This is a genomic window from Vibrio sp. V01_P9A10T6, from assembly GCF_963877065.1.
In the GTDB taxonomy this organism is placed as follows: Bacteria; Pseudomonadota; Gammaproteobacteria; order Enterobacterales; family Vibrionaceae; genus Vibrio; species Vibrio anguillarum.
The window spans coordinates 1-41,874 of the sequence record NZ_CAWNTB010000087.1; the positions used below are offsets into that span (position 1 = coordinate 1).

The following is a 41,874-nucleotide window of genomic DNA, read 5'->3' on the forward strand; positions in this document are numbered from 1 at the left end:
CCAATTCCGACGGTTATAATTTTATGTCCTACTAGCCCTAACGAGGGCTAGTCAGTTTAAAAAATAAAAGCAGTGTTTATAAATTATTACCGCTTCTATTTTGTAGGGATAGCTAATCTATTGGGAATACAATTGGGGCATCATGCACTGCCGTACTCACATTTTTTTCCATAGATTTATTTTGAATTTTTTTCACTGTATCAACTATCCAATTAAATACTCCAGGTCTGGTAAAACCAGCATAGAATGTCGCCTGATTATGCACCTGAGAATAGGAATTCACTCCCGTACTGACAACACCATATACCTTTCCTTGGTAAATTAAAGGGCCACCGCTATCCCCCCTAAAAGTAGAATATTTCGTTAGTACAGTACCAAATTCATTGACATTAAATCTAGAATCTGAAGAATCTAATGGTGGATTTTCAATAGCAATAGAATAACGGTTAGGCTTATAGATCCCATGTTCCTGTCTATGTTCATAACCCCTTTCAGCCCAATCACAACTTTCTTGAGCTATTTGAGAATATTCCTGAGTAAAAAAGTTGTTTGAAAAATATTTAGAGCTATGGCATTGAGCCATCTCCACTTCACGCTCATAATCTGGAGAATGTTCCTTTGCAGCAACAATAGCGGGAATAGGCATACGCTTTAGGTTTGAGGTTGAATAGCCGATGGGGAACACTTCTGCACCGAGAGGAATTGACTGATTTGCGACAGGTAAAAACGTAACCCCCTCTGGCATGCTTTCAAGTTCTACGATAGCTATATCATCAAATCCATCTTGGCGTTCGAATAAGTGATTAGCTGTATAGGTTTCTACTATTTTGATTTTAATACCTAGGTGCGGTATACGGCCATTCTCGTCAAGCTCTTGAGCTCTTGAATGTAAAAGATACGCATGATTATCTTTTTGAGCGCCAAGTGCGACACAATGGAGTGCGGTAAGTACTGTTTTTGGCGCAATCAGCGTACCAGTGCAATGTGCGTCTTTTAAATAAACCATGTATGGCGCATCACTTGGTAAGACATCATTACCTTCAACAGCACTAGCAGGCAATGAATAGCCACCTCCCACCAAGGTCAAGCCAATTAATATTGGTTTTGTATATTTTTTATTTTCCATTTAAATTTCCTCTTAATTTTATGATCTTTTAAAGTAAACGACAAAAATAAATTCTCCAGTGCTTACATAGCTTTTCACTAAAAAAACTCACGCAACCTATCGATATTCATAAGATGGTTACGCTATATAAAATCATTATTTTACAGCACGACAGTAATTAAACCACCGTGCATTAGCTTTTACGAATTAAAGATAGTGAAAATAATCTTAACTATGTGATGCTAATATTTATTATTTCCGATAAAAATAGATGAATTAAATCAACATTAACAATGCACAAATGATATAGCCCATATGTCATTTGTGCATATTATCAGACTACAATTATCACATGCGTTAATTTTCTAATTAAATCATTCGTACGGTATTTATCTATGAGTTATTTAACTGGAAAATAGATCCACTTTTAAAAACACTCTATAACACTAATTAATAATTCACCTTCTGTGATATTAATTCATAAAATTAATCTTACTTATGATAATTCACTAGACTTGGTCCTTGTTAGGAATTAATAAACATTTCAGTAACGTTTAATAATAAATAACAGCCAACAAAGGATTGAGATATGAAGTTGCCCAAACTGCTGCTCGTAAGTGCATTTTTTACTACATCCACTACTGCCTTTGAGATTTGCCGAATCGGGGATGAAATCAACGTCCTCGATAACGACTCCATGAGGGCATTACGCAAAGATAATTATTCCTTATTTAGTGACGACATTACAGTTGACGCACTTTTTTCTTCCACGCCAGAACACTTCACTGAATTAAAACCTTCAATTATTGAAGCTAATGAGCTGTATTCAAAATCTTCTTCCTTACTGGATCTAGGCCCTAGCTCAACACTTACCATAGAAGCAGACGCAGCAAAGAGACTGCTGCAAACACTAGGTAGAACAAGTTCAAAATTCGCCACCAGCGCTCTTGAAGTACTTGGCCCTATTGGAGATGCTGCGGCGGTAGGGTTATGGGCAAAAGAGATAGGTAATACATTTAAAGATGAATCCCAAACTTCTTATGATCGATTTGCAACGGTTATGGGGCTAGTGGATTGGTTTGGTGTACTCAAACTACCCGAAAGAGAAATAGACCGAGTGATATTAAGTCACCGCTGGGATGCCATTTCAAGTGGTCAACATTACAGTTTCAACATACACAACGATATTGCCACCCAGCAAGATTTAAGAAACAAGAAACATTGGGCAGAGCTCGCCAGTAAACAAGCGGATTTAGTCACTGAAATAGTCGGTGCGTACGCAAAAGATATCACTCTTAAATATCAATACCATTATCAGGAAATGGTTTACGCACAAGCTAAATTGTCTAACGAGCTTATTAGCGCACTCGATCAAGAGTTACATAAGTATGTTTATACGCTTCTTTCGTTTGACCATAATGGCTCGCGCTTGTTTCCTAGCGACTTAACTAGCGCTTGTGATGCAGAAACTCGAGTGATTGCATCGCTTTATACCAATTCAAACTCCAATAGCTCTTCAAGCACTCCATCGACCTCAGAAGCTAATGGAGCACTTACTAACTTACAACTCTGCCAGCAAAGTGTATTAAGCGGTGTTGTGCAGCGTCTAGATGAGTTACGTACTGGGCATATTGATCAACAGGCGTTTACGCAGGCCTTTAAAACCGTTTTGTCGACCAAGAAGCAGATAGCAAATACAGCAAGCGAACATCTTGAGCACATCAGTTCAGCACTTAAGAAGCAGATAATAATCGATGGCCGACAAGCCGTTGATCGTTTGTTTGATTCTGGTGCTCTAGAAAAATCAACTCAATTTTTTAAAGATCAAGCTAGCCGATATGCGATCGATGAAATGGCGCGTAGTGTTCTTTACCGTCCAGCAACGGCTGATGAGCTCAAAACAAAAACCCTCGTCTTGAATGAAGGCTATAGAAAATGCACCTCATTTGGAGTATTGGCTGGTGATCCTAACTTCCAGGGATGTAGAAAATACGAATGGATACCGGCTGAAACACGAAAATTTGAACCAGCAAAAGACGCAGTTATCAGCCAAATCACTTCTCAGCCACGCCAAAGTTTTCATACAAAGTTCGACGCAGCCATCTTGAATTTGATCAGCATAGGCTGGGATGCGAATCAAGAAGAACAATGGTTTGAACAACAAATCACTCACTATTCGCAGCAGCAGGCCGCCAAAAATAATGCAAAAAAAGACAGCGCTTTAGTGCACAAATGGTTGTTCGGTTCCGATGCGCAGATAAAAGATGAGTGTCCACATAATTGTCAAGGATGGAATGCCGGATACTTAGAGAGGCAAAACATCTCTCAACACTCCTCTTTATCCGACATTAGTCGGTGGTTTGCGGATTATTCAAGCTCTGTATCAAGATACAGAGAAATCAAACTTGCTGAGCTTATTCCTCAAGCCCTAGAAAGCGAGTGGCAAGCGATTCAACTGACTCAATTTTTGAGCTATGCGCACCCTGGCAGCTTTGACTTAGAAAAGCATGCCCCTTTAATGGCTTCAGCCTTAAAAAACTCAACTTTGGATTTGGCTTCTCTTTCCGGAAACTCGCTTCAAATAGCCAAAGAGATCCTAAAAAGAGAGATGATTGAAGCAATAAATCAATCAAAACAAAAAGGCACAGACTGGCTTATCTCTCAGATAGGGGACTTCCATCGATATGCAGCCATCGTCCACCAGCAGCACACCTCTACCGGACATGCCAACGACATGCCAAATGATGTTCTCTTTACTGAAGAGCTTCCTGGCAATGTTCTTCGTTATACAATCTCTCACCTCCCCCCATACAATTATGACCAAAAGTTAGACTCTTCACTGCGAGCGCTCTTTGATCCTCAATCCGTTCTCAATGAAAGATTTTCTGCTCTGGCTAATGCGTCAAATCAACTTAACAACCAACCAGGACGTGAGTGCTACATCAATTTTACTCCTGTCAAAGAAGCACTATTAGATATAAATAGCGACAGTTTACTTGAGTGGATTGCTCCTATACATGAATTAATGTCATCACTCACAAGTCAACAATTGGAAGTACAAGCATCCATTGAATGGGCTGTGAAACAGCAAAGTGACCGTAAAGTGGCTTGTGATCTCAGTCCTAACAACCCTAAGTATTTGTAGGAATAAAACCATGAAACCAATACACACTATGAATAAGAAGTTTTTGACAACACGAGCCCTGCTTACCTTCAGCTTAATCCTTTCTTCAACGCAATCATGGGCAGATGTAGAGGCTTTAAAAAATGACATATTGTCTCGTATAGACAGGGGGGATAAACCCGTTATCCTCATGATTGACATGCAAGAAACGACATCAAAGTTGCCTTGGTTACCAGCACAAGCACCAGGCAATAAAAAAATTTGGAAAAACCAAATAGAAATGTTGAAGTTTGCCAACAAAAACAAGCTTCACGTCTTTGATATCAACTACATTGACCGTTTTTCATTACGAGATAACTATGGTGGAGACAGAAGCCGTTATCTTGAACACAACCCGACCTTTAAAAAGCTCAAATCTGAAATGTATAAGTTTGGACCTGAACGATACCATTATGTAGTGAAAGAAACGGTTGAAATTGATACCAGCTCTCAAAGTAAAATCATTCAATTTATTAACCAAAACCAAATTGATAGTGCAGTCATCATGGGGTTTAACAGTGATTGTTGTGTGCGGCATACTGCTTACGTTCTCTCGAAAGAGCAGCGTATTAACGTTTTGGTTAGCGAAGACATTGTTACTAATAAAGCGAATAAGCCTGGTATTTCTAGCACGTGGACTGAGCTGGGTCTTGATACAGATCCAAACGTTCATATTTTCAGAAAGCAGAAACAGCCTTTTGATTTCAATGCAGCCTGCTATAGTGGTGCTTAAGTTTTTAACTTGGCTTTGTTTAAAGTAAGTAAGGAGTAGCAATATGGTGGAATATCGCTATATTTTGCCCTACTCTGTATCTTATATTTAACAAGCAGTCTTACGCTGCCGATTGTGTGAGGCTTCAAATTTATTGCGATATTCCCAGTTAGAATCCGCTAAAGAAAGAGGCGGCTCAATAAAGTCGCCTCACACCGATTCCCCGATTTCTTCATCCACCATATTTTTTATTTCCTGCCTCACCCACTGGTGGATTGGGCTATTGTGATGAATGAGATGCCAAAATTGTTCAACTCGAAAGTCGGCAGTGTGAAACGGTAAATCGGCCACCGTGATGTCATAACGTCTACCTAGGTGAGAGACCAGACGTCTTGGTAAAGTGGCAATCAGATCAGTGTTAATCAATAACTCCGGCACCATCGAAAAATGTGGCAAAGATGCCACCACTTCGCGCTGATAACCCAGTCTTTTCAGCTCATGATCCATATCCGTTTTGCCCAAGCCATTACCGGAGATGATTAGATGTCGGCTCTGGCAATAGCGCTCTAACGTCATAGGCTGATGAGCCCATTTATGCTGGCAACACATCACTACGGCATAGTTATCATTAAATAAACGCTGTTTAAACACGTTAGTGGGTGACTCATCGGTGGAATACAGTAATAAATCCGCCACCTTTTCCAAGTAATCATGCAGCGGCATAAACGAGTTGTAAGACACAATTTGTAATTTCAAGTTTGGAGCACGCTGTTGAAAACGCGCCAACAATTTCGGCACAATCATCATCATTTCGAAATCCAGCGCCCCTATAGTGAACACGCCTGAGTATTGCCGGGGGTCAAACTCGTCATCTACCAACATATGACGAATGGTATTGAGTGATATTTCCAATTCGCTATAAAGGCGCTCACCTTTTACAGTCAAACGGTACTCATTTTTCACCTTCACCAGCAATGGATCACCAAATTGTTCACGCAAGCGCATCAGAGCTCGACTGACTGCTGGCTGACTCATGTTTAATACTTGAGCGGCCTGACTAATATGCTTATGAATTAATAGCTTTTCTAAAATCGTCAATAAATTTAAGTCAATGCTGCGCAAATTGATTTCGGGGGCGACCATACCATCACCTAATAATTTCGTGCGTAAATGATCTATATACTATAACAAGCATGCATTTTTGATATGTTTGTTTTTCATTTATCTTCTCCTCACCTGATTGAGGAGATAAAAAATGAAACTATCCACCCTAGTTTTAGCCCCTATTGCTGCTGCACTGTTTACTTTTAATGTAAATGCGAAAGGCCATGACCACGACAACCAACATGCGATTTTTTTTCCTGGTGAAACCGTTCAAGACACAGCGAAAATCGTAGTTGAGCCCTCTGCCACTCAGTCTCTGAAACTGGGACAGAAAATCAATAACCTGTATGAGCGCCAATTTGATGAGAGTAAAGCCACCGTTCAAAAATTGGGCAAAAATACCTATTGGATCGGGGTTAATTATTACAACGCTACGGTTGTAGTTAATGAAGACTCAGTATTGTTGATTGATCCGCTAGGCGATGGCCGCATTGATGCTCTTTTTAAAGGAGTTAAATCCATCACCAATAAACCAATTACTACCATTATGTATTCGCACTACCACCTAGATCATGTAGGTGGTGGTAACCAACTGGTTGACTTGATTAAGAAAAATTATCCAAAGGTGGATAATGTCCGTGTTATTGCTAGTCAAACCGTTGCAGACAAGATCAACCACCACGCTGAAGTGGGCGAAAACGGTGTGAAAACGCCTAAAGTTCCAGCGCCAAATGAGGTATACGATTTGAAAAAACCTCAAACGGTCAAATTTGGCTCAATGAAGTTAAAGATGATGGCACCAGAAGGCTCTGGCCATACACCGGATAACACGATGATTCTTATCCCAAGTGATCGTGTGCTGCATTTTGCAGACATGATTAACCCTGATCAACTGCCGTTTTATAATTTCGCGGGAGCAGAGCATTTCCACGGTTACGAAGAGGATCTACAAAGCCTTCTGAGCACACCACTCAGCAAACAGTGGGACTTTATTAACGGCGGCCATGGCAATATCGGTTCAAAACAGGATGTGAAAGATCTGCTGGAATATATTGCGGACATCAGAACTGAAGTGGGCAAGCAGCTAGAAGTCGCGCCCTACACTCCAGTTTTGAGTGACGGAAACCACTTCGTTTGGTTCAAACGCTGGCAAGATGAGATCACTAACAATGTACATACCGCAATGGCGAACAAGTATAGCCACATGTACGGTTTCGATTCAGGTGTGGTGGGAACCCACGCAGCCATGATTTTGGCTGATATGATCGATCACTAATTTCACTCGGATAAAACAGCCCTCTCACGAGGGCTTTTTATTAACGATAGATAGACTTTGTGGACTCTCGCACAATTAAATCGATAGGGGGTAACCTAGCATCGTGCCTCTCACCACTGAGCAAGTTGAGAATGGAATGCGCGCACACCGCACCGATCTCTTCAATTGGTTGACGCAATGTCGTTAGGGCCGGAGTGAAATACTGAGAGACAGGTAAGTCATCAAAACCAATCACTGAAACATCATCTGGCACTCGCACACCGTGATCAGTTAACGCCTTAATGGCACCATAAGCCGTTTGATCATTAGCAGCAAAAATCGCCGAGAAATGGACTTTAGACTGCAACAGTTCAACCGTCTTTTCATACCCACATTCAGAGCTAAAGTCACCTTGTTTAATGAGTTTAGGCATAGGCTTAATTCCCGCTTCACGAAGCGCTTTTTGGTAGCCAGTGAAACGGGCGGTTGAATCAGGCTGATTAGCGAGCCCTTTTATATGAGCAATGTTCACGTGCCCTAATTGCAATAGGTGCAAGGTGGCAATATAACCGCCGAGTACATTGTCCACATTAATGCAACGTACATTATTACTAACAATTTGGTGGCCGACAGCAATGATGGGAATCGATTGAGCATATTTGAGGATTTGATCGCTTTTTAAACTGCCCGTCACTATGATCATTCCATCGACATTGCTTCTAGCAAGATACTCCAGTGCATGTGCTTCCAAGTTTTTCTGCCACTGACCTGTGGCAATCACCAGTGAATACCCTTGGGTCATTAATACCTTCTCCATGTCATTCAGAATTCGACTGGTGTGAGGGCTCTCTGCGTGCTGCACTAATACACCAATAGTCATCGAACGCTTATTGCCTAGATGACTGGTTGGGTAACTAGGTTTGTAGCCAAGGGTTTTAATTGCACGTTCAATATTTTGGCTTTTTTCATCCGATACGTAAGTTGTGCGATTCAAAAAACGAGAGACAGTGCTTGCCGAAACTTCGGCAAGCTTAGCGACATCATAAACAGTGGGTGCTTTCTTTGATTTTCTCATGGCGATGTTTGGCCCTTTAGAAGCACTCCTTCTCCACACAGAGAAGGAGTCTATCGTTTCTTTTTACTGTGTATCCCAACATATATTGGCGATCACAAATTGACACTCACCATTAGTAAATAATGAGAAGGGCGTGTCGAGATGAGTAAAACTTAATCCCTGCTCAGAGAAATGTGAACAAGCAATGTTCACGCGCGCAAAGCTATCATTGATGGTGGAAAAGTAGTGGCTGACGTCCACTTTAACCACGTTATCAATATCCCCCAAACATCCAGGAACAACGGCGCGTTGCAGTGCCAAATAAACAGGTTCTGTTGCCGCTCTGAGCACTTTAATCTCAAAACTGACCACACCATGCGCATTATCGTAATGGCTGAAATCTTCCGCTTGCCCTAGCCCCGTTTGCGCATAAACCATTGCTCCACCCCCCAGAATTTCTACCTCAACGGCGTCTTGCTGCTGCTGGTAGTTATACGGCTTAGTTCGGACAGCACCGAGTTTCATCACGTTGTTGCGTGAGACATCCACGCCCATCCAATGTTCAGCATCCGACACTTTAAGTTGATAATCGCCTATCGTCGCCATAATGCCATACAGATGCTCTGCACGTGTTGCTTGCCATTTTGCTTCTTCTGAGTCGATATCTAAATCAAGGTTATCCAAATCTCGAGTTTGTTTTTTTTCAGCGTAATTAAGCCCATAACCGTATTCAAATAAAGGAGCATGTTCCCCAACAGGAGACTGCTCACATTCAGGCACGACATAATTGGGAATATGAGGAGGAATACGGTTCACACAGGTGCTGCGCTTTTTATTGGGCCAACTGAATGACAAGGTACCAGAGAAGTCGATATTAACTTCACCATTCTCTTTAGCCACTAAAACATCAGTAATGCCACGTCCTTCGCTGCCGGGTAAAAATGCCGCAACAAAAGCATCAGACAAGGATATTTCTTCATTGACAAACAGTGGACGACCGCTAAAGAAAATCGATACCACTTTTACGCCGCGCTTATGAAATGCTTTGATTTTTTCGCTATCTGCTCGGTAGCGACGTTTCAAGGTTGAAAACTCCAAAGATTGCCACGCTTTGATGTCACCCATCATTTCAGAATAAGGATCTTCACCAAACACCACAACCGCAATATCACCCGCTTGCCAATCACCTGCTAATTCTGGATCGTAGCAAACATTATCTATGCCCAATTCGGCTTCTAACGCCATTTTCACTGTGGTGGCTCCGGGGAAATCGGCTAAGTTATTTTCATCCCCTTGCCAAGTGAGGTTCCACCCGCCCGCTTGCTTTTGCAAATCATTGGCACCGCTGCCCGTTAACACAACCTTGCACCCACGTTTGAGCGGTAAAATACCCTTGTTATTTTTCAACAGTACCATCGATTGCTGCACGGCTTGGCGAGCGATAGCACGATGTTCAGAGCAACCAATCAGTGACTGCTGACCAGCCAAAGCTCGCGCTGAAGGATGCGGTTTTTTCCATAAACCCGCGCGCATTTTCACCCGTAAAATACGCGTCACAGCATCATCAATTCGGCTCTGGCTCAGTACTCCACTTTTGGCATCGCTCACCGCCTGACGATAGGCCGATTGCCAATGCTCACGGATAGGGATCATTAAAATATCGTTACCCGCATTGATAGCGTAAGTCGCATTACCATCGGTACATTTACTGACTTCAGAATGACCATGCCAATCGGTTACAACTAATCCATCAAAGCCCATTTGATCTTTCAAAACATCAGTGAGTAGGTACTTACTGCCATGAATTTTGAGGTTGTAATCACCTGAAATGTGCGGTGCGTGATCGTAGTTCGCTTGGTTATCCCACGAATTAAATGAAGACATCACCACTTGCGCACCGGCATTAAGGCCACTGAAATAGCCCATGGCATGCACGTTACGCAGCAGATCTTCACTGTAAGTATTGCTGCCGCGATCAACACCATTCACTGTGCCGCCATCGCCCACCCAATGTTTGACGTTTGAGATCACATGATGCTCACCTTGTAAGTCAATGGCGTCACCTTGCAAACCTGCGACCATTTCACTGGCATAAACATAAGTCACTTCAGGGTCTTCAGAGTAACCTTCATAACAGCGCCCCCAACGCAAATCACGAGGGGTGGCCACGGTTGGTGCAAAGGTCCAATCAATACCCGTCGCGGCGATTTCCAGCGCGGTAATACGGCCAATTTTGCGAATTAAGGCAGGATTGCGCGCGCACCCCAACCCAATATTGTGCGGAAATACGGTTGCGCCAAAGACGTTATTGTGGCCGTGTACTGCGTCAGTCCCCCACATAAACGGAATATGAAATGGGCGACCTTGATAAGCTTTTTCTGCGGCAAACCAGTATTCATCGGCTTTCGCTACCCATTCACTGGCTGGTGCATGTTTATTGCTGTTTGGCCAAGAGCCACCACCATTGAGTACCGTACCAATCTTATAATCGATGATTTCTTGCGGCGTAATATCGCGGATTTCTGGTTGGATAATCTGGCCAATTTTTTCTTCTAAGGTCATCAACCCGACGATCCTTGCTACTTGCTGTTCAATTTCAGGGTCAGCTTTGATTGCTGATTCTATTTTGGGCCAAACGTCGAAATAAGGGGCTTGCTTTATTATTGTCATCGTCTTGTTCACCATTAAAAACTGGCCAATGAGTTTTCACTCAGCGCATCAAAAATATGAATCGCATCTAGGTCGAGATAGAGTGTAACCTTCGTCACCTCTACCTCTGCCGCTTGGGTTTCCACCATCAAAGGCTGGCCTGCAACATGGGTTTTCAACAAAATACTCGCACCGAGCAACTCTTTATCTTTGAGCGTGACGGCAATTGGCAATACACGTTCATGGTTAACTTGTTCTGCGCGTAAGTGAATGTCGGTGGGGCGAATACCGACATGCAGTGCGAGGTTTTTAGACGCATGCGCTTTAAATCGCTCGGGAAGCGGAATAAAGATGTCACCCAGTTGGATAAGCCATTCGCCATCTTGCTGGATAAGTTGTGCATCAAGCATGTTCATCGAAGGGTTACCAATAAACTGCGCCACAAATTTGTTCGCCGGGCGTTGAAATACCTCTGTTGGCGTACCGACTTGCGCAACATAGCCATCTTTGAGGATCACAATGCGATCAGCAAGCGTCATGGCCTCAATTTGATCATGCGTAACATAAATAGTGGTGGTTTTAAGCTGACGATGTAACTGCTTGATCTCTTCGCGCATCACACCACGAAGTTTGGCATCTAAGTTAGAAAGTGGCTCATCAAACAAGAACACTTTTGGCGTACGCACCATGGCACGCCCCATCGCCACGCGTTGGCGTTGACCGCCAGATAACTCTTTAGGCTTACGATCAAGGAGCGGGTCAAGCTCTAACATTTTTGCCGCTTTACGCACTTCCTTATCGATTTCAGTTTTTGGCATGCCTTTTAACTTCAATGCAAACGCGATGTTTTCATACACGCTCATATGTGGGTAAAGCGCATAACTTTGGAACACCATCGCTAAGTCTCTATCTTTGGCATCTACGTTATTCATCCACTTGTCACCAACGTAAATATCACCGGCCGTAATCGACTCCAGACCCGCCAGCATGCGTAATGTGGTTGATTTTCCGCAACCCGATGGGCCAAGAAATACCACAAACTCACCATCATTCACCGTGAAATCAAAATGCCTAACAACATCCACATGACCAAACGACTTCTTAATGTTCTTAAATTCAACTTTTGCCATAATTTTTCTCCTTCACACTGCGCCTTCTTTCAACAAAACCACGCCAGCATGAGTAACTAAAATGAGGGATTAAAGGCCAATTAGCCTTTTACTGCACCGGATGTTAAGCCGCTTATCATCTGTTTGGACGCAAAGAGATAGATAGTCACCAGTGGCAATATAGAAATGGTGGTGCCAAGCATCACCGCACCCCAAGGCGTATTTGGAATGCCTTGCACGCTACGTAACGCCTGAGTAATGACGTAGTTTTCTGGCGATGTGAGCACCACTAACGGGTTCATAAAGCTGTTCCAGAAAAAGACAAACTGTACAATCGCCAGTGTTGCCAATGCAGGTTTCATCAACGGCAAAACAACGCTCCAGTAAGTACGAAACTCTCCCGCGCCATCGAGTTTGGCCGCTTCTAATAACTCTTTAGGAATAGAGGCCATCACGTGTTGGCGCATTAGAAAAATCCCGAACGGAGTAGTGGTAAACGGCAGCCAAACTGCCATGTGGTTATCCATCAAACCCAGAAATTTCACGATCATAAAATAGGGGATCAAGCTCAAGACGGGTGGGATCATCATGGAAGCCACCAACATGCCAAATAGCGCGTTCTTACCTTTGAACTGAAACACAGCAAATGCGTAACCGCCCATACTGCAAAACAACAGTGAGATAGTGGTGCCTAAAAAGGCAATGTAGATAGAGTTAAACATCGCCTGCCAAAACGGCATAATCTGCAACAGCTTTGCATAGTTAATGGCTAAGCTATCCCCAATGGCAAAGCTGATGCCTGAACCGAAGATTTCCGTACGATCGCGCGTTGACAGCAGCGCCGACCACAAAAATGGGAAAACAGTGATCAACGCCGAGACAATCAATACAACCGCCAGTAGCGCCATCATTACTTTAGTGATGAGTTCAATGCTGCGATCACTGAGTTTTAAAGCGTGGATTGACATGCTATTACTCCCCCAACCCTTTTTTACCAAAGAAGAAAAACTGAATCGCAGTACAAGTTGCAATCAGCGCAAACAGCAGCCAAGAAATAGCGGATGCCGTGCCCATCTCTAGCCACTCCCAACCCACTTTGTAGAGATACATTGAGATGGTTAAGCCCGCTTGGCCTACGCCTCCGGTGCCGCGCGTTAATACAAACGGTTCTTCAAACAGTTGTAAGTTGCCAATGATGGTCATGGTGACGGCAAAGAAAACGAAAGGGCGAATCATCGGCAGTGAGATATTCCAAAAACGGCGAAAAGCGTTAGCGCCATCCATCCGCGCGGCCTCTAAAATTTCTTTGGGAATGGTCATTAAACCTGTGGTGTACAACACGATGTTAAAACCGGTGTATTTCCAAAAAACCATGATGGCAATCGAGGGTTTGATCATGTTGGCATCATCTAACCAACGGATAGGCTGATACTCATTAAGCCAAGAAAATGCCCAGCCAAAGACACTGCTATCAGCTAAAGCCATTAAGCTTTGATTGATGATGCCCGAATTGGGTGAATACATATTGAAGAAGATGAGCGACGCCGCCACCGTTGAGGTAATGAATGGCAAAAAATAAGCGGATGTCAGCCAATGACGCAGCCGATCGCCCAATGAAACCAAAATATAGGCCACTGGAATAGCCACTAAATGTTGAGCGATGCCCGAAGTTATCGCCAACCACAATGTATTGCTTAATGAACGCCACAACCAAGGGTCGGTCAATGCAACTTGGTAGTTATCAAATCCCACATAATTCATGGCGGCAACCCCTTCGACGGGGTTCCACGCATGAAAAGAGAGATAGACAGAAAACAGGAGAGGAAAAACTCCAAAAACAGAAAAAATAATCAAAAACGGCAATAGAAACCCGTACGGTGTAAGCGCTTTCAAACTCAGGTGAGAAAAAAAACGTCGACCCGATGGCGCTTGCACAGCGTTGCTCGTAACGTGATTCATAATAACGACCTCTTAGGCATAACATCATGCCTTCTATAACTTACGCTTAGTGAACCACCAGCACCGCTGGCGGTTCTTTTTTAATGATGACCGTGCTATTGCATATTACGGGTACGACGCTGAATTAAACGTTCTGCATCTTTCAGTGCGGCTTTGATGTCTTTGCCTTCATCCAACACTTCCATCAGTGCATTTTCTAAGATGATAGAACGAGCCACATGGTCGCCTTTCGCAGGCGCGACTGGTTTGATGTTTTTTGCCACATTCGCAAACAACAAACGCGCTTTTTGACCACCTAGAAACTCAATTTCTTCCTTGAACATTGGGTCATCGTAAGTCGTGACATTAGAGGGGAACGCGGCAATCGTTTCGAACGCTTTAAGCTGCACATCACGGTTGGTTGTCATGTACTCAATCAGCTTCCACGCGTCATCTTGATGTTTTGATTGAGTAGGGATTGAGAGAAATGAACCGCCCCAACTGCCGTAAATACCATCAGGAAGGTTTGATACGGCCCATTTTCCTGCTGTATCTGGCGCAATCCAGTTTTTCAGATGTCCGAGTAACCACGCTCCAGAAAGCTGAGTGGCAAAAGTGCCGTTACGGAAACCTTCATACCATTCGTTAGACCATGCCAAAATTCGGCCATCTAGCCCTTTTTCACGAATCGTTTTTGCCACTTCAAATGCATGTACAAAACGTTCGGAAGTGACGACTGAATTTCCCTTACTATCAAAATACAATCCTTCGCCGTCAGGAACCGTGGTAAAAATGATCGCTTGTGCTACATCAGCGGCGGATGCAATCAGCTGTACGTTTTGTTTCTTCAATATTTCACCGGCTTTGATATAAGAGTCCCAATCTTTTATCGCTTGATTGATGTCAATCCCCGCCTTTTCAAACACATCGGTTCGGTAGTACATCACGCCTGGGCCAAGGTCGACAGGAATGCCATACATATGGCCATCACCACCCTTGCCTTGTGCCCAAGCATAAGGTGCGAAACGGTCTTGGAATTTGTCCGCGCCATATTTTTCCGACAAATTGACTAAGCCACCGGAGGCAACAAAGGGGCCAATTTTCTCTACATCAACCACAATCACATCCCCCGCTCCGGATCCTGTGGCAAGGTTCGTCGTCAGCTTGGTGTGGTGGTCGCCGTGGTTATTCATTAAATAGTCAACCTTGATACCACTCTTTTGTTCAAAGTCCGGCAATAAGACTTTCAAACTGCTATCAAAGTCGGGGAAACCGTCTAAACGGATGGTGTGGTCGGCAGCATATGTAAGCGAAGAAAATCCTAAAGCCACGGCGCTTGATAGCACTAAGGTCTTAAATTTCATGATTCATCCTTAATATCTTTATTGTTAGGTTTATAGGGTGTTGAGTAAATTTTTGACGGAGTCTCGTATCACCAACGAAGGGGATAATTTGAAGTTCACGTCGCGTTTGTTTTTGTGCAGCTTTTGAATAACGAGCTGAACCGCTTCTAAGCTCATCTGTTCAAGAGGGAAATTCACGGTCGTCAACGCTGGGGTGAGGTAACGCGCGAATAAAATATCGTCAAATCCAACCAAGGATATGTGTTGTGGTATTTGCAACCCGACACGGCGCAACTCTTCAAATGCACCAAATGCCATATGATCGTTTGAAGCAAATACGGCGCTAAATTCACAGTGACGCATCAGTAATTTGCGCATCGCTTTGACGCCGGATTCTTCGGTAAAACCAGCTTCAGACACGAGCGCTTCTTCATAGTCAAGCCCAGCCTCTTCCAACGCTTTTCGGTAGCCTTGCAAACGGCCTCGCGCATCAGATTTATCCAATGGCCCAGTAATGCAAGCAATTCGTTGATGACCCTGACTGAGTAAATACTGTGTCGCCAAAAAGCCACCTATCTCGTTATCAATGTCAATACAGCTGCTGGCCATTTCAGGAATAAAACGGTTCACTAGCACCAAATGAACCCCTTGTTGATCCAATTCAATCAAGTAGTCATCGGTTAGATGTTGGGTATGAAGAATTAATGCATCGACTCGGCGACCTAGCAGAAATTGCACCGACTCTTTTTGTCCTTGCTCTGTGTTCGAGCCTGCCGTCACGACGACGTGGTAGCCAAACTTACGCAGTTGCTCTTCAATGTTATGCAAAATGCTTGAATAAAAAGGGCCCCCTAATTCCGGTACTATGATGCCGATGCTCCCCGTACGGCTTGAGGCCAGTGCTTGAGCAATAGAATTGGGGCGGTAACCAAGATCTTTAATCGCCTTTTCGACTCTGAGTTTTTTATCGTGGCTAACACGGCTAGTTCCATTAATCACCCGCGACACCGTCGCTTGCGATACACCTGCATGATCAGACACATCTTTAATTGTCGCCACTCTCGCCTCACAACATTACTGACAAAACCAACAAGAAACCGCTTTCATGAGCTAGTATTCAAGATATCCCCTCGCTTTAGCGTGAGAGAAATCACATCGAACTAGGCACACAAATGACAATTATCTAAACATTGAAAGCCACAGCAGTTTCCCAGGCAGCCATGAAACTGTTTCATGGCAATCGGAAGAGAGAAAAAGATGGTGGCCGATTACCGTAAATAAAAAAGGGCCACTAATGTGGCCCGAAAGCGTAAGTGTATCGCTGGAGGTTAAAAACCACGGCAGGCATCGAGCGAGCCATGGAAAAAGAATGGACAGTTAATGATCAAATATGGGGTTACCACCACGCTTCCCACATCGCGCCAATCGTTACCGTATCTGGGTTACTTGCGGCTTTAAATAGGCCGTCTTTGTCGATCACAGTTTCGTTATCGGCATCACCCAAAGTGGCATAGAAACGGAGCATTGGTCGAGCGCCTGCACCTTTACCAAACGAAATGTTCTGCGATAGTGTCACTTTCCAAGAAGAGTTGGTGGCGTCGATGTTGTCAAAATCCACAACATCATAGCCAGCTTCTAACCACGTTGAGTTGGTCTCATCCCAAAAATACATCGGGCGAACCAACACGTTGTAGTTAGTACGGTCATACTGTTTGTATGCACCATCTTCGTAGGCTTGATAAGCCGCTAGGTATTCAATCGCCGCATTGTCACCTAGAGCCTTACTCCCATCAAAGCTCACCAGCAGCGCTGATTGATTCTCTGTTTTCCAAAAAACACTGTCTTTGGCGTTATCAGCATAACGCACCACCAAACGGTCATCCCCAAACTTCAATTCACCCGCCACTTGATACGCGTTGAGTTTTTTGGCCGTTGGATCCGAATTGTCATCAAAGCCGTAGTTAGCATAAATGCTGAGATTGGTTGTATCAGAAAATTGAATGCCGTGGATTTTGGTGGTCAATGCGTAATTACCATCTGGATGATCGCTAGGAGAAGCCCCCGTTGCACTGACGACACTGGCGTCGAATTTAATGCCTCCTAGATTAAGGTTGTAGAAACCACCACCTTGCCCATCATGCGTCATCCAAAAATAATCGTTCAAATTCGTTGAAATACGTTGGTGAAAGTCTCGACCAGCCCATACATAAAGTTCAGGTTGGCTTTCAAAAATGTTGGTTCCGCCAGCGTAAGCTTTAGGCACACCCACCTCATCACCCCAATGGTTGAACATCACCACCACATCCCAAATAGCACCGCTGTCACTGACGAATCCTTTACCAAATTGGAACTCACCACCGTTACCTTCGTTTCCTAAACGGCCTGTTGAGTTACCGTTTAAACGGCCATTGGTTTCAACCAGTTTGACATCGCCATTTTGGTAGGCTGCGCCATAGCGAGCATAACCAGAAAATACGATACCCGCAGAAACGTTTATATCTGGTGTCAGCACCAGTGGTTGTTGATCTTGATCCAACACCTCAGGATTTGGCATTGGATCGTTGGCAAAAGAAGGAGCAGAAGAGAGTACGGCAGCCACAGCTAGGGATAGAGGTAGAAGCTTATAATTTTTCATGTTAAGTCCTATTAATCACTTGGTTTGTTTTTGTTCTGTGGTCAGTTTAAAAAATGAAACAAGTGAAAATTAGGTGTCGCTTCACAGCGCGCTCGACTGCTTTTGGCGATGAAACTGAGGAAGAGCGTTATTGTTATTTTTTATTAACACCATCAATACATTAAACGCAAATTGATTCACAAAACAGAAATGAAATCGGTTTCATTTCATAGAAATAGGACGAGTTCATCACGAGATTAACGCTCAAGCATTCACCAAATGGTTAGGATTTTATGAAATATTTCATCAATATGATGATTTTCATGTCATTGCACGGAACAACTCGATGGGGATGGGCGTCGCTCTCTTCACATATAGCTGTTAACATACTCAACGCACATAACGTACAAACCATTCTGAGCTTGTTTTTCACCGCACAGGCCACATATTAAAACCTCTACCCATATAGTTGAGCCGAGCAATGTCAAACACCACCCCGTTATCTCCACCTTCACTCACGCGCCAACTCTTGCAAATGACTTGGCCGATGATGTTTGGTGTGCTGTCCCTCATGAGCTTCCAACTGGTCGATAGTGCGTTTATCGGCCAACTTGGCGTGTTACCCCTTGCCGCGCAAGGGTTTACATTACCCATTCAGATGATCATTATTGGCCTTCAGGTTGGGCTTGGCATTGCGACCACAGCGGTGATTGCTCGCGCATTGGGTGCGAACCAAATTCGCTACGCGAAGCAGCTTGGTGGGTTAGTCGTCACTATTGGCAGCATTGGGGTTGCTCTGTTTTCAGTGATTATCTATTTACTGCGTCACCCCATCTTAGCGCTACTCAGCGCTCCTGAATCTGTGTATCAGATCGTCGACAGCTACTGGATTTATTGGTTAGTCAGTGCTTGGGTGGGCGCGGTGCTGTACTTTTTATACAGCCTGTGTCGAGCCAATGGCAATACCATGTTGCCGGGTACTATGATGATGGTCACCAGCATTTTAAACCTGATTTTAGACCCTATTTTTATCTTCACTTTTGATTTGGGTATTGAAGGCGCGGCGCTGGCGACTATTTTAGCCTTTGGGATTGGCGTGTTCGTGGTTGCGCCAAAAGTGTCGAAAAGGCACTGGATGCTGTTTGATTGGTCAGATTTGGATGTAGGGAAAAGTATTCGCTCTATCAGCCATATCATGGGGCCGGCCATGATAAGCCAGCTTCTTCCACCGCTTTCTTCGATGCTGGCAACCAAACTATTGGCCAGTTTCGGCACCGCAGCTGTCGCGGCATGGGCGTTAGGATCTCGTTTTGAGTTTTTTGCGATGGTCGCAATATTGGCATTAACTATGTCGATGCCACCGATGGTGGGTCGTTTGCTTGGCGCAGGCCAATTGCAAGACATTCGAAAATTGGTTCGTGTTGCGTGCCAATTTATTCTTGGGTTTCAGCTCATCATCGCCGTAGTGACCTATCTATTATCCGGCCACCTTGCAGCGCTGATGACCAGCGAACAAAGTGTCGAATCCATTTTGCACTGGCACTTAATGATCGTGCCAATCAGTTTAGGGCCGCTTGGTATCTGCATGTTAATGGTCTCGGTTTCTAATGCGTTGGCAAAATCATACACCGCCTTAACCATTTCCGCGCTGCGCCTGTTTGTGTTCTTCTTGCCCTGTTTATGGGTTGGCGCTCAAATAGCGGCGCTGCATGGCCTGTTTATCGGGGCGTTGGTCGGTAATATCCTCGCAGGCCTTGCCGCGTGGGCGATGTACCAACGTGCACTTCGGCAAGTTGAGCAGCAGAAAAACCATTGAGTTTGGGTAACACAGAGCCCAAACGAGTAATCTAGTCTCAAAAATATGAATCTGGTCTATAGTTAACACACGTTAAGTTGATGAATATTTTCGATAACTATGGACAACAAACCGGTTTTCGTAATTGCGGCGGAAGTGGCAGCAGAGCTAAACCAAAGCGTACTCATTGCAAAAAAATTACTGCTTGTCGCCAGCAATGCCAGAGCTCTGGCTCTGCGTGCGGGCGAAAGTGCCGCAGGTTTTCGGCCAATTACTGATTCGATTGACGATTTAGTCCGCGTCACGCTAGAGGCGTCGCACACCATCAACTTGAAGGCGCAGCGTATCAGCCAACTCGCAACCGCAAGGACTCGTGCACGCGCTGCGCTTGAACGTTTTGAAAATGTGTATATACAAGCGTATAACGCTCGGCATTTACACAGTTTGGATGTCGTACATCATCAGAACCAAGAGGAATATAGCAAACTCAGTCACAGTTTCTACTCTGAAGCTCAAAACCTGCACGAGTTATTGCAAACCTTATACGACAACCTGCGCATTGCACAAATCATCTCGATCATGCTGAGCGTGGAAGCCTCTCAAGCAGATGAGCGATATCAAGCTCAACTGCAAAGCATTGCGAATAACGTCGCTGAACTGGCAAAAGAAATTCAAGCTCACGTCATGCTATCGCTCAAAACATTCTCTCTCTTTTCTCAGGTGAACTATGCAATCAAAAATACTATTTGAACGCGGCCATCATCGCTGGGTGATGTTTGCTCGCGATCCAAACAAACCAGAAAAAATCATTGATACCAACCAATATATGATAGTCAATCGTGATCAAGCGATATTGCTAGACCCCGGTGGAATTGAACTGTTTTCGGCGATGCTCGGTTGCGTCGTGAAAGAAGTGCCGATTGAACATATCAAGCATCTTTTTGCCTCTCACCAAGATCCAGACATCATCTCTTCCCTCGGTTTATGGGATAAAGCACTGCCCAGTGCAACATTACATTCACCTTGGTTGTGGGAAGGGTTTATCCGCCATTTTGGTATGGAGTCAATTCAATTCTCCCCCATCAAAGATGAAGGTGGAAAAGTGTCCTTATCAGGTCACGACCTGCACTTTATCCCAGCACATTACATGCACTCTTCTGGTAACTTTTCGGTTTACGACCCTGATGCAAAAATATTGATGTCTGGCGATATTGGTGCCGCGCTCGACAGCCCTAACGCCTCTTTTTTTGTAGAAGATTTTCAAAGCCATATTCCAAAAATGACTTATTTTCATCAACGTTGGATGCCATCTAACCGCGCCAAAAGTGATTGGATTGAGCGAGTCAGCCAGCTGGATATTGAGATGATGTGTCCGCAACATGGCGCTATTTTTCGGGGCGATGATGTTCAACGATTTTTGGAATGGCTAGATAAGCTGGAAGTTGGCGTAGCGATAAAAAAATAGCGATGGTAAGGCTCTCGATGAGAGCCTTACAAAAAGAACAAATTAAGCTTGAGTAATGGGTTCACGCTCGACCGTATCGGGCTGATGCTCTGCTACCCAGTAAAGCCAAATCATCACTAAGCACAGCACAAAGCAAAGACCAAACAGCCAGTTTGAATTGAGGTATCCAATCACCGCCCCCCCAACTAGTGGCGCAATCGCAAAACCTAACGAATAAAGCGCGGCGGCACCAAAGTAAGAACCACGCAAATGGGCGGGAGCCATGCGGTCTATTTGTACGTTTAAGGTTGGAAAAGCAATGACTTCGCCCATACTCAAAACAAAGCAAGCCAGCGCCCAACCAATCGGTAAATCTGCAGGGGTAAACAGAAAGCCGAGTTGCGCAAGCCCCATCAATAACATGCCGATCCGAGTTCGTACAAACAACGGGACGTTTTCCAACCACTTCAGCATTGGGAACTGGAAGATGATAATGGTCATGGTATTTACCAGCACTAACCCTGCGACAATTTGCGCTGCATCGGCGGCACTGGTGCGTACAATCACTTGTGGAATAGACGATTCTACCTGCCCATAGATGAACATCATGATGAAGTTCGCCACCATCAACTTCACAAAAATATTATCTTTACTGATCACTCTTAACGTCGAAGAAAAATTAGGCAAACCAGAGCGATCGGGTTTGGTGTAGCGCCCTTTACGTTCAATACCGAGCAGCAGCCAAAAGCCAAACAATAAATACGTGCCGCCGGTAAAGAAAAAGAGAGTTTGTGGATGAGAAAGCCCAAACGTAATCCCAAGCAGTGGCCCAATGGCACCACCTAGATTGAGTAGGAAATAGCGGATGTTAAGCGCCAGCTCGCGATCTTTCAAATTCGGCAAGTTATCACCAATCACCGCTTTGCCCGGCGCTTCAATCATTGGTCGCATTAAACCGGTAAGGACAATAAGCACGTAAAATTGCCAGATTTGATCAGCCACACCAATGCCACTGTAGGCAAATGCAGCCATCACACTGCCAAGAACCATCACCCACTTGCGACCAAATTTGTCGGAAAGATACCCTGAATACAGCCCAGTAATTGCTCCTACAACAGCAGAGGTCGCCAGCATTCCACCCACTTCAATCGGCGATGCACCATAATCTTGGTAAAGAAACACGATCAAAAATGGCCATGCCATGAAAAAACTGGTACGAGCAATCAATGTTCCGGTTAATACCGTCCACACTGAAAAATTAAACCTTTTTACCCTTTCTAAACGAAATAAGCTTTCCTCTTTCGCCATAAAAACACTCCTTACTTTCAGCCACTTGACCATGCGTTCACACGATGAACATCACATTTCTAGTTCTTATTGGGTCAATATATGAAGATAATGTTAATAAAGATAGTGTTTTTTATACGAGGGAGATCGAATCATAAAAACAAACAGATAACCCCAAAAAACCTAGTTATTTCGGATGGTTAGATATTCTTTGATTCATAAAAAAACCGCATAACCTTTCGAGTTATGCGGTTGAGACTAGGAAATAGTAGTCGATTTATAGTTTGAAGAAGGCGAGCTGCGCTTTTTGCTTCTCGGCCAATTGTGACAGTTCGGCACTGGCACTGGCGCTCTGGCTGATACCCGTTACGTTTTGATTTACAAGCTCAGACATATTAACCACGTTACGGTTAATATCTTGCGTGACTTGCGACTGCTCTTCTGCCGCAGTCGCCACTTGGGTATTTGAATCATTGATGTCTGAAACCGATTCCGTGATCCCAACGAGTGCATCATTTGCTCGTTGCGTTAACTCACCGTTACGCGCAAGCATCTCAATGCTGGTTTGCATGCTATCGTTTGCAAGAATCGATTGGCTTTGCAGCTCTTCAATGATAACTCGAATCTCTTTAGTTGAACTCTCAGTACGTGCAGCAAGCATGCGAACTTCATCAGCCACGACCGCAAAACCACGACCAGTCTCACCTGCACGTGCCGCTTCAATAGCCGCATTCAGTGCCAATAAGTTGGTTTGCTCAGAGACACCTCGGATCACTTCAACGACATCGTTGATCTGCTCTGATTGCTCTTTTAGACGCAGAACTACGCTCGCAGCATGATTCAGCGCTTCTGACATTTGTAAGCTCGCTTGGGCGCTCTCTTTAAAAATAGCTAAGCCTGATTTAGCAAGTTCATCCGCTTCGCGAGCGGTTGAATCAGCGACCGTTGCGTTATCACTCACGTTGTTTGCTGTGCTCGCAAGTTCATTCACCGCCGACGCAACTTGTTCAATTTCACTCAACTCTTGTTGTGCATTTGACTCTGCTTGCGTCATCACCGCAGCCAGCTCGGTTGAAGCTGACGCCACTTCTTCACTAATTCGATTCAGATGGTCAACGGTAGCATGTAACTGAGAGGCCGTCGTATTGACATCATTACTCAGCATTGCGACCTCGTTTTTACCATCAACGTCTAAACGAATGGTTAAATCGCCTTGCGCTAATTCACGCATCACAGCTTGCAGCTTCTGAATCGGAGCCACAATCATATTTGAGAGGATCCAAGCCACCACAAGAGATAACGCAAGTACAGACAGTACAGTAAACATCGCAGTGTTCATTGCGCTCTGTTCATGTGCTGCAATTTTATCCAATGCTTGATCTGCTTGCTGCTTAACTTTTTTACTCAGGTCAGAAACAGCACTGAGCATATCATGACCTGTTTCTCTAAATTCGGAAATGTATGACATGTATTCAGTTTCAGATACAGCGCCTTGATCATACCGTTCCAATAATGCCAACATTTGGTTTGAAAGAGTTACGTATTCATCCACACGGCTAAGAATATGAGAAACATCACCTTGATATATTGACTCTTTTTGCAAATTTTTCAGTTGTGTGGCAATGTCATTTTTCGTTTGTTTTAACTCGAGTGGAAGCTCCTTACGATAGCGTTGGTCAATAATCGAATACAGTGCATTAATGCGCATCAAGTTAATATCATCGACTACAAATACGGACAATGTCTCCTCATTTTCTTGAACGGTACTTCTTACAGCCGTAGCCTCAAACTGATCATGCTCTAAATTATTTTTTGTAATCCACAGAGCGACTACTAAGGCAAATGTGGTAATTAAAACAGGAAGCAGTACCTGAACTCGGATAGGCAAATCTTTCAGTGAAAAGTGCATAAATCTCTCTAAAATGTAGCGGTGGCCATAAAACCAAAAGGTAATGCACTGTAATTTATGCTAGATGAAAGCGGCTAATGAATATTTATAAAATTATAAATAAAGAACAAACTCAATAAAAACAAACAACTAGATTTGACAAAGTGATTCTTTTCATCTTTTTTTACAAATTGATATAAAAATGACCACTCGATGAGTGGCCATTAAACCATTAACAATATTTCAAAAATCACCCAATAAGGTTATTTTCTAAGCGCATTCAGTTTGGCTTGTGCTAAACCGAAGATGGTATCAACCGGGTAGCTGCCATCTTCTGTTGCTTCGCCTGCGGGTTTGCCAGTAAAGAGCTCAACCGCTTCAGTGACATGTTCAATAGCCCAGATATTGAACTCCCCTTTCTCGACCGCTTTAACAACGTCAGCGCGTAACATCAGATTGTGCATGTTTGAACGAGGAATGATGACACCTTGCTGGCTGGTGCGCCCTTTGATTGCACACACATCAAAGAAACCTTCAATTTTCTCATTCACACCGCCAATCGGCTGCGACTCACCAAATTGGTTCATCGAACCTGTGATCGCAATATCTTGGCGATTAGGCCGTTTAGAAAACGCAGACACAATCGCACAGAATTCGGCCATGCTGGCACTATCACCATCCACACCACCGTATGATTGCTCAAATGTGATGGTCGTGGTGAGTGGTACGCGCGCCGTACGGCCAAATACCGAAGAAAGATACGCGGATAAAATCATCACACCTTTAGAGTGGATGCTGCCACCCAGATCGACACTGCGCTCGATATCGATAATGTCACCATCGCCATAGGAAGTGGTGGCGGTAATACGGTTTGGCGCACCAAACATATGATCGCTGGTGCTCAATACCGACAGCGCATTCACCTGCCCGACCGCCATGCCTTGCGTTTGGATTAGCGTTGTACCGTTAACATACGACTCCATCACACTGTCTTGCAGGCGGCTCACACGCATCTCTTGGTTGCTGAGCGCCTCTTCGACATGATTCTGGCGGATCATGTTTGAATTCGCCTGCTTCGCCACATAGTTAGATTCGCGTAACAAATTGGCAATATGCGCCGAATGAAGTGACAGTTTGCCTTGATCGCCCGTTGTACGTGAACTGTGTTCAATGATGCGTGCAATCGCTTTACGGTCGCAATGCAGCATATTGTTGTCGTGCACTATGCTCGAAATAAAACGCGCGTAATGTAGCTCGGTATCGGGCGTACGTTTCATTTCATCTTCAAAATCGGCCGTTACTCGAAACAATTCGCTAAATTCAGGATCGTAATGAGTCAGCAGCTGATAAGTGTGGTAATCACCAAATAGGATGATTTTCACATTTAGCGGGATAGGCTCTGGGTCAAGTGAAACCGTCCCTGTTAGCGTGACCTCTTTTTCCAAAGAGGTAAAACTCATTTGACGTGAACGCAACGCACGCTTTAAACCGTCCCAAACATAGGGCTGTTCAAGCACTTTCACCGCATCCATCAACAGCACACCACCATTGGCTTTATGTAAACTACCCGCTCGAATCAACGAAAAATCAGTAAATACTGTGCCTTTAAAAGTCGCCGTTTCGATATAACCAAATAGAGAGTGGTAGTTCGGGTTCTCTTCTACTACGATCGGTAGCTTGTCTGAAGGCTGGCTGACCAGCACATTGACTTTGTAGCGACGCGGCAGACGCTTATCTAAAGAAGCTGTCGCGACTTCGCCTTGCTCACTGTCTTCATCTAAGAAAATGTCTGCATTATCGACGATGTCTTTTTGTAACTCCGTGAGATACGTTTTGATGTCTGGGTAGCCAGAATAATCTTGCTTAAGCTGCTTAATAAAGTGGGTAATGACGCCAAGCGTTACTTCATCATTGAGCTTTTTGATCTTCTCACTGTAGGAGTCTTCCCATTCTGTCAGTTGACGTACCATATTGCGTAGGCTGATTTCTAGCTCATCAATGGTATGGCTAAAGTGCTCTTGCTCTTTTTTAGACAAGGCGTCAAAGGACTCTTCGGTGTGCATCTCTTCACCGTTCATCGCAACAAATTGATAATCGCCTTGAGTGGTGATGGTTAAGCTAATGCCTTTATCTTTGGCTTCTTTACTGATGCTATCCAATTCACTTTGCTGTTTTTGTGCCATCTGATTTTTCAGTTTATCGGCACGAGCAAAGTAAATCTCGTTATCAAAAGCTAACGGGATCGCATTGACCAACTTATTCATTAACTTTTCAATGTCTTGCTTGAGTTTAACCCCAATACCCGAAGGTAACTTCAGCACTTTTGGGGTTCGAATATCGCTGAAATTGGCCACATAACACCAATCAAACAACGCATCGACATCATGTTGATGGCGGTTTAAATAGCGCAAAATCATCGTACGTTTGCCCAACCCATTACGGCCAATAGCGTAGATGTTGTAACCCTTCTCTTTGATCGACATTGCAAATTCGACCGCTTTTTGCGCCCGTTCTTGCCCCACAATCTCATCAACTGGGTCTAACTCCTTAGTTGATTTACAAGGGAGTTTTTCTAACTGGGCAACGTGGTAGAGCTGCTCTGCATTCAATCGTTGAATCGCCATCACTCCGCTCCTTAGCTTTTGGATTCTTGTTGTAGTTTGACCTAAGTGTAGAAGCAATTCATTTATATTTTAGCGAGTTACACCTTATTCGCGTTTAACCGAACAAATAATAAACAATCACCACACTTAAAATCGCAAATAACAATTATTTGCATTTGATAATAAATTGCATTTAAATAAGTAAACGCCGTCATTCTGGAGAATTGAGTATGGACTTACAACAGTGCTGGACAAGCTATCTCAAGGCTGAACAACTATTAGTGCAGGGGCATTGGCCACAAGCACACTGTTTGTTTGAAGATGTACTGCACCATATGCCAAGTCATATTCAATCAGCGCTAAACTGCGAACATACAAAACCTTGCCAGTTGGTGTGCTTGATCTCTGGGCTATGTGATGCTGCTGTTTCTCAATCTGAAATTTTCAACCACTTGGGCCAGCATAAACAAGCCTTTGATGTCTTAAATCAATCTTATGCTCTGCTGCAGTTTACTGCGATTGAGCCCAACGCCTTGGTTAACCGCCTTGCCAACGTACTCACCAAACAAAGCGATGACTTGCTCAAACATATGGGTGCTTTTTGTTCAGCGCAGCGCAGTGCGACTTGGATGTTGGAGTTCGAACACGTACAAAAAGCGCACCACTATTTCAACCAACTCAAACGTTATAACCAAGTACAGGCTCAAGTTCCGTCGTCAAACTGTCATTGTTCAACTGAATAATCACCATAGAGTTACCATTCCGGATAAGACTGACCACCTAGCATCATTCACAGCCGCTATAAGTAACGTGCTGTGGTCAGGGGATGAGACTTAGGCAGAACGTAACCTCTCACCCTGAAAATGTGTCGAGATGGCATGAGAATTTAATCGATTGCGTTATCAATAGTTGATGTATGTCAAATTGTCGTAGACAATACGCACCCGAGTCTAGGGGCGATCCCTAGACTGCGTTCTGCACTTTTGGAGGAGCGCATTGGTTTTAACTATCAACATTATAGTTAGAGCCTATTTTCTATTTTTGCATGACGCTGCTACCGTTGGCGCATGCTAAATACCTCGTTTTTAAGGGAAAGATGATGGTAATACCTGAAAACAGCAGTATTGTGATTTTTGGTGCTTCAGGCGACTTAACCTATCGCAAGCTTATACCTGCTCTGTATCACTTGTTCGCCAGTGATCAACTGCCGAAATCCTTTGCTATTCTGGGTGTCAGCCGAACCCAATACAGCGATGAGTCATACCGTGAAAAATTAAAGCGCTCTCTTCAGGAAATGGAAAAGACCGTCCCAGATATTCTCGACGCCTTTTGCGAGCACTTGCATTATCAAGCGATCAATACTTCAGATGTTGCAGAATACGCGCAGCTCGCCACGCGTCTTGACTCTTTGGCTGAGCAATACCAATTCACGCAACGCAACACTCTGTTCTATCTCGCGACGCCGCCGAGTCTTTATGGCGTCATCCCGGCCAATCTCGCAGCGCATGGATTAAATAGCGAAGCGCAAGGTTGGAAGCGTTTGATCATCGAAAAACCGTTTGGTTATGACCTCGCATCGGCTCAAAGCCTTGATATCGAAATTCATCGCCATTTCCAAGAACACCAGATCTACCGTATCGACCATTATTTAGGCAAAGAGACGGTACAAAACCTGTTGGTTTTCCGTTTTGCTAACGGGATGTTCGAACCTTTGTGGAACCGAAATTTCATTGACTATGTCGAAATTACAGGCGCAGAATTTTTGGGCGTCGAAGAACGCGGTGGCTATTACGACGGTTCTGGTGCGGTACGTGATATGTTCCAAAACCATTTACTGCAAGTGTTAGCTAGGTTAGCATGGAACCACCAGCCGCCATTAATGCCGATTCAATTCGTAACGAAGTCAATAAAGTGCTGCAAAGCCTGCAACCGCTTTCTGATGATGACCTACGCCATAACCTCGTACTGGGGCAATACACGGAATCGGAAGTTCGTGGCCAGTTTTTACCCAGTTACCGTGATGAACATGGTGTGGCAGCAGATTCGCGCACTGAAACTTATGTCGGTTTGAAAATGTTTATCAATAACTGGCGCTGGAATGGCGTGCCATTTTATGTGCGTTCAGGTAAACGTTTACCAACGCGCGTCACCGAAGTGGTCATTCACTTTAAGCGTACGCCACACCCTGTTTTTGGGCAAAATGCCCCTGAAAACAAGCTTATCATCCGCATTCAGCCCGATGAAGGCATTCAAATGAGCTTTGGTTTGAAGGAGCCAGGTGCGGGCTTTAAAGCCAAAGAAGTCTCCATGAACTTCCATTACACATCACTGGAAGAAACCAAGATGTTGACCGCTTATGAACGGCTCCTTTTGGATGCGCTCAACGGTGATGCAACTTTATTTGCGCGTACCGATGCCGTAGAAGCGTGTTGGAAGTTCGTGCAACCTATTTTGGATTTTAAACAAGACCCTCAATCGCTGTTTGGCTATGCCTGTGGCACGTGGGGACCAAAAGAGTCTGATTTGCTGCTACACAATGATGGCCGCGCGTGGCGCTTCCCGTGTAAAAACTTGACCGATACGGATTACTGCGAATTATGATCAATCATAAAATTTTTCAAACCCCAGAACAGGTGGTTGAAACGCTCGCCAATGAAATGCAACGCTATAGCGAGCAAGGTCAACCAGTTCATATCTCCCTTTCCGGTGGCAGCACACCCAAAATGCTGTTCAAATTATTGGCCAGTGAACCTTATGCACAGGCGATTGCATGGCAAAACCTGCATTTTTGGTGGGGTGATGAACGCTGTGTTGCTCCTGACGATGCCGAAAGCAACTTTGGTGAAGCCAATACACTGCTGTTTAGCCAAGTGAACATTCCACCTCAAAATATTCACCGTATTCGCGGCGAAGATGATCCACAAACCGAAGCTAAGCGCTTTGCCGATGAGATGGCAAAAGTCATTCCATCCGTCAACGGTACTCCTGTTTTTGATTGGATTTTGCTCGGTGTTGGCGCAGATGGCCATACGGCATCCCTGTTCCCTAATGTGACCGACTACGAGGATGAGAATTTATCTTTAGTGGCAACGCATCCGGAATCAGGCCAACTTCGTGTCTCTAAAACAGCGAAAGTGTTGGAAGCTGCAAAACGCATTAGTTACCTCGTTCTTGGCGCAGGTAAAGCCGAGATCGTACACGAAATTCACACCACGAAAGCCGAGGATCTTCCTTATCCGGCTGCCAAAGTTAAATCAACAACTGGCGAAACAGAGTGGTTTTTAGATTCAGATGCCGCAACAAAGATTGCGTGAAGGAGAGAAATAAATGAAAGGTGATATCGGTGTAATCGGCCTAGCAGTGATGGGCCAAAACCTTATCCTAAATATGAACGACCACGGTTTTAAAGTGGTAGCTCACAACCGTACCGCGGCAAAAGTCGATGAGTTCCTAGCAGGTCCAGCGAAAGACACCAATATTGTTGGTGCTTATTCACTGCAAGAGTTAGTCGATAAACTGGCGACGCCTCGCAAAGTGATGCTGATGGTGCGTGCGGGCCAAGTCGTGGATGATTTCATCGACCAACTGGTTCCGCTACTCGATAAAGGTGACATCATTATCGACGGTGGTAACACGAACTTCCCAGACACCAACCGCCGTGTTGCCGCACTGCGTGAAAAAGGTATTCACTTTATCGGTACAGGCGTTTCTGGCGGCGAAGAAGGGGCACGTTTTGGCCCATCGATCATGCCAGGTGGCGCACCTGAAGCTTGGGAAGCCGTGAAGCCAATTTTCCAAGGTATCTCAGCAAAAACCGAAGCTGGTGAACCTTGCTGTGATTGGGTGGGTAACGACGGCGCGGGCCACTTCGTTAAAATGGTACACAACGGTATCGAATATGGCGATATGCAGCTAATTACCGAAGCTTATCAGTTTATGAAAGACGGCTTGGGTTTAAACCATGATGAAATGCAAAAAGTGTTTGCTGATTGGAACAAGACCGAGCTCGATAGCTACCTAGTGGAAATCACCGCTGATATCTTAGGCTACAAAGACGAAGATGGTGAAGCTCTGGTTGAGAAAATCCTCGATACTGCTGGCCAAAAAGGCACAGGTAAATGGACGGGCATTAACGCACTCGATATGGGTATTCCGCTGACGCTGATCACTGAGTCAGTTTTCTCTCGTTGCCTTTCAGCATTGAAAGATCAGCGCGTTGCTGCCGAAGCGCTGTTTGGTAAGAGCAATATGCAGATCGAAGGTGATAAACAAGAGTGGGTTGATGCACTTCGTCAAGCGCTACTTGCGTCTAAGATCATCTCTTACGCACAAGGCTTTATGCTAATGCGCCAAGCGTCTAACGAGAATGGTTGGAATCTTAACTACGGTAACGTGGCATTGATGTGGCGTGGTGGTTGTATCATCCGCTCCGCATTCCTGAGCAACATTCGTGATGCGTTCGAAGCTAACCCAGAAATCGCCTTCTTAGGTTCAGATGCCTACTTCAAGGGCATTTTGGATAACTGCCTAGCGGCTTGGCGTAAAGTAGCGGCCAAATCAATGGAAGTCGGCATTCCAATGCCATGTATGACCTCAGCGCTCACTTTCTTAGATGGCTACACCACCGCTCGCTTACCGGCTAATTTACTGCAAGCCCAACGTGATTACTTTGGTGCTCACACTTATGAGCGTACTGACCGTCCACGTGGTGAATTCTTCCACACAAACTGGACTGGTACAGGCGGAAATACGGCGTCTACCACTTACGACGTATAAAAAATTCGGCTTACGATGAAAAAAGGACTAGCTAAGCCCCTTCATCTACGCCTATAATTTGACCGTCATGGAGGATGTTAACTAGGTTAACATCCTCTATTTTTTTGTTTCCAAAACTACATGAGATCCAAAGATGACCATCAATAAGTTCTATGTACTTGTCCCACAGGCTGTGGAAGAAGACACTCATAGGGAAAATGAAGTTCAATCTGCTATGGAAGCTCAACGTCAGGCATTAGTGCAACAAGCGCAGAAACAAGGCGCAGTAGCATAATCCATAAGCAGAGTGTGGCAACACGCTCTGCTTATCACTCCTCTCTACCTCATCTATAGGCATATCGTTTGCCAATCATGACTCACGAAATACTCCTTTAAGTGATCAATCAAAGCTCTGACAGCGGGTGATAAATGACGCCGAGAAGGATATAAAGCGTAAATGTCCATTTTCTTCGGTTGCCAATGCGCTAACACCTGCTGTAAGTCCCCCCTTTCTAACGCACCCTTGGCTAGATAAGTCGGCTGTAAAGCAACGCCCATCCCATGGATAGCCGCATGTAACAAAGTGGTGGCTTCATTCGCAGTTAGCTGGCATGGCACCTCCACCGATTGATGCTTATCATCTTGTTTTAAATGCCAAATATGTCGCTCAAAGTTTTTGTATCCAAGACAACGATGCTGTGAGAGATCGCTTGGTGTGAGTATTGGCTCACAGCGCATTAGATACTCAGGAGAGGCAACCAATACAGAATCACATTGGGCGATAGGGCGCCCGATTAAAGAAGGATCGGGATCGGCTGCAATACGGATCGCTAAATCAATTCGCTCTGCAATCAAATCTGCGGTTTTATCCTGTACATCAATATCAATTTCGATATTTGGATGCGTATTCAAAAAAGGTTTAACGGCCGGGATCAGTTGAGAAAAGCCAAACGACATGCTGGTCGCAATCCGGATTTTTCCAGATAACGACTGTTGATCCATCAACTGATGTTCCAATTGCTGCGCTTGCTCGACCCATAATTTTATCGCGTCTAGGCATTGAACTCCTGCTGATGTGAGCGATACTTTTCGTGTGGTTCGGTTTAATAACCGAGCTTGTAACCAAGTTTCCATGGTTTCAACATGCCGAGTCACCATAGGACGAGAAATATCCAGCCGTTCCGCTGTCGCCGTAAAACTTTGGGTAATCGCTATATCTAAAAAGACCTGAGCTGCTGTGAGTTTGTCCATGATTAGTTCAAATTAAGAAACAATGATGTTGGTTATTCGCTATATATCCGAACCAATCTAATTCGTATGATAGCTGCCGAACCGATAACATACTCTTTGGATAAATAATCATGAAAACACTGACTCTACTTACAGCAACCACACTCATCAGCAGCACCGCGTTTGCAGCACAACAACCTTTGACACTTGACGTCTACAATGCAGATGGCAATAGCTTCCATGTCAACTCCACTTTGGTTTATGGCGAAACAGAAGCGATGGTGGTTGACACTGGCTTTACTAAAGCCGACGCACTCCGTATTGCAGCAAAAGTGCTCGACTCTGGCAAAAACTTAACCACGATTTTTATTAGCCAAGCTGACCCTGATTACTACTTTGGCGCTGAAGTACTGCATGACATGTTTCCACAAGCGAAAGTGCTCACGACTCCTGGCGTACGTGCAACGATTGCAGAAAAACTCGAAGGTAAACTGGTATTTTGGGCTCCAAAAATGGGTGCAAATGCCCCTGTAAAACCAATACTACCAACGGCTTATAATGGCAAAACCTTAACCATTGATGGGCAAACTATTGAAATTCGCGATGCGGATGGAGAATTAGCGCATCGTCCTTATTTATGGATACCAGCCAATAAAGCGATTTTAGGTAACGTCGCGGTATACGGAAATGTTCATTTATGGATGGCTGATGCACAAAGTGATGCGAGCCGCCAAGCTTGGGCGCAACAACTTGATCAAATGAAAGCACTCAAACCAAACGTAGTGATCCCGGGGCATATGACTTCTGGAACAGCGCTTGATGCTTCTTCAATTGAATTTGCACAACAATATCTTATGGATTTTGCTAAAGCCAAAGCAAACAGCAAAGACAGCGCTCAGTTAATTCAAACCATGCAAAACCTTTACCCTAATGCTGGCCTACCAATGGCTTTAGAAATTGGTGCCAAAGTTCATATGGGTGAGATGAAATGGTAAACGTCCACTATATTTTCGACTCAATGTGTGGCTGGTGTTACGGAGCAACCTCTCTGATTCAGCAGTTGAATGAAATGAGCGGAGTAAAACTGCACCTTCATCCGGGTGGAATGATTGAGCGATCGCCTCTTTCAGATGGTTTTCGCCAGCATGTACTGCAAGCTGATCAGCGTATTGCTCAGCAAACAGGAGCCGTATTTGGGGAAGGTTACATCGCCAAAATCAAAAGTGGTGAAACCGTGATATTGGACTCATACGTTACTGCTCAAGCCATTATTGCAGCGCAATTACTCGGTGTATCGCCAAGTGTTATGCTCAAAAGCATTCAACAAGCGCATTACCAGCAAGGTTTGCCTGTGGCCGATACTGACACATTGGCACTGTTAGCCCAATCGCTTGACCTAGAGCCAAATCAATGGGAACAAGCGATGGAGCAAGCCAAAGCTCAGTTACCAGAGCAGTTAGAGCAGACGCAAAGCTTAATGGCGCAATATCAGCTTTCTGGTTTTCCCTCGATTGTGTATGAAGCAGAGGGGCAATGGCGAACCGTATCTGTTAGCCATTTCTATAATCGACCGCAGCAATGGGCTGATTTCTGGAAAAATATGACTCAGTAATTAGTGCCTCATCCCTCTCTTGACTAAAGAGAGGGATTTTTCCATCTACTTGTTCATCATTTTGATGCTTTTACGCACCACTAAAGTCGGCTCTAATTGGACAATTTGCGGTTCGAGCGCTTCGTTTTCTAAACGGGCAAGTAAGGTGTCAACTGCCGCTTTACCTAAACGATATTTGGGTTGATGAATAGTGGTTAGAGCTGGCGACATAAAACGGGCGATGTGAATATCGTCATATCCCATCAGCGAAAGATCTTCAGGAATGCGGATCCCTTTTTCATTAGCTGCATTAATCACACCCATTGCCATCATGTCATTAGAGACAAAAATCGCACTCGGCAATGGCCCTTTAGCTAACATTTTATTGAACGCTTCGTAGCCACCTTCACATTCAAAATCGGATTCAACAATCCAATTGGGATAAATGTCCAAACCTGCTTCCAAGACAGCGCGCTTATAGCCTTCATAACGCATTTGAGCTTGGTGTCGAATCAATGGCCCGGTAATACAACCGATTTCTTTATGACCGCACTCAATCAAATAGTTCGCCGCAATATAACCACCACGTAAAGAGTTATCTTGTATTTTATCGCTAGGAAAGAGCATTGGGCCCCAATCCATCACCACGACAGGGATATCTGGGTAGCGTTCAAAAACGTCAATCCGCTCACCTTCTAAGGTGGAGCACATCAAAAGTAAGCCATCAACGCGCTTTTGCAGTAACGTGTTGATAGAGGCTTGCATCCGCTGGCTATCCCCTTCGGTATTACACAAAATAAGGTTATAACCTTTGTGATAGCAACTGCGCTCTACCCCTTTGACCACTTCGCCAAAAAAGGGGTTAGTCGAAGTGGTCACTAACATGCCAATGGTACGCGTTCGGTTCATTTTGAGACTGCGAGCCAATGCTGACGGGGCATAGTTCAGATCTTGCGCGGCTTTATTGACACGCTCAGCAATTTCATCGCTCACATAGCGAGATTTATTAATGACATGGCTGACGGTAGACGTGGATACGCCAGCTAATCTTGCAATATCTTTCATTGTCGCCATGTCTGTTTTTCCTATTCTATTGATGCTGAGCGAGAAACGCGTCCACTTCTACTCGGGTGGGTATTGAGGTTTGCGCGCCAAAACGGGTAACAGAAATGGCTGCCGCAGCATGCGCAAATTTAATGGCTGATTCTAAAGGCATATCTTCCAACAAACCCGTGACCAAAGCACCGTTAAACGTATCACCTGCCGCGGTGGTGTCTGTCACATCGACTTTAAAACCAGCAATCAGTTGACCACGCCCATTTTGGCTTAGCCAAACGCCTTTTGAACCTAAGGTGATCAAGACGATTTCAATCCCTTTTTTATGCAGTTCATTGGCCGCTAATTGCGCTGTGTGATCATCATCAACCGTGATCCCCGTTAAGCGCTGCGCTTCCGTTTCGTTTGGTGTGATCACATCGACACATTCTAGCAGAGTATCAGGCAGATCTCGGGCAGGCGCTGGGTTTAAAATCACATTGGTACGATTTTGTTTGGCGATTTGCGCAGCTTTAATAATGCCATCGATTGGCGTCTCTAATTGCATCAATAAATATTTGGCCGCGCCAATGGCGGCTAAATCCGGTTCAATGGCATCAGCCGTCAGCTTGTCATTCGCCTCTGCCGAAATACAGATGCTGTTTTCTCCGCTGTCCGAGACTTGGATCATCGCAATGCCCGTCGGACAATTGGGCTGCATTTTAACTCCCGCAATGTTCATACCATCGAGCTTAAAATTCTCACGAATATTGATACCGAATGCATCGTCACCCACGCAGGCAATAAAACCGATATCCGCTTTTAATCGCGCGGCCGCTACAGCTTGGTTGGCCCCTTTACCACCGGGAATAACTTGATAATGACGACCATGCAGCGTCTCGCCCGGGCGAGGAAATGAAGGCACTTGCAAAACATGGTCAGCGTTAACACTACCTAATACCACTAACTGATTCATAATTTGTCCTTTGTTCATGAGTGAACATGTTTGAAATAGAGCTGGAGAGGTTTGGCTTTTGTGGCTTCACCTGAAAAAACAAACCTATCGAGCCTGATTACTGATTATTAATGGCTGAGGGGTTATAGAGAAGAGGTAGCTCTCTACGAGCCAGTAAAGAGCTACCTACAGCAAAGATTATTTGCTGATGATTTTTAGAGGAACCGGAATGTACTCATCCACTTGTTCGCCTTTTAGCATTTTATCGGCCGTTTCAATGCCAAGTGCACCAATCATGTCTGGTTGCTGAGCAACAGTCGCAGCAAGTTGGCCGCGTTCTACCGCCGCGATACCATCGTCGGTACCATCAAAACCGATGATCATCACCTCTTTGCCTGATGCTTGAACGGCGCGAAGTGCACCCAATGCCATTTCATCATTTTGGGCAAATACGGCTTGAACATCTGGGTTTGCCGCTAGCAGGTTTTCCATTACATTCAAACCTTTAGTGCGGTCAAAATCAGCAGGCTGGCTCGCAAGCAGTTCCATTTCACTGCCTTTCACCGCGTTCATGAAACCTTCTCCACGCTCACGAGCGGCCGATGTGCCGGCAATCCCTTCCAGTTGAATGACTTTGGCTTTTGCACCGATTTTTTCGACGATAAAGTGACCGGCCATTTCACCACCGACTACGTTATCAGAAGCGATGTGGCTCACAACATCACCACGGCTTGCACCGCGATCCAGTGTCAACACTGGCACTTTAGCGCGGTTGGCCATACGAATGGCGTTAGAGACGGCATCAGAATCGGTTGGGTTGATCAAAATCGCTTTAACGCCACGAACGGTTAAGTCTTCTACGTTTGATAGCTCTTTGCTTGGATCATTTTGTGAATCCAAGACGATCAGGTTGTAGCCTAGCTCTTTCGCTTTCGCTTCTGCGCCATCTTTCATAGTGACAAAAAATGGGTTGTTCAGAGTGGATAGTACAATCGCCATGGTGTCTTGCGCATGCGCAGCCACAGAGACAGTGGTGGAAAGTAGAGCAGCAGAGATTAAAGTTGCAAGTTTTTTCATCTTTATAGTCCTTTTTGTAGGGGCCGTTTTAAAGCTAATATGGCTCGCTTTAAAACGGAGGTTTTCTATCGTGTTACTTATTTTTGTTATCCACGAGTACCGCGAGCAAAATAACCACGGCTTTCGCAATCATTTGGTAGTAAGAAGAGACATCAAGCAGGTTCAGCGCGTTATTAAGAAAGCCGATGATCAGCGCCCCAATTAACGTGCCCATAATGCGTCCTTTACCACCCATCAAGCTGGTACCACCAAGTACGACGGCAGCGATGGCATCCAGCTCATAGCCCATACCAGCAGTCGGTTGCGCAGAAGAGAGGCGAGACGTGACGATGATGCCAGCCAGCGCAGCCAATAGACCGCAGATGGCGTACACACCAATTTTCACGCGATCCACATTAATGCCTGACAATCGCGTCGCAGACTCATTGCCACCTAGCGCGTAAACATAGCGGCCAAAACGTGTATGGTTGAGTAAGTACCAAACCGCAGCAAAGACCACCACCATCATCCACACCGGAACGGGAATACCCAACGCGTAACCTGTACCAAACCAAGCAAAAGCGTCTGCAGTATCGGTAAAACCTGTCGAAATTGGACGCCCATCGGTATAAACCATGGTCACACCACGCAGTAAGGTCATGGTGACTAAGGTGGCAATAAACGCCTGCACTTTACCTTTGGCGATAATGATGCCGCTAATCGCACCCAGTGCCGCGCCAGCAAGTAACGCTGTAGGGACTGCGATAATGACCGGAATCTCAAGACCAATCATGGTTGCAGCAAAAGCGCCGCACAACGCCAGTACCGAGCCAACACTCAAATCGATACCTGCCGTTAGAATAACCAAGGTCATCCCCACAGCGATAATGGCGTTGACTGAGGTTTGGCGCAAAATGTTCAGTATGTTGTCAACCGTGAAGAAATTGGGGTTTAAAAAAGAGACAACGACCACTAAAAAAAGCAAAGCAATCAGTGATTTTTGCTCAATGAGCCACTCTTTGCTGATCCATTTTCTGCGGTTAGTTTGGGTTGAATTACTCATGCTATTACTGCTCATGCTGCTTCCTCATTGATCTTTTTGCCTACCGCACAGGCGAGTAGAATCTCTTGGTTGGCTTGTTTGGCACTGAATTCGCCGCTGATTCGACCTTCATGCATCACCAAAATTCGGTCACTCATCCCTAGCACTTCTGGCATCTCTGACGAGACCAAAATAATGCTCATCCCTTCGGCTTTAAATTGGTTAATCAATTGGTAAATCTCTTTTTTGGCTCCCACGTCAACCCCGCGTGTGGGTTCATCCAAAATCAAAACTTTGGGACGTGTCATCAACCCTTTCGCAATCGCTACTTTTTGCTGATTGCCACCGGACAAATTACCAATGATTTGATCACGAGATGGCGTTTTGATGTTGAATAGGCGAATAAAATCTTCCACTGCGATGACTTCATCACTGTGTTGAATCTGTACACCTTTGCTAAATTTATTCAACGCACACAGTGACATGTTCTCTTTCACCGACAGGCCAAGAACCAAACCGTCCCCTTTGCGATCTTCTGAAATATACGCGATACCGTTTGCGAGGCCATCTTGTGGGCTGACTGGGTTGATGGTTTTGTTCTCAAGGTTAATCACGCCTCGCTCACTGGGCAGCGCGCCGTAAATCACTTTCATTAATTCAGTGCGCCCTGCGCCCATCAAACCCGAAACACCGAGGATTTCACCTCGTTTGAGCGTAAAATTAATGTCATGCACACCTGAGCCCGTGAGGCCTATCACTTCAAGGCAAGTGTCGCCGTGCTTTACCTCAATACGTGGGTACTGTTCTTCTAATTTCCGGCCGACCATCATCTCAATCAGGCCATCTTCATTGGTGTCAGACACTTTGCACTGGCCAATGAATTTGCCATCACGTAACACGGTAATATCGTCACAAATTTCAAAAATTTCTTTCAACCGATGTGAGATATAAACAATGCCGCAACCTTGTTCACGCAGCTCATTAATCACATTAAATAACGATTCAGTTTCGGTATCCGTCAGCGCATCCGTCGGTTCATCCATGATGATCACTTTCGACTCAAATGAGAGCGCTTTTGCAATCTCAACCATCTGTTTCTCACCAAGGCTTAAGTCACCCAACAAGGTCTTGGAGCTGTGTTTAACATTTAAGCGAGCCAGTAGTTTGTCGGCGGCTTGGTACATTTCATTCCATAAAATTCGCCCCATCGCACCGGTTATCTCTCTACCCAGAAAAATGTTTTCAGCAATGGTTAATTCCGGAATCAAATTCAACTCTTGGTGAATAATGCTGATGCCCGCTTGTTGTGAATCTCGTGGGCCTTTAAAGGCGGCTGGTTTTCCTTGGTAAGTGATAGAACCCGCATCCAATGAATAGATACCCGTCAACACTTTCATTAAGGTTGATTTACCCGCGCCGTTTTCGCCCATCAACGCCATCACGCGGCCGGGGTAAACATTGAGGCTAGCTTTATCGAGCGCTTTCACGCCGGGGAACGCTTTTTCAATCTCACTGAGCGCTAAAATTGCTTGAGTCATAGTGGATCCTCAATCGCGGCTTAAAACACGACGCCTGCTTGAAAAATAACATTCGCATACGGCGTACATTCGCCTGTTCTTACCACGGCGCGGCTGCGCATAGTGCGCTCTTTAAAATCTTGATGAGAGAGGTAAGTGACAGCAATCGCTTTCTCGCATAACTCCTCTTCCGCTTTCAGCTCAGCAAGCAGTGCTTTGTGATGCTCAGGGCTTACTTGTGCAAACTCTTCAGCAATGATCACACCTTCAATTTGAGATTCAGAAAGAATCACGCGGACCGTGTCAATAAAACCGGGAATACCGTGAGTTAATGCTAAATCAATACGCTGCACTTCATCAGGAATGGGCAAACCTGCATCACAAATTGTGATTTCATCGGTATGCCCTAAAGTAGCCACCAAGTAAGAGAGTTCTGAGTTTAATAGGGTACTTTTTTTCATTGTTATACCTTCACGTTAGGCTTTATGTTTCGCTTTTTGACACCTTTCTATCACTCTTGAATCGTTCAAGAAAATCTCATCGAAACGTTTCGATGAATCCTAGCGTAGCAAAAATAATTTGCACGATGCGAAAATAGGTAATGTGATTTTGATCGTTGATTAGTGAGCTGAGGAGTAAAAAAGAGTGAGGACCATCACTGAGTGATTTGTCATTAGATGCCCATTTTTAGCATAGGATTAACACTGAGACCGTGATTTTCGGTATAGTCACTCCGAACAAAAATCGCATCCATTTGGAACTCAAACATGAAAAAAATAGCCTTGGTATTGTTTACTGCATTCTCACTCGCCGCCTGCTCAGAAGTGGGCAGCGAAGCATGGTGTCAAGATATGAAAGAGAAACCAAAAGGCGAATGGAACGCCGGGCAGGCGGTGGATTATGCAAAGCACTGTGTCTTCCAATCACAAATTGGCAGCGACGCGTGGTGTGAAGATATGAAAGACAAGCCAAAAGGTGATTGGACAGCGAATGAGGCTGGTTCTTACGCTAAATATTGTGTGCTGTAAGAAGGGAGTCCCCAGAGCTAGGTTGGCTCTGGGAGATTGCAAATAAAAACATGATGTTCTACAAAAATCTATTTAGCGAAATCTTCACATACATCACTAACCATTTTTATTGCTACGTATTCATTAGCATACTTACGTATAATCATCGGAGTTTGAGTATCATAACTGCCCCACTTTGCTTTATCTATAAAACAAATATGTATTCCACTACTGGTTTCTTTAAGAAACTTAATCTCATACTTCCAATAATCACTTTCAATCAGAATTGATTCATTTGATATCTTCGGTTTAGGTAAATCCAACTGTGGAAAATAGCGCTGATTCTCAGATATTTTCTGCATAAGCGAGCTATTAAACGATGTTATATCTAAGGATTTATATATTTCATTGCTTGAAAATGCATGAGCATAGGATGTTATTATACAAAAAAGAAACACCAGTGATTTTTTCATTTTATTTCTCCTATTAATTTTGCTTCTTTTTTTCTGCGCGTGGGATATTTATCACCAAATTTCATTAAGTTATCATACATTTCTACCCAATTTTGTTCGATGGCTTGCTTCCAGAAATTTTCTGTCTCTGATGGTAAATAACCATATTGG

At 44.6% G+C, this 41,874-nt stretch carries 34 protein-coding genes and 1 pseudogene; 14 read left to right on the forward strand and 21 right to left on the reverse strand.

All coding sequences use genetic code 11. From position 1 onward, the window contains the following. Window positions 1–112 precede the first annotated feature (112 nt). Window positions 113–1,126, reverse strand: coding sequence for a trypsin-like serine protease (locus AACQ21_RS04725; protein ID WP_105976808.1), 1,014 nt, complete (start codon window positions 1,124–1,126; stop codon window positions 113–115). A gap of 568 nt (window positions 1,127–1,694) precedes the next feature. Here AACQ21_RS04725 and AACQ21_RS04730 point away from each other — a divergent pair. Together AACQ21_RS04730 and AACQ21_RS04735 are read left to right on the forward strand one after the other, a co-directional pair. Then, entirely contained in the window at window positions 1,695–4,250 is a 2,556-nt protein-coding gene (locus AACQ21_RS04730) for a hypothetical protein (RefSeq protein ID WP_105976809.1), read from the forward strand. Window positions 4,251–4,260: 10 nt separating this feature from the next. After that, window positions 4,261–5,001, forward strand: coding sequence for a cysteine hydrolase (locus tag AACQ21_RS04735; RefSeq protein ID WP_258174207.1), 741 nt, complete (start codon window positions 4,261–4,263; stop codon window positions 4,999–5,001). Between the two features lie 189 nt (window positions 5,002–5,190). On the opposite strand, the gene AACQ21_RS04740 is transcribed toward AACQ21_RS04735, so the two are convergent. Further along, window positions 5,191–6,123, reverse strand: coding sequence for a LysR family transcriptional regulator (locus AACQ21_RS04740; RefSeq protein WP_105976810.1), 933 nt, complete (start codon window positions 6,121–6,123; stop codon window positions 5,191–5,193). Window positions 6,124–6,235: 112 nt separating this feature from the next. Between AACQ21_RS04740 and AACQ21_RS04745 the strand changes: the two genes are divergently transcribed. Further along, window positions 6,236–7,360 (forward strand): VarG family subclass B1-like metallo-beta-lactamase, encoded by a 1,125-nt coding sequence (locus tag AACQ21_RS04745; RefSeq protein WP_105976811.1) that lies wholly within the window; start codon window positions 6,236–6,238, stop codon window positions 7,358–7,360. 40 nt (window positions 7,361–7,400) lie between these two features. On the opposite strand, the gene AACQ21_RS04750 is transcribed toward AACQ21_RS04745, so the two are convergent. The 8 genes from AACQ21_RS04750 to AACQ21_RS04785 all read right to left on the reverse strand — a co-directional run bounded on the left by AACQ21_RS04750 (window position 7,401) and on the right by AACQ21_RS04785 (window position 18,067). Then, complete coding sequence (locus AACQ21_RS04750; RefSeq protein WP_026027775.1) at window positions 7,401–8,414, reverse strand: LacI family DNA-binding transcriptional regulator; 1,014 nt, start codon at window positions 8,412–8,414, stop codon at window positions 7,401–7,403. A 63-nt stretch (window positions 8,415–8,477) separates the two neighbouring features. Beyond that, entirely contained in the window at window positions 8,478–11,078 is a 2,601-nt protein-coding gene (locus AACQ21_RS04755) for a glycoside hydrolase family 3 protein (RefSeq protein ID WP_105976812.1), read from the reverse strand. Further along, window positions 11,078–12,172, reverse strand: coding sequence for an ABC transporter ATP-binding protein (locus AACQ21_RS04760; RefSeq protein ID WP_013868152.1), 1,095 nt, complete (start codon window positions 12,170–12,172; stop codon window positions 11,078–11,080). The genes AACQ21_RS04755 and AACQ21_RS04760 overlap by 1 nt, the downstream gene beginning before the upstream one ends. A gap of 80 nt (window positions 12,173–12,252) precedes the next feature. Next, window positions 12,253–13,119, reverse strand: a complete 867-nt coding sequence (locus AACQ21_RS04765; protein ID WP_017044900.1) for a carbohydrate ABC transporter permease — start codon at window positions 13,117–13,119, stop codon at window positions 12,253–12,255. A 4-nt stretch (window positions 13,120–13,123) separates the two neighbouring features. Then, on the reverse strand, window positions 13,124–14,110 hold the full coding sequence (locus AACQ21_RS04770; protein WP_105976813.1) for a carbohydrate ABC transporter permease: 987 nt from the start codon (window positions 14,108–14,110) through the stop codon (window positions 13,124–13,126). A gap of 95 nt (window positions 14,111–14,205) precedes the next feature. Beyond that, window positions 14,206–15,453 carry an extracellular solute-binding protein gene (locus tag AACQ21_RS04775; RefSeq protein WP_064626495.1) on the reverse strand — a complete coding sequence of 416 codons (1,248 nt, stop codon included), beginning with the start codon at window positions 15,451–15,453 and terminating at the stop codon, window positions 14,206–14,208. Window positions 15,454–15,483: 30 nt separating this feature from the next. Further along, complete coding sequence (locus AACQ21_RS04780; protein WP_017050242.1) at window positions 15,484–16,491, reverse strand: LacI family DNA-binding transcriptional regulator; 1,008 nt, start codon at window positions 16,489–16,491, stop codon at window positions 15,484–15,486. Window positions 16,492–16,828: 337 nt separating this feature from the next. After that, window positions 16,829–18,067 (reverse strand): carbohydrate porin, encoded by a 1,239-nt coding sequence (locus tag AACQ21_RS04785; protein WP_105976814.1) that lies wholly within the window; start codon window positions 18,065–18,067, stop codon window positions 16,829–16,831. Between the two features lie 460 nt (window positions 18,068–18,527). Here AACQ21_RS04785 and AACQ21_RS04790 point away from each other — a divergent pair, with 460 nt between their 5' ends. From AACQ21_RS04790 to AACQ21_RS04800, 3 genes are all read left to right on the forward strand, one after another. Further along, window positions 18,528–19,862 carry an MATE family efflux transporter gene (locus AACQ21_RS04790; protein ID WP_026027774.1) on the forward strand — a complete coding sequence of 445 codons (1,335 nt, stop codon included), beginning with the start codon at window positions 18,528–18,530 and terminating at the stop codon, window positions 19,860–19,862. 99 nt (window positions 19,863–19,961) lie between these two features. Further along, on the forward strand, window positions 19,962–20,591 hold the full coding sequence (locus AACQ21_RS04795; RefSeq protein WP_105976815.1) for a chemotaxis protein: 630 nt from the start codon (window positions 19,962–19,964) through the stop codon (window positions 20,589–20,591). Next, window positions 20,569–21,306 carry an MBL fold metallo-hydrolase gene (locus AACQ21_RS04800; protein WP_013868161.1) on the forward strand — a complete coding sequence of 246 codons (738 nt, stop codon included), beginning with the start codon at window positions 20,569–20,571 and terminating at the stop codon, window positions 21,304–21,306. The genes AACQ21_RS04795 and AACQ21_RS04800 overlap by 23 nt, the downstream gene beginning before the upstream one ends. A gap of 42 nt (window positions 21,307–21,348) precedes the next feature. Here the strand turns inward: AACQ21_RS04800 and AACQ21_RS04805 are convergent, their stop codons facing one another. The 3 genes from AACQ21_RS04805 to AACQ21_RS04815 all read right to left on the reverse strand — a co-directional run bounded on the left by AACQ21_RS04805 (window position 21,349) and on the right by AACQ21_RS04815 (window position 27,084). Further along, the gene (locus AACQ21_RS04805; RefSeq protein ID WP_026027773.1) at window positions 21,349–22,593 is read right to left on the reverse strand and encodes an MDR family MFS transporter; all 1,245 of its coding nucleotides are present in this window, start codon (window positions 22,591–22,593) and stop codon (window positions 21,349–21,351) included. Window positions 22,594–22,849: 256 nt separating this feature from the next. After that, on the reverse strand, window positions 22,850–24,481 hold the full coding sequence (locus tag AACQ21_RS04810; protein ID WP_105976816.1) for a methyl-accepting chemotaxis protein: 1,632 nt from the start codon (window positions 24,479–24,481) through the stop codon (window positions 22,850–22,852). Window positions 24,482–24,723: 242 nt separating this feature from the next. Further along, window positions 24,724–27,084, reverse strand: a complete 2,361-nt coding sequence (locus AACQ21_RS04815) for a Lon protease family protein (RefSeq protein ID WP_026027772.1) — start codon at window positions 27,082–27,084, stop codon at window positions 24,724–24,726. 209 nt (window positions 27,085–27,293) lie between these two features. Here AACQ21_RS04815 and AACQ21_RS04820 point away from each other — a divergent pair, with 209 nt between their 5' ends. The 5 genes and pseudogenes from AACQ21_RS04820 to AACQ21_RS04840 all read left to right on the forward strand — a co-directional run bounded on the left by AACQ21_RS04820 (window position 27,294) and on the right by AACQ21_RS04840 (window position 32,113). After that, a complete protein-coding gene (locus AACQ21_RS04820) occupies window positions 27,294–27,806 on the forward strand; it encodes a hypothetical protein (RefSeq protein ID WP_176428589.1) in 513 nt (170 codons plus the stop codon). 356 nt (window positions 27,807–28,162) lie between these two features. Beyond that, window positions 28,163–29,664: pseudogene (gene zwf / locus AACQ21_RS04825) on the forward strand (glucose-6-phosphate dehydrogenase). Further along, entirely contained in the window at window positions 29,661–30,377 is a 717-nt protein-coding gene (pgl, locus tag AACQ21_RS04830) for a 6-phosphogluconolactonase (protein ID WP_017046895.1), read from the forward strand. The pseudogene zwf and the gene pgl overlap by 4 nt, the downstream one beginning before the upstream one ends. 13 nt (window positions 30,378–30,390) lie before the next feature. Beyond that, the gene (gene gnd / locus AACQ21_RS04835; RefSeq protein ID WP_017044907.1) at window positions 30,391–31,839 is read left to right on the forward strand and encodes a decarboxylating NADP(+)-dependent phosphogluconate dehydrogenase; all 1,449 of its coding nucleotides are present in this window, start codon (window positions 30,391–30,393) and stop codon (window positions 31,837–31,839) included. A 133-nt stretch (window positions 31,840–31,972) separates the two neighbouring features. Next, window positions 31,973–32,113 (forward strand): hypothetical protein, encoded by a 141-nt coding sequence (locus AACQ21_RS04840; protein ID WP_017050239.1) that lies wholly within the window; start codon window positions 31,973–31,975, stop codon window positions 32,111–32,113. Window positions 32,114–32,166: 53 nt separating this feature from the next. Here AACQ21_RS04840 and AACQ21_RS04845 read toward each other — a convergent pair whose 3' ends face one another. Further along, window positions 32,167–33,069, reverse strand: a complete 903-nt coding sequence (locus AACQ21_RS04845) for a LysR family transcriptional regulator (protein ID WP_094149347.1) — start codon at window positions 33,067–33,069, stop codon at window positions 32,167–32,169. Window positions 33,070–33,179: 110 nt separating this feature from the next. Between AACQ21_RS04845 and AACQ21_RS04850 the strand changes: the two genes are divergently transcribed. Further along, complete coding sequence (locus AACQ21_RS04850) at window positions 33,180–34,043, forward strand: MBL fold metallo-hydrolase (protein ID WP_105976817.1); 864 nt, start codon at window positions 33,180–33,182, stop codon at window positions 34,041–34,043. Then, the gene (locus AACQ21_RS04855; protein ID WP_105976818.1) at window positions 34,037–34,660 is read left to right on the forward strand and encodes a DsbA family protein; all 624 of its coding nucleotides are present in this window, start codon (window positions 34,037–34,039) and stop codon (window positions 34,658–34,660) included. Before AACQ21_RS04850 ends, AACQ21_RS04855 begins: the two co-directional genes overlap by 7 nt. A gap of 45 nt (window positions 34,661–34,705) precedes the next feature. On the opposite strand, the gene AACQ21_RS04860 is transcribed toward AACQ21_RS04855, so the two are convergent. The 6 genes from AACQ21_RS04860 to rbsD all read right to left on the reverse strand — a co-directional run bounded on the left by AACQ21_RS04860 (window position 34,706) and on the right by rbsD (window position 40,705). Continuing rightward, window positions 34,706–35,713 (reverse strand): substrate-binding domain-containing protein, encoded by a 1,008-nt coding sequence (locus AACQ21_RS04860; RefSeq protein ID WP_013868172.1) that lies wholly within the window; start codon window positions 35,711–35,713, stop codon window positions 34,706–34,708. A 16-nt stretch (window positions 35,714–35,729) separates the two neighbouring features. Continuing rightward, complete coding sequence (gene rbsK, locus AACQ21_RS04865; protein WP_105976819.1) at window positions 35,730–36,650, reverse strand: ribokinase; 921 nt, start codon at window positions 36,648–36,650, stop codon at window positions 35,730–35,732. Between the two features lie 177 nt (window positions 36,651–36,827). Beyond that, a complete protein-coding gene (gene rbsB / locus AACQ21_RS04870; RefSeq protein WP_010320543.1) occupies window positions 36,828–37,706 on the reverse strand; it encodes a ribose ABC transporter substrate-binding protein RbsB in 879 nt (292 codons plus the stop codon). 73 nt (window positions 37,707–37,779) lie between these two features. Beyond that, window positions 37,780–38,748, reverse strand: a complete 969-nt coding sequence (gene rbsC, locus AACQ21_RS04875; protein ID WP_010320544.1) for a ribose ABC transporter permease — start codon at window positions 38,746–38,748, stop codon at window positions 37,780–37,782. A gap of 11 nt (window positions 38,749–38,759) precedes the next feature. Continuing rightward, window positions 38,760–40,265, reverse strand: coding sequence for a ribose ABC transporter ATP-binding protein RbsA (gene rbsA, locus AACQ21_RS04880; protein ID WP_105976820.1), 1,506 nt, complete (start codon window positions 40,263–40,265; stop codon window positions 38,760–38,762). Window positions 40,266–40,285: 20 nt separating this feature from the next. Next, window positions 40,286–40,705: a D-ribose pyranase gene (gene rbsD, locus AACQ21_RS04885; RefSeq protein ID WP_013868176.1), complete on the reverse strand. Its 420-nt coding sequence runs from the start codon at window positions 40,703–40,705 to the stop codon at window positions 40,286–40,288. A 306-nt stretch (window positions 40,706–41,011) separates the two neighbouring features. Here rbsD and AACQ21_RS04890 point away from each other — a divergent pair, with 306 nt between their 5' ends. After that, on the forward strand, window positions 41,012–41,272 hold the full coding sequence (locus tag AACQ21_RS04890; RefSeq protein WP_013868177.1) for a DUF3012 domain-containing protein: 261 nt from the start codon (window positions 41,012–41,014) through the stop codon (window positions 41,270–41,272). A gap of 68 nt (window positions 41,273–41,340) precedes the next feature. On the opposite strand, the gene AACQ21_RS04895 is transcribed toward AACQ21_RS04890, so the two are convergent. Next, window positions 41,341–41,724 carry a hypothetical protein gene (locus tag AACQ21_RS04895; protein ID WP_019281225.1) on the reverse strand — a complete coding sequence of 128 codons (384 nt, stop codon included), beginning with the start codon at window positions 41,722–41,724 and terminating at the stop codon, window positions 41,341–41,343. Window positions 41,725–41,874: the final 150 nt, after the last annotated feature.

Coding starts and splice junctions, on each gene's coding strand:
- AACQ21_RS04860 (WP_013868172.1), bottom strand. CDS start 35,713: ATGGCGACAATGAAAGATATTGCAAGATTAGCTGGCGTATCCACGTCT.
- AACQ21_RS04815 (WP_026027772.1), bottom strand. CDS start 27,084: ATGGCGATTCAACGATTGAATGCAGAGCAGCTCTACCACGTTGCCCAG.
- AACQ21_RS04890 (WP_013868177.1), top strand. CDS start 41,012: ATGAAAAAAATAGCCTTGGTATTGTTTACTGCATTCTCACTCGCCGCC.
- AACQ21_RS04840 (WP_017050239.1), top strand. CDS start 31,973: ATGACCATCAATAAGTTCTATGTACTTGTCCCACAGGCTGTGGAAGAA.
- rbsA (WP_105976820.1), bottom strand. CDS start 40,265: ATGACTCAAGCAATTTTAGCGCTCAGTGAGATTGAAAAAGCGTTCCCC.
- AACQ21_RS04725 (WP_105976808.1), bottom strand. CDS start 1,126: ATGGAAAATAAAAAATATACAAAACCAATATTAATTGGCTTGACCTTG.
- gnd (WP_017044907.1), top strand. CDS start 30,391: ATGAAAGGTGATATCGGTGTAATCGGCCTAGCAGTGATGGGCCAAAAC.
- AACQ21_RS04820 (WP_176428589.1), top strand. CDS start 27,294: ATGGACTTACAACAGTGCTGGACAAGCTATCTCAAGGCTGAACAACTA.
- AACQ21_RS04745 (WP_105976811.1), top strand. CDS start 6,236: ATGAAACTATCCACCCTAGTTTTAGCCCCTATTGCTGCTGCACTGTTT.
- AACQ21_RS04740 (WP_105976810.1), bottom strand. CDS start 6,123: ATGGTCGCCCCCGAAATCAATTTGCGCAGCATTGACTTAAATTTATTG.
- AACQ21_RS04855 (WP_105976818.1), top strand. CDS start 34,037: ATGGTAAACGTCCACTATATTTTCGACTCAATGTGTGGCTGGTGTTAC.
- rbsC (WP_010320544.1), bottom strand. CDS start 38,748: ATGAGTAATTCAACCCAAACTAACCGCAGAAAATGGATCAGCAAAGAG.
- AACQ21_RS04735 (WP_258174207.1), top strand. CDS start 4,261: ATGAAACCAATACACACTATGAATAAGAAGTTTTTGACAACACGAGCC.
- AACQ21_RS04790 (WP_026027774.1), top strand. CDS start 18,528: ATGTCAAACACCACCCCGTTATCTCCACCTTCACTCACGCGCCAACTC.
- AACQ21_RS04785 (WP_105976814.1), bottom strand. CDS start 18,067: ATGAAAAATTATAAGCTTCTACCTCTATCCCTAGCTGTGGCTGCCGTA.
- AACQ21_RS04765 (WP_017044900.1), bottom strand. CDS start 13,119: ATGTCAATCCACGCTTTAAAACTCAGTGATCGCAGCATTGAACTCATC.
- AACQ21_RS04730 (WP_105976809.1), top strand. CDS start 1,695: ATGAAGTTGCCCAAACTGCTGCTCGTAAGTGCATTTTTTACTACATCC.
- AACQ21_RS04760 (WP_013868152.1), bottom strand. CDS start 12,172: ATGGCAAAAGTTGAATTTAAGAACATTAAGAAGTCGTTTGGTCATGTG.
- pgl (WP_017046895.1), top strand. CDS start 29,661: ATGATCAATCATAAAATTTTTCAAACCCCAGAACAGGTGGTTGAAACG.
- rbsK (WP_105976819.1), bottom strand. CDS start 36,650: ATGAATCAGTTAGTGGTATTAGGTAGTGTTAACGCTGACCATGTTTTG.
- rbsB (WP_010320543.1), bottom strand. CDS start 37,706: ATGAAAAAACTTGCAACTTTAATCTCTGCTGCTCTACTTTCCACCACT.
- rbsD (WP_013868176.1), bottom strand. CDS start 40,705: ATGAAAAAAAGTACCCTATTAAACTCAGAACTCTCTTACTTGGTGGCT.
- AACQ21_RS04775 (WP_064626495.1), bottom strand. CDS start 15,453: ATGAAATTTAAGACCTTAGTGCTATCAAGCGCCGTGGCTTTAGGATTT.
- AACQ21_RS04800 (WP_013868161.1), top strand. CDS start 20,569: ATGCAATCAAAAATACTATTTGAACGCGGCCATCATCGCTGGGTGATG.
- AACQ21_RS04755 (WP_105976812.1), bottom strand. CDS start 11,078: ATGGTGAACAAGACGATGACAATAATAAAGCAAGCCCCTTATTTCGAC.
- AACQ21_RS04750 (WP_026027775.1), bottom strand. CDS start 8,414: ATGAGAAAATCAAAGAAAGCACCCACTGTTTATGATGTCGCTAAGCTT.
- AACQ21_RS04805 (WP_026027773.1), bottom strand. CDS start 22,593: ATGGCGAAAGAGGAAAGCTTATTTCGTTTAGAAAGGGTAAAAAGGTTT.
- AACQ21_RS04795 (WP_105976815.1), top strand. CDS start 19,962: ATGGACAACAAACCGGTTTTCGTAATTGCGGCGGAAGTGGCAGCAGAG.
- AACQ21_RS04895 (WP_019281225.1), bottom strand. CDS start 41,724: ATGAAAAAATCACTGGTGTTTCTTTTTTGTATAATAACATCCTATGCT.
- AACQ21_RS04810 (WP_105976816.1), bottom strand. CDS start 24,481: ATGCACTTTTCACTGAAAGATTTGCCTATCCGAGTTCAGGTACTGCTT.
- AACQ21_RS04845 (WP_094149347.1), bottom strand. CDS start 33,069: ATGGACAAACTCACAGCAGCTCAGGTCTTTTTAGATATAGCGATTACC.
- AACQ21_RS04770 (WP_105976813.1), bottom strand. CDS start 14,110: ATGAATCACGTTACGAGCAACGCTGTGCAAGCGCCATCGGGTCGACGT.
- AACQ21_RS04850 (WP_105976817.1), top strand. CDS start 33,180: ATGAAAACACTGACTCTACTTACAGCAACCACACTCATCAGCAGCACC.